48 protein-coding genes and 1 tRNA gene (2 of these 49 running past the window's edge) are annotated in these 57671 nt (G+C 63.4%); 21 read left to right on the top strand and 28 right to left on the bottom strand.

Going from position 1 to position 57671, the window contains the following annotated elements:
* From hutI to hutC, 5 genes are all read left to right on the top strand, one after another.
* On the top strand, positions 1-32 hold the 3' portion of the coding sequence (gene hutI / locus BLR77_RS16720; protein ID WP_074679755.1) for an imidazolonepropionase. The gene continues 1186 nt to the left of window position 1, outside the view; 32 of the gene's 1218 nt are visible here — the last part of the coding sequence; the start codon falls outside the window, past its left edge; the stop codon is at positions 30-32.
* Positions 22-957, top strand: coding sequence for a formimidoylglutamase (gene hutG, locus BLR77_RS16715; protein WP_074679753.1), 936 nt, complete (start codon positions 22-24; stop codon positions 955-957). The genes hutI and hutG overlap by 11 nt, the downstream gene beginning before the upstream one ends.
* Positions 958-983: 26 nt before the next feature.
* Positions 984-2648 (top strand): urocanate hydratase, encoded by a 1665-nt coding sequence (gene hutU / locus BLR77_RS16710; protein WP_074679751.1) that lies wholly within the window; start codon positions 984-986, stop codon positions 2646-2648.
* A 13-nt stretch (positions 2649-2661) separates the two neighbouring features.
* The gene (hutH, locus tag BLR77_RS16705; RefSeq protein WP_074679749.1) at positions 2662-4197 is read left to right on the top strand and encodes a histidine ammonia-lyase; all 1536 of its coding nucleotides are present in this window, start codon (positions 2662-2664) and stop codon (positions 4195-4197) included.
* A 220-nt stretch (positions 4198-4417) separates the two neighbouring features.
* Positions 4418-5131, top strand: coding sequence for a histidine utilization repressor (hutC, locus tag BLR77_RS16700; RefSeq protein WP_074679747.1), 714 nt, complete (start codon positions 4418-4420; stop codon positions 5129-5131).
* 84 nt (positions 5132-5215) lie between these two features.
* Here the strand turns inward: hutC and BLR77_RS16695 are convergent, their stop codons facing one another.
* The 3 genes from BLR77_RS16695 to BLR77_RS16685 all read right to left on the bottom strand — a co-directional run bounded on the left by BLR77_RS16695 (position 5216) and on the right by BLR77_RS16685 (position 8282).
* Complete coding sequence (locus BLR77_RS16695) at positions 5216-5875, bottom strand: endonuclease (protein WP_074679745.1); 660 nt, start codon at positions 5873-5875, stop codon at positions 5216-5218.
* 447 nt (positions 5876-6322) lie between these two features.
* On the bottom strand, positions 6323-7354 hold the full coding sequence (locus BLR77_RS16690; RefSeq protein ID WP_074679743.1) for an AraC family transcriptional regulator: 1032 nt from the start codon (positions 7352-7354) through the stop codon (positions 6323-6325).
* Between the two features lie 10 nt (positions 7355-7364).
* The gene (locus tag BLR77_RS16685) at positions 7365-8282 is read right to left on the bottom strand and encodes a GGDEF domain-containing protein (RefSeq protein WP_074679741.1); all 918 of its coding nucleotides are present in this window, start codon (positions 8280-8282) and stop codon (positions 7365-7367) included.
* Positions 8283-8657: 375 nt separating this feature from the next.
* Between BLR77_RS16685 and BLR77_RS16680 the strand changes: the two genes are divergently transcribed.
* The 6 genes from BLR77_RS16680 (at position 8658) to BLR77_RS16655 (ending at position 17412) form a co-directional block, all read left to right on the top strand.
* Positions 8658-11168 (top strand): TonB-dependent receptor, encoded by a 2511-nt coding sequence (locus BLR77_RS16680; protein WP_074679739.1) that lies wholly within the window; start codon positions 8658-8660, stop codon positions 11166-11168.
* Between the two features lie 61 nt (positions 11169-11229).
* Positions 11230-13191, top strand: a complete 1962-nt coding sequence (locus BLR77_RS16675) for a phytase (RefSeq protein WP_074679737.1) — start codon at positions 11230-11232, stop codon at positions 13189-13191.
* 140 nt (positions 13192-13331) lie between these two features.
* A complete protein-coding gene (gene tolQ / locus BLR77_RS16670) occupies positions 13332-14042 on the top strand; it encodes a protein TolQ (RefSeq protein WP_074679735.1) in 711 nt (236 codons plus the stop codon).
* A gap of 10 nt (positions 14043-14052) precedes the next feature.
* Positions 14053-14502: a protein TolR gene (gene tolR, locus BLR77_RS16665; protein ID WP_074679733.1), complete on the top strand. Its 450-nt coding sequence runs from the start codon at positions 14053-14055 to the stop codon at positions 14500-14502.
* Positions 14499-15296, top strand: coding sequence for an energy transducer TonB (locus tag BLR77_RS16660; RefSeq protein ID WP_083366081.1), 798 nt, complete (start codon positions 14499-14501; stop codon positions 15294-15296). The genes tolR and BLR77_RS16660 overlap by 4 nt, the downstream gene beginning before the upstream one ends.
* Positions 15297-15456: 160 nt before the next feature.
* A complete protein-coding gene (locus BLR77_RS16655; RefSeq protein ID WP_074679732.1) occupies positions 15457-17412 on the top strand; it encodes a PhoX family protein in 1956 nt (651 codons plus the stop codon).
* A gap of 168 nt (positions 17413-17580) precedes the next feature.
* Here the strand turns inward: BLR77_RS16655 and BLR77_RS16650 are convergent, their stop codons facing one another.
* From BLR77_RS16650 to BLR77_RS16635, 4 genes are all read right to left on the bottom strand, one after another.
* A complete protein-coding gene (locus tag BLR77_RS16650; RefSeq protein ID WP_074679730.1) occupies positions 17581-18459 on the bottom strand; it encodes an alpha/beta hydrolase family protein in 879 nt (292 codons plus the stop codon).
* Positions 18456-19037, bottom strand: coding sequence for a TetR/AcrR family transcriptional regulator (locus BLR77_RS16645; RefSeq protein WP_074679728.1), 582 nt, complete (start codon positions 19035-19037; stop codon positions 18456-18458). Before BLR77_RS16645 ends, BLR77_RS16650 begins: the two co-directional genes overlap by 4 nt.
* Before the next feature lie 159 nt (positions 19038-19196).
* Positions 19197-19814, bottom strand: coding sequence for a hypothetical protein (locus BLR77_RS16640; RefSeq protein WP_074679726.1), 618 nt, complete (start codon positions 19812-19814; stop codon positions 19197-19199).
* Positions 19815-19946: 132 nt separating this feature from the next.
* The gene (locus BLR77_RS16635) at positions 19947-20504 is read right to left on the bottom strand and encodes an NADPH-dependent FMN reductase (RefSeq protein WP_074679724.1); all 558 of its coding nucleotides are present in this window, start codon (positions 20502-20504) and stop codon (positions 19947-19949) included.
* A gap of 179 nt (positions 20505-20683) precedes the next feature.
* Between BLR77_RS16635 and BLR77_RS16630 the strand changes: the two genes are divergently transcribed.
* On the top strand, positions 20684-21517 hold the full coding sequence (locus BLR77_RS16630; RefSeq protein ID WP_074679722.1) for an AraC family transcriptional regulator: 834 nt from the start codon (positions 20684-20686) through the stop codon (positions 21515-21517).
* Here BLR77_RS16630 and BLR77_RS25485 read toward each other — a convergent pair.
* The 6 genes from BLR77_RS25485 to tyrS all read right to left on the bottom strand — a co-directional run bounded on the left by BLR77_RS25485 (position 21514) and on the right by tyrS (position 29549).
* Positions 21514-21654, bottom strand: coding sequence for a hypothetical protein (locus BLR77_RS25485; protein ID WP_156085550.1), 141 nt, complete (start codon positions 21652-21654; stop codon positions 21514-21516). The two genes, BLR77_RS16630 and BLR77_RS25485, sit on opposite strands and share 4 nt — an antisense overlap.
* 121 nt (positions 21655-21775) lie before the next feature.
* Complete coding sequence (locus BLR77_RS16625; RefSeq protein WP_074679720.1) at positions 21776-23107, bottom strand: hypothetical protein; 1332 nt, start codon at positions 23105-23107, stop codon at positions 21776-21778.
* Positions 23108-23234: 127 nt separating this feature from the next.
* Positions 23235-24794, bottom strand: a complete 1560-nt coding sequence (locus BLR77_RS16620; protein ID WP_074679718.1) for an acyl CoA:acetate/3-ketoacid CoA transferase — start codon at positions 24792-24794, stop codon at positions 23235-23237.
* Between the two features lie 144 nt (positions 24795-24938).
* The gene (locus BLR77_RS16615; RefSeq protein WP_074679716.1) at positions 24939-26324 is read right to left on the bottom strand and encodes a GntP family permease; all 1386 of its coding nucleotides are present in this window, start codon (positions 26322-26324) and stop codon (positions 24939-24941) included.
* Positions 26325-26765: 441 nt separating this feature from the next.
* Entirely contained in the window at positions 26766-28226 is a 1461-nt protein-coding gene (locus BLR77_RS16610) for a sigma-54 interaction domain-containing protein (protein WP_074679714.1), read from the bottom strand.
* Between the two features lie 78 nt (positions 28227-28304).
* Entirely contained in the window at positions 28305-29549 is a 1245-nt protein-coding gene (tyrS, locus tag BLR77_RS16605) for a tyrosine--tRNA ligase (protein ID WP_074679712.1), read from the bottom strand.
* Positions 29550-29994: 445 nt separating this feature from the next.
* Here tyrS and BLR77_RS16600 point away from each other — a divergent pair, with 445 nt between their 5' ends.
* The 4 genes from BLR77_RS16600 (at position 29995) to BLR77_RS16585 (ending at position 34072) form a co-directional block, all read left to right on the top strand.
* Positions 29995-30996 (top strand): DctP family TRAP transporter solute-binding subunit, encoded by a 1002-nt coding sequence (locus BLR77_RS16600; protein ID WP_074679710.1) that lies wholly within the window; start codon positions 29995-29997, stop codon positions 30994-30996.
* A gap of 130 nt (positions 30997-31126) precedes the next feature.
* Positions 31127-31603 carry a TRAP transporter small permease gene (locus tag BLR77_RS16595; RefSeq protein ID WP_074679708.1) on the top strand — a complete coding sequence of 159 codons (477 nt, stop codon included), beginning with the start codon at positions 31127-31129 and terminating at the stop codon, positions 31601-31603.
* Complete coding sequence (locus tag BLR77_RS16590) at positions 31593-32888, top strand: TRAP transporter large permease (RefSeq protein WP_074679706.1); 1296 nt, start codon at positions 31593-31595, stop codon at positions 32886-32888. Before BLR77_RS16595 ends, BLR77_RS16590 begins: the two co-directional genes overlap by 11 nt.
* Positions 32889-32971: 83 nt before the next feature.
* Positions 32972-34072 (top strand): GGDEF domain-containing protein, encoded by a 1101-nt coding sequence (locus BLR77_RS16585; RefSeq protein ID WP_074679703.1) that lies wholly within the window; start codon positions 32972-32974, stop codon positions 34070-34072.
* 20 nt (positions 34073-34092) lie between these two features.
* On the opposite strand, the gene BLR77_RS16580 is transcribed toward BLR77_RS16585, so the two are convergent.
* On the bottom strand, positions 34093-34461 hold the full coding sequence (locus BLR77_RS16580; protein ID WP_074679701.1) for a hypothetical protein: 369 nt from the start codon (positions 34459-34461) through the stop codon (positions 34093-34095).
* 195 nt (positions 34462-34656) lie between these two features.
* On the opposite strand from BLR77_RS16580, the gene BLR77_RS16575 reads away from it, so the two are divergent.
* Positions 34657-36282 (top strand): hybrid sensor histidine kinase/response regulator, encoded by a 1626-nt coding sequence (locus tag BLR77_RS16575; protein WP_074679699.1) that lies wholly within the window; start codon positions 34657-34659, stop codon positions 36280-36282.
* Positions 36283-36285: 3 nt separating this feature from the next.
* Here BLR77_RS16575 and BLR77_RS16570 read toward each other — a convergent pair whose 3' ends face one another.
* Complete coding sequence (locus BLR77_RS16570; RefSeq protein WP_074679697.1) at positions 36286-36921, bottom strand: LuxR C-terminal-related transcriptional regulator; 636 nt, start codon at positions 36919-36921, stop codon at positions 36286-36288.
* 161 nt (positions 36922-37082) lie between these two features.
* Here BLR77_RS16570 and BLR77_RS16565 point away from each other — a divergent pair, with 161 nt between their 5' ends.
* On the top strand, positions 37083-37241 hold the full coding sequence (locus BLR77_RS16565) for a YqaE/Pmp3 family membrane protein (RefSeq protein WP_074679695.1): 159 nt from the start codon (positions 37083-37085) through the stop codon (positions 37239-37241).
* Between the two features lie 238 nt (positions 37242-37479).
* Here BLR77_RS16565 and egtD read toward each other — a convergent pair whose 3' ends face one another.
* From egtD to BLR77_RS16525, 8 genes are all read right to left on the bottom strand, one after another.
* Positions 37480-38442, bottom strand: a complete 963-nt coding sequence (egtD, locus tag BLR77_RS16560) for an L-histidine N(alpha)-methyltransferase (protein WP_074679693.1) — start codon at positions 38440-38442, stop codon at positions 37480-37482.
* A 2-nt stretch (positions 38443-38444) separates the two neighbouring features.
* Positions 38445-39728, bottom strand: a complete 1284-nt coding sequence (gene egtB / locus BLR77_RS16555) for an ergothioneine biosynthesis protein EgtB (RefSeq protein ID WP_074679691.1) — start codon at positions 39726-39728, stop codon at positions 38445-38447.
* 356 nt (positions 39729-40084) lie between these two features.
* Complete coding sequence (locus BLR77_RS25145) at positions 40085-42352, bottom strand: OmpH/Skp family outer membrane protein (protein WP_139203012.1); 2268 nt, start codon at positions 42350-42352, stop codon at positions 40085-40087.
* Positions 42353-42607: 255 nt separating this feature from the next.
* Positions 42608-43378: a nuclease-related domain-containing protein gene (locus tag BLR77_RS16545; protein ID WP_074679684.1), complete on the bottom strand. Its 771-nt coding sequence runs from the start codon at positions 43376-43378 to the stop codon at positions 42608-42610.
* A 262-nt stretch (positions 43379-43640) separates the two neighbouring features.
* Complete coding sequence (locus BLR77_RS16540; RefSeq protein ID WP_074679682.1) at positions 43641-44327, bottom strand: PP2C family protein-serine/threonine phosphatase; 687 nt, start codon at positions 44325-44327, stop codon at positions 43641-43643.
* The gene (locus tag BLR77_RS25695) at positions 44328-45032 is read right to left on the bottom strand and encodes a hypothetical protein (RefSeq protein ID WP_074679680.1); all 705 of its coding nucleotides are present in this window, start codon (positions 45030-45032) and stop codon (positions 44328-44330) included.
* The gene (locus BLR77_RS16530) at positions 45029-45673 is read right to left on the bottom strand and encodes a hypothetical protein (protein ID WP_074679678.1); all 645 of its coding nucleotides are present in this window, start codon (positions 45671-45673) and stop codon (positions 45029-45031) included. Before BLR77_RS16530 ends, BLR77_RS25695 begins: the two co-directional genes overlap by 4 nt.
* 241 nt (positions 45674-45914) lie before the next feature.
* Positions 45915-47036 (bottom strand): Fic family protein, encoded by a 1122-nt coding sequence (locus BLR77_RS16525; protein ID WP_074679676.1) that lies wholly within the window; start codon positions 47034-47036, stop codon positions 45915-45917.
* Positions 47037-47380: 344 nt separating this feature from the next.
* On the opposite strand from BLR77_RS16525, the gene BLR77_RS16520 reads away from it, so the two are divergent.
* Both BLR77_RS16520 and BLR77_RS16515 read left to right on the top strand, forming a co-directional pair.
* Positions 47381-48493: an SH3 domain-containing protein gene (locus BLR77_RS16520; protein WP_074679672.1), complete on the top strand. Its 1113-nt coding sequence runs from the start codon at positions 47381-47383 to the stop codon at positions 48491-48493.
* 94 nt (positions 48494-48587) lie between these two features.
* Positions 48588-48806, top strand: coding sequence for a hypothetical protein (locus tag BLR77_RS16515; RefSeq protein WP_074679670.1), 219 nt, complete (start codon positions 48588-48590; stop codon positions 48804-48806).
* A 91-nt stretch (positions 48807-48897) separates the two neighbouring features.
* Here BLR77_RS16515 and BLR77_RS16510 read toward each other — a convergent pair.
* The 5 genes from BLR77_RS16510 to rpsU form a co-directional block, all read right to left on the bottom strand.
* Positions 48898-48974 (bottom strand) — tRNA-Ile (locus tag BLR77_RS16510).
* Positions 48975-48990: 16 nt separating this feature from the next.
* Positions 48991-52725: a bifunctional diguanylate cyclase/phosphodiesterase gene (locus BLR77_RS16505; RefSeq protein ID WP_074679668.1), complete on the bottom strand. Its 3735-nt coding sequence runs from the start codon at positions 52723-52725 to the stop codon at positions 48991-48993.
* A gap of 155 nt (positions 52726-52880) precedes the next feature.
* Positions 52881-54728, bottom strand: coding sequence for an RNA polymerase sigma factor RpoD (gene rpoD, locus BLR77_RS16500; RefSeq protein WP_074679666.1), 1848 nt, complete (start codon positions 54726-54728; stop codon positions 52881-52883).
* Between the two features lie 67 nt (positions 54729-54795).
* Entirely contained in the window at positions 54796-56793 is a 1998-nt protein-coding gene (dnaG, locus tag BLR77_RS16495) for a DNA primase (protein WP_074679664.1), read from the bottom strand.
* Between the two features lie 145 nt (positions 56794-56938).
* Positions 56939-57154 (bottom strand): 30S ribosomal protein S21, encoded by a 216-nt coding sequence (gene rpsU, locus BLR77_RS16490; protein ID WP_003290642.1) that lies wholly within the window; start codon positions 57152-57154, stop codon positions 56939-56941.
* 203 nt (positions 57155-57357) lie between these two features.
* Here rpsU and tsaD point away from each other — a divergent pair, with 203 nt between their 5' ends.
* Positions 57358-57671 carry the 5' portion of a tRNA (adenosine(37)-N6)-threonylcarbamoyltransferase complex transferase subunit TsaD gene (gene tsaD, locus BLR77_RS16485; RefSeq protein WP_074679663.1) on the top strand. It continues 712 nt past the right edge of the window, so only the first 314 of its 1026 coding nucleotides appear in the window; the start codon lies at positions 57358-57360; its stop codon lies beyond the right edge, outside the window.

Here is a 57671-nt window from a genome sequence, read left to right as displayed (position 1 = left end):
TCTTCAACGGAGAAGTGGTTTATGCACGCTGACCGTCATTGCATGAGCGTCTGGACCGGCCGCACCGATCCCGAAACCGACAGCGCGCGCTGGCACCAGCGCATCCGCTCGCTCACCGAGACCAGCGAGCCGGGCCTGGCCCTGCTCGGCTTCGCCTGCGACGAGGGCGTGCGCCGTAACCACGGCCGCGTCGGTGCCGCCGCTGCGCCGCAAAGCGTGCGCAAGGCGCTGGCCAATCTGGCCTGGCACCGCCAGGCGCCGGCCTACGATGCGGGTGACGTCACCTGCGAGGATGGCGACCTGGAAGCGGCACAGGCCCGCCTCGGTCATAACGTCTGTGCGCTGCTGGACGCCGGCCATCTACCGCTGGTGATCGGCGGCGGTCATGAAGTGGCCTTCGGCAGCTGGTCCGGGCTGGCCGAACATCTCAGTGGCCAGGCCGCCCCACGAATCGGCATCGTCAATTTCGACGCCCATTTCGACCTGCGCGACCCGGCCCACGTGCATTCCTCCGGCACCCCCTTCGCGCAGATCGCCGAGCAGTGCGCCGCGCGCGGCTGGCCGTTCCGTTATGCCTGCCTGGGTGTCAGTCGTGCCAGCAATACCCGCGCGCTGTTCGCCCGCGCCGCCGAGCTGAACGTGCTGGTGCGTGAGGATCACGAAATCCGCGAAGCCACCCTCGATGCCATTGGCGCCGAGCTGGAGGCCTTCGCCGCCGATTGCGACGCGCTTTACCTGACCATCGACATCGACGTGCTGCCGGCCTGCGAAGCGCCGGGCGTCAGCGCCCCGGCCGCGCGTGGCGTGCGTCTGGAACTGCTCGAGCCGTTGCTCGAACGGCTCAAGGCCAGCGGCAAGCTGCGCCTGGCCGACCTGGCTGAACTAAACCCCGAACACGACATCGACAACCGCACCGCCAAGGTGGCGGCGCGGCTGATTCATCTGCTCAGCCTCTGAGCCCCGAACAACAAGAGGAAACCGCTGTGACCACCAAGTATCGCGACACCGAAATCCGCGCCCCACGCGGCAACACGCTCACCGCCAAGAGCTGGCTGACCGAAGCGCCGCTGCGCATGCTGATGAACAACCTCGACCCGGACGTGGCCGAGAACCCCAAGGAGCTGGTGGTGTACGGCGGTATCGGCCGCGCCGCGCGCAACTGGGAGTGCTACGACAAGATCGTCGAGAGCCTGACCAACCTGAATGACGACGAGACCCTGCTGGTGCAGTCCGGCAAGCCGGTCGGCGTGTTCAAGACCCACGCCAACGCCCCGCGCGTGCTGATCGCCAACTCCAACCTGGTGCCGCACTGGGCGAGCTGGGAGCACTTCAACGAACTGGATGCCAAGGGCCTGGCCATGTACGGCCAGATGACCGCCGGCAGCTGGATCTACATCGGCAGCCAGGGCATCGTCCAGGGCACCTATGAAACCTTCGTCGAGGCCGGCCGCCAGCACTACGGCGGCGACCTCAAGGGCCGCTGGGTGCTGACCGCCGGCCTGGGGGGCATGGGCGGCGCTCAGCCGCTGGCCGCCACCCTGGCCGGTGCCTGCTCGCTGAACATCGAATGCCAGCAGACCAGCATCGACTTCCGCCTGCGCAGCCGTTACGTCGACGAGCAGGCCACTGATCTGGACGACGCCCTGGCGCGCATCGCCAAGTACTGCGCTGAAGGCAAGGCCATCTCCATCGCCCTGCTGGGCAACGCGGCCGAGATTCTGCCGGAACTGGTCAAGCGTGGCGTGCGCCCGGACATGGTCACCGACCAGACCAGCGCCCACGACCCGCTCAACGGCTACCTGCCTATCGGCTGGACCTGGGAGCAGTACCGCGACCGCGCGCAGACCGACCCGCAAGCGGTGGTCAAGGCCGCCAAGCAGTCCATGGCCGTGCACGTGCAGGCCATGCTCGACTTCCAGAAGATGGGCGTGCCGACCTTCGACTACGGCAACAACATCCGCCAGATGGCCAAGGAAGAAGGCGTGAGCAATGCCTTCGATTTCCCCGGCTTCGTCCCGGCCTATATCCGCCCGCTGTTCTGCCGTGGCATCGGCCCGTTCCGCTGGGCGGCGCTGTCCGGCAACCCCGAGGACATCTACAAGACCGACGCCAAGGTCAAGGAACTGATCCCGGATGACGCCCACCTGCACCGCTGGCTGGATATGGCCCGTGAGCGTATTGCCTTCCAGGGCCTGCCAGCGCGTATCTGCTGGGTCGGCCTGGGCCAGCGTGCCAAGCTCGGCCTGGCCTTCAACGAGATGGTGCGCTCGGGCGAGCTGAGCGCGCCTGTGGTGATCGGTCGCGACCACCTGGACAGCGGCTCGGTGTCCAGCCCCAACCGCGAGACTGAGGCGATGCAGGATGGCTCCGACGCCGTGTCCGACTGGCCGCTGCTCAACGCCCTGCTCAACACCGCCAGCGGCGCCACCTGGGTCTCGCTGCACCATGGCGGCGGCGTGGGCATGGGCTTCTCCCAGCATTCGGGTATGGTCATCGTCTGCGACGGCACCGACGAGGCGGCCGCGCGCATTGCTCGCGTGCTGACCAACGACCCGGGCACCGGGGTGATGCGTCACGCCGATGCCGGCTACCAGATCGCCATCGATTGCGCCCGCGAGCAGGGCCTGAACCTGCCGATGATCGGCTGAGGAAAGAGACTCCATGAACACCCTGAACCTGAAACCCGGCCACCTGACCCTGGCCGACCTGCGCGCCGCCTACCAGGCACCCGTGCAACTGCGTCTGGACCCCGCCGCCCATGAGGCGATCGACGCGAGCGTTGCCTGCGTCAACCAGATCATCGCCGATGGCCGCACTGCCTACGGCATCAACACCGGTTTCGGCCTGCTGGCCTCGACCCGTATCGCCAACGACGACCTGGAGAAGCTGCAGCGCTCGCTGGTGCTGTCGCACGCCGCCGGCATTGGCGAGCCGCTGGACGACGCCATGGTGCGTTTGATCATGCTGTTGAAGATCAACAGCCTGGCGCGTGGCTTCTCCGGCATCCGCCGCAAGGTGATCGACGCGCTGATCACCCTGGTCAACGCCGAGGTCTACCCGCACATTCCGTTGAAAGGCTCGGTCGGGGCCTCCGGTGACCTGGCGCCGCTGGCGCATATGTCGCTGGTGCTGCTCGGCGAAAGCCAGGCTCGCCACAAGGGCCAATGGCTGCCGGCCACCGAGGCGCTGGCCATCGCCGGCCTGGAGCCGATGACCCTGGCCGCCAAGGAGGGCCTGGCCCTGCTCAACGGCACTCAGGTGTCCACTGCCTATGCTCTGCGCGGCTTGTTCGAGGGCGAAGACCTGTATGCAGCTGCCAGCGTCTGTGGCGCGCTGAGCGTCGAGGCGTTGCTCGGCTCGCGCTCACCCTTCGATGCGCGCATTCATGCCGCCCGTGGTCAGCGCGGGCAGATCGACGCGGCGGCTGCGTTCCGTCATCTGCTCGGCGACAGCAGCGAGATCGGCCGTTCCCACGCCGCCTGCGACAAGGTGCAGGACCCGTATTCGCTGCGCTGCCAGCCACAGGTCATGGGCGCCTGCCTGACCCAGCTGCGCCAGGCCGCCGAGGTGCTCGGCGTCGAAGCCAACGCGGTGTCGGACAACCCGCTGGTGTTCGCGGCCGAAGGTGAGGTGATTTCCGGTGGCAACTTCCACGCCGAGCCGGTGGCCATGGCCGCCGACAATATCGCCCTGGCCATCGCCGAGATCGGCTCGCTGTCCGAGCGCCGCGTCTCGCTGATGATGGACAAGCACATGTCGCAGTTGCCGCCGTTCCTGGTGGCCAATGGCGGGGTGAACTCGGGCTTCATGATCGCCCAGGTCACTGCCGCGGCACTGGCCAGCGAGAACAAGGCACTGTCTCACCCGCACAGCGTCGACAGTCTGCCGACTTCGGCCAACCAGGAGGACCACGTTTCCATGGCCCCGGCTGCCGGCAAGCGCCTGTGGGACATGGCCGCCAACACCCGTGGCGTGCTGGCCGTGGAATGGCTCGGCGCCTGCCAGGGCCTGGACTTCCGTGAAGGGCTGAAGAGCACCCCGGCGTTGGAAGAGGCACGTCAGGCGCTGCGCGCCAAGGTGCCGTATTACGTCGAGGACCGCTTCTTCGCCCCGGATATCGCCGCGGCCGATGCACTGCTGGCCGAGCGCGTGCTGACGCCGCTGCTGCCGGCCGGCATGTTGCCTTCGGTAGGCTGAGCCGCGTAGCCCGAGGCAATCCGGGGCCCTGGTTTCGGGGCTCCCGGATTTCATCCGGGCTACGGTCTTTGTGTAGGAGCCGCGCCCCGCGGCGAATGGTGGTTACGCCGCAGGTCTTGCTGAGTGGCCGCGACCGCTTTCGCCCCGAGGCGGGGCTCCTACGAGATCACTCGTATGGCTGATGTATCATCCGCGCACCGGGCATTTCCAAGGAGCAGCCGTGACCAGTACCACCCCGCGCTACAAGGCCATCGAGGATTTTCTCCTCGAGCGCATTCACGGCGGTGCCTATCCGGTCAATCATCAGATTCCGCCCGAGGAGCAACTGGCGCGCGATTTCGGCGTCAGCCGCATGACCGCCAACAAGGCGATCCAGAATCTGGTGCAGAAGGGTTATCTGGTGCGTCAGGCCGGGCTCGGTACCTTCGTCACCGACCGCAAGGCCGAGTCGCCGCTGCATGAGGTGATGAACATTGCCAGCGAAGTGCGCGGTCGCGGTCATGCCTACAGCAACGCCGTGGTGCGCTGCGAAGCCATCGCCGCCGATGACGAGGTGGCCCTGCGCCTTGGCCTGCGCTTGGGCGGCGAGGTGTTTCACAGCATCCTCGTGCACCTGCAGGATGACCTGCCGATCCAGCTCGAGGATCGCTTCGTCAACCCGCGCTGGGTGCCGCATTATCTGCAGAGCGACTTCACCCAGGTCACGCCCAACGAGGTGCTGGTCGCCAGTTGCCCGATCTCGGATGTCGAGCATGTGGTCGAAGCGGTGCTGGTGGATGCGCGCACGGCCGAGCTGCTGCAGATCGACCCGGCCATGCCTTGTCTCAGTGTGATTCGCCGCACCTGGTCGGACGATCACCTGATCAGCTATGCGCGGCTGATCCATCCCGGCGAGCGCTACAAGCTGCGTTCGTTGCACAAGCGCAGAGGGTAGGCTGTCCACAAACCGTAGGAGCCGGCTTGCCGGCGATCCGCAGTGGTTTCGTCGCGGCTAAAGCCCCTCCCACAGTGAGCAGGGTCAGTCGCGGATCAGCTGATCCACCAGCGTCGGATCGTCGATAAAGCGGTTACGAGTGCCTTGCAGCGCCTCGATTTTGTCGTTGCGTGCCTTTTCCTCGGCATCCGGCGGGTCCATGCGGTGCCAGGCCTTGTACATCGGCACCAGGCCGACGATGGGCAGATCGTATTCGACGTGCATGTAAAAGAGCGCCCGGGCGATATTGCCCTTGGCTTCGTCACGCGGGTTGAGCAGCTGGAAGCTGGCTTTCAGGTCACAGCCAATGTCGCTGAACTTGCTCGGCGCCTCTTCGACCTGTTCGCTGAACTGCGAATTGCGCCGTACCAGCTCTACCCGGGTCAGCGCCGGATAGTAGTTATGCAGATCGGAGACGATGTATGCATAGCGCGGATTCATAATGGTGCACTGGCGGTCGGTGACGCAGCGCATCGCACTCTTGAGCTGTTTGCTGCTGTAGATTGGGCTGGCCGTCAGGTTGCCGCTTGGCCGGGTGAAGGGCTGGCCGCAATAGAGCGTGGTGCCGCCATTACCGTATAGATCCTGCCAGAACGCCTGATCGATGGCCTGTTTGACGTCGCTCAGTTGAGTCTGGCCGCCCCCCAGGGAGGAAGTGCTGATGCAGGTTGCCAGGCAACCGAGAAGCAGGGTAACTACGCGCATACTCTAGCCCCAGTGACCGCCGTTGTCGGGGTCTGTTGTTTTTGTAGGACGAGGTGGAGTCTAGCAAGACGTGCGTCACAAAAAACATGGGCAAGCGCTTTCTCCCAACTTGGGATGGCCAGGGCACAGCGAGACGGCTGACAAAAGGATGATTCATGTAAGCCATGGCTTACACGATGTCCCGATTATCACCACTGTCGATCGATCAGGTACGAGCGTACTCTGCTGCACATGGATTCAGCGCAGGAAGCGCCTAGACGAACAGGGACCCGCTGGATAGCCGCCAGGATGGTGAGCAGATCAAGGATGTCAGGACAACAGTCTGCAAGGCCCCGCAATCGCGGGGTTTTCTTTTTTGGGCGCTCGCCCACCCTCGCTCAATCCCCCTCGCATTTCCCACTTGGTGCGCGCCGCGCGTGTCAGCCTTTTACGCTGATTTGCGCGATCTCAACCCAGCAACTGCCTTAGCGCACTGGGCGACAGGCCTGTCCAGCGCTTGAACGAGCGGCGGAAGTTGGTGCTGTCGTGGAACTGCAGGTAGGCGGCCACTTCGTCGTTGCTGTAGCCCTTGACCCGGTACAGGTACAGCGCCACGTGCTTGCGCACCAGGTCCAGCTGCTCCTGAAAGTGGCTGTCATGCTTGCCCAGTTTGCGCTTGAGGGTGGCCGGGCTCATGGCGAAGACTTGCGCCACCTTGTCCAGATTCGGCGTCTCGCGAATCTGCTCGTGCAGGTGGTCGTAAAGGCGATCCAGCAGGCTGGCGGAAAATCCCAGCGCCTCCAGTTGCGCCAGGCTCTGTTGTTCGGCCACCTGCCCGGCAGTGAGCGAGGCGCCGGGCCAGGGGCGGGTCAGGTATTCGCGCGGCAGGCTCATCATGTCCACCTGGCGCGCGAACGCCACGTCCTCGCCCAGGTGTACCCAGTACTGTTCGATATAGCGCGGCTGCTCGTGGGCGAACTCGAACTGCCAGGGCAGGCGTTCGCCAGCCAGCCAGCGGCTGCACGAGGCCAGCGCGGTCATGCTCGCCTCGAGCAGAAAACGCCGCTGTTCGCCGCAACCGCAGGCATCCAGCCAGACGATGTAGACACGCTGTTCGTCGAGCAGCAGGCGCGGCGCCAAAAGCGGGCTGAGCAGGGCGCGCAGACGCACCAGCAATTCCAGCGCCTGCTGCAGGTCGGCGGCCTGCTGCAGGGCCTGGCTGGCGGCACCGTAGTGGCCCGGTAGCAGGCGCTGGCCGAACAGAAAGCTGCTGTCGTCGGCATCCAGCAGGCGCCGCGCGTTGTCGATCAGTTGCAGGAACTGCTGCGGGCTGATGCGCGCCTGACCGCTGAGAATGTCCTCGTGGAACAGGCCGCTACCGCGCAGCAGGCGATGGCTGTCCAGCTCGCGGGCCAGGGCCAGGTCGAGCAACAGCGCCGGCTGATGGTGGGCGGCGATGAAGCGGCTGTCGCGTTCGTACCAACTGCCCTTGACGGCCATGGCGTCTTCCTCAGGCGCGCTTGGCTGCGGGCGTCTGCTTGGCGCGCGCCAGGGCCAGGTTCAGGCGCCTGAGCAGGCTGTCGCCATCCTCGTCCTGGGCCAGCACGCTGGCCACGCCGGCTGACAGATACAGGCGTTCGCCGTTGCGACTGCTGCGGTAGGCCAGGTGGCGCACGGCATCCTGCAGCTCGCCGGCGATCTGTTGCGCCTGTTGCGCGCCGGTGCCCGGCAGCAGCGCGACGAAGCGGTCGCCGGCCAGACGACAGAGCAGGTCCTGACGACGCAGGTTGAGCAGCAACAGCTGGGTCAGGCTCTGCAATACCAGATCACCCTCGGCATGGCCGTGCTCGCGGTTGAGGCGGTCGAAACCATTCAGATCGAGAATCACCAGACTCAATGGCTGACCTTCTGCACGGCCTTGCTGCAGCGCCTGCTGTACTTGCAGACGCAGGTAGTCGGCGGTGCCCAGCGGGGTGAGCTTGTCGAACAGGCGGTGTTCGCGGAACAGCCGCTCGCGCTTTTCCATCTGCGCGCTGATCGCCAGCTGTTCGCGGTGCCAGTGATAGATGCCCAGGGTCATGAGGATGAAGCCTACCGGCATCGGTCCGGACTCCAGCCACTTGTCCCAGTGGACGCTGGCCGGCAGCTGGACGAACTCGTCCACCGAGTCCATCCACAACGAGAAGAACAGGCAGGCCAGGCCGCAGAACAGCAGGTTGGTCACCCGCCCGGCCGGGCGGCTTTTCAGCAACAGGCCGATCCATAGCAGCACCAGCAGCGCCGAGCCGCCTTCGCCGAGGATATCGGTCCAGTCCCACTCGCTGGTGGGTTTGATGCTGCCAGCGATCAGGTGAGCGAGCAGACCCAGGTTGGCCAGCAGTAACAACCCGGCGAGTTTCCAGGCATGCAGTTTCAACAGGGGCGGCATCGGGCGGGCTCCGCAGGCTTCAATGACGGCCAGCAGAACAGAGGCTCATGACACTTTGGTTGCAGCGGGGGAGGTCGATTCGGCTCAGGGCAATTGCACGATTTTTTGCTGCGCACGGCCGTAGGGTGCGCCGCGCGCACCAACCCCACCGCCGTTCAGCCGCCACGCACCACTCGCCACGAGCAGGCAGCCCGCTGTCGAGGCGCGCCGCGTCAGGTCTTTTCGGCTCATATGTCGCCGATAGTGCCGCTAAAACCCGTGTATTCGCGGTGTTCGCTCCAGGGCTGTCACAGAAGCGTCACTCGCCCCACCTAGCTTGCGCCTCCAGCGAGCCGGCCCCGTGCCGGTGGATTTCACTCTTGGGGAGAGCAGGCCATGCGCCTAGGTCACAGCAGCACCCGCCATGCGGGCTTTCGTATCAGCACCCTGGCGCTGGCCATCGCCGCCAGCACCGTTGTCCTGGCCGAGGAGCCGGTGCTTCTCGAGCACGTCGAGGTGGTCGGCCAGGCGGTGAGTATCGACAAGGCGCTGCAGGATCAGCGCCGCTCCGACAGCGTCACCAGCGTGGTGCACGCCGACGGCATCGGCCAGTTGCCGGACGACAACGCCGCCGAGGCGCTGCAGCGCATTCCTGGCCTGTCGGTGGAGCGCGACCAGGGCGAAGGCCGCTTCGTCAGCGTGCGCGGCATCGGCCCGGATCTCAACGCCGTGACCATCAACGGCACCCTGGTGCCGTCGCCGGAGAGCGACCGCCGCGCGGTGGCCCTTGACGTGCTGCCGTCCGAGCTGGTGCAGTCGCTGTCAGTGGTCAAGACCTTGACCCCGGACATGGACGCCAACTCCCTCGGCGGTACCGTGCAGGTCGAGAGCCTCTCGGCCTTCGACCACGACGGCCTGTTCTACACCCTCAGCGGCGAGGCCAGCTACGACGACAACAGCAGCCAGACCAGCCCGAAATTCTCCGGCGCGATCAGCGAGCGCTTCAGCCTCGGTGACGGCATCGACAACTTCGGTGTGGCCGCGGCGCTGAGCTGGCAAAAACGCGATTTCGGCTCGGACAACGTGGAAACCGGCGGCGCCTGGGATTTCAGCGACGGTGCCCGGCTCGAAGAGCTGGAACAGCGCGCCTACGACATCCGCCGTGAGCGCACCGGCTTCGGTCTGAACTTCGACTACAAGCCGGACGACGCGTCCAGCTACTACCTGCGCACCCTCTACAGCCGCTACAAGGACACGGAAACGCGCAACGCCGCCGGCGTCGAGTTTGCAGATGCCCAACTGCCCGGTGAGACCGGCGAAGCCGAAGGCTGGCGTGAGCTGAAAAGCCGCGAAGAAACCCAGCAGATCCAGTCCTATGTGTTCGGCGGCGAGCGCAGCCTGGGCCTGTGGACGGTCAGTGGCCAGCTCGGCTACAGCAAGGCCAGCGAGAAGACCCCGGAAGGCATCGCCGGCGCCACCTTCGAAGGCAACGACGACTTTGCCGATGTCGGCTTCGGCGGCACGCGCAAGCCGAAGCTGAACGTCGGCTCGGCCTTCTACGACCCGGCCAACTTCACCCTCGACGAGGTGGAGTGGGAGAAGCAGAAGACCACCGACACCGAAAAGAACATCAAGCTCGACCTGGCCCGTGACTACGACCTCAGTGGTTTCGCGGCCCAAGCCAAATTCGGCGGCAAGCTCAGTCGGCGCAAGAAGGACAATGACCTGGAGGCCTGGGTCTACGAAGACCTGGGCGACTTCGGCCTGACGGACGAGCAGCTCAATCTCGGTCAGTTCAGCAAGGGCGAGGTCGACTACGGCCTCGGCCGCTTCGGCCCGGGCATCAGCGCCAAGGCCATCGAGCGCCTGCTCGCCGGGCTGAACAAGGCCGACTTCTATGACGAGGAAGAGTCGCGCATCAACGACTTCACGATGCGCGAGGACATCAACGCCGCCTACCTGATGAACAGCGTCGACATCGACGACTGGCGTTTTATCGCCGGGATGCGCTACGAGGGCACCGAGTTCGAGGCCAAGGGCTCCGGTCTGCGCGACGACGCCTACGAGTCGATCAGCAGCCGCAAGCGCTACGACCACTGGCTGCCGGGCCTGCACGCACGCTACCAGCTCGATGCCAACACGCAGATCCGCGCCGCCTGGACCAACTCGGTGGTGCGCCCGACCTTCGGTCAACTGGCGCCGGGCTTCGTCATCGACGGCGACGAGGCCAGCTTCGGCAACCCCGATCTCAAGCCGCTGGAGTCGAGCAACTTCGACCTCGGCATCGAGCGCTACCTGGGCCGCGCCGGGGTGGTCTCGGCTTTCGCCTTCTACAAGGACATCGACAACTTCGTCTACGCCACGGACCTGGCCGGCAGCGGCGCTTGGGCCGATTTCAGCGAGGCCAACACCTTCGCCAACGGCGCCAGCGCCAAGCTGTACGGCATCGAGCTGGCCTACTCGCAGAAATTCGACTGGCTGCCGGCACCCTGGAATGGCCTGCTGCTGGGCGCCAACGCCACCTTCAGCCGTTCCGATGCACGCATCGAGGGCCAGGGCAGCAAGCGCAGCATCGATCTGCCGAACCAGTCCGACCAGGTCGGCAACCTAACCCTGGGCTGGGAGAACGACAAGCTCAGCCTGCGCCTGGCGGCCAACTACAAATCCAGGTACCTGGCCGAGGTAGCGGCGGTGGACGACAAGGCCCACGACATCTACGCCGATGACCAACTGTTCGTCGACTTCAGCGCCGGTTACTTCCTCAGCGACAACCTGCAACTGAAGTTCGAGGCACAGAACCTCACCGACGAGTCCTACTACGCCTACACCGGCAACCGTCGCTACAACGCCCAGTACGAGGAGTACGGCCCGACCTACAAGCTCGGCCTGACCTTCACCCACTTCTAAGCCCCGTGCCCTGCGCTCCCGTGGGGAGGGCAGGGCGATCGTGTACAAGGATCGCCCCGTTATGAACCGTGTCTTTTCTCCCACTCCCCTGGCCCTCGGCCTGCTCACCAGTGTCCTGACCCTCGCTGGTTGTGAGCCACAGGCGCCGACTGCCCAGGCCCAGCCCGCGGCAGTCGAGACTGCGCCGCTGGCGCCACAGGCCTGGCAGCCGGCCAGCGAGATTGCCGTCGAAGATCTGCAACTGCTGACCGATAACTCGTTCTGGCCGGGCGCACGCTACCTGCTCAGCAGCGAGACGCAGGGCCTCTACCTGCTGGACGAGCAGGGCGCCAAGCTGGCGCATCTGCCCGGTCGCTTCGGCGCCCTGGATCAGCGCAGCGATGCCGAGGGCCTGCTGCTGGCCAGCGTCGATATCGACCGCCAGCAGCCCATGCTGGTGGCGCTGCACGGTGCCGAGCGACGCTGGGGTGAGCCGGTGTATCTGCCGCGCGCCAGCTTCAAGGTGGACGGCCTGTGCCTGTCGCGCGACGCGGCCGACAATCAGTTCCTGTTTCTGGTCGGCGAAGAGGGCATTGGCGAGCAGTGGCTGGTGGCCCAGGCCCTGCAGCCGCTGGCCGAGCCACGCCTGGTACGGCGCCTGAGCCTGCCGCCGGCCAGTGAGCACTGCCGCGTGGATGACGCTGCCGAGCTGCTCTACGTCAACGAGGAGAATGTTGGCCTGTGGGCCTACGCCGCCCATGCCGAGGCCGACCTGATCCGCCAGCCGGTGGGCCTGCGCCAACCATTCGGCGATATTGCCGAGGCTGTGGCCGGTATGACGGTGGTGCCGGGCGGCGTGCTCGCCCTCGATCCCGAGGCCGCTGTGCTGCACCGCTACAGCCGCCAGGGTAAAGGCTGGCGCGCCGAGACGCCGCTGTCGCTGGCAGGGCTGGACGAGCCGGAGCGCCTCAGCGCGCGGATGATCGAGGGTGGTCTGGAGCTGCTGATCGGCGATGAGCAAGGCCTGTATCGCGCCCAGCTCGACTGGCTGCCCGAGCCGCCGACGGCAATCAAGCCGCTGCCGGTGCTGACATCGCTGATACAGACCGACGAGGTGCCGAGCCTGGGCGACGCCGCCGACGACCCGGCGATCTGGCTGCATCCGCAGGAGCCGAGCCGCAGTCGCGTGCTGGGCACCGACAAGCAGGGCGGTCTGCTGGTCTACGACCTGCAGGGCAAGCAACTGCAGGACCTGCGCGTCGGCCGCGTCAACAACGTCGACCTGCGCCCGGGCTTTCGCCTCGGCAGTGCCACGGTGGACCTGGCCGTGGCCAGCAACCGCGACCACAACAGCCTGCACTTCTTCGCCATCGACCGCGCCAGCGGCGAGCTCAGCGACCTCGGTCAGGCGCCGACCGAGCTGACCGATATCTACGGCCTGTGCCTGTTCCAGGAACCCGATGGCGCCATCCACGCCATTGCCAACGACAAGGACGGCACCTTCGTGCAGTACCGCCTGGACGGCAGTAGCGGCCGTGTGCAGGCCACGCTGGCGCGCCAGTTCAAGGTCGCCAGCCAGCCGGAAGGCTGCGTCGCCGATGACCATAACCAGCGCCTGTTTGTCGGCGAGGAGGACGTCGCGGTGTGGGTGCTGGACGCCCGCGCCGAGGCACCGGCCGAGCTGCAGCAGGTGATCGGCGTCGGCGAGGTGGTGCACGACGATATCGAGGGCCTGGCCTTCTACCAGGGCGCGCAGCGCGACTACCTGGTGATCTCCAGCCAGGGCAACGACAGCTACGTGGTGCTCGACGGCCAGGCGCCCTACGCCGTGCGCGGTGCCTTCCGCATCGGCCTGGATGCCGCGCTCGGCATCGACGGCGTGTCGGAGACCGACGGCCTGGAAGTGACCTCGGCCAACCTCGGCGGCCCCTGGAGTCAGGGGATGCTGGTGGTGCAGGACGGCCGCAAGCGCATGCCCGAAGGCCGGCAGAACTACAAGTACCTGCCCTGGAGCGCAGTGGCCGAGGCCCTGGGCCTGGAATAGCGACGCATTAGGGGCGGTAGTCGAGGGGCGAAAAGCGCGCGGCTAAAGCCCCTCCCACGGCAGCGGGGCAATTTCGCCGGTAACCGCAATAGAGATGGCGCACGCCACCCATGGCGGGCGCAGCAAACAAGGAGTCGAAGATGCACAGTTCTCTCGAACAGATGACCGTCTGGAGTCTGGTCAGCGAGGCCAGCCTGCTGGTGCAGGCGGTGATGCTCAGCCTGGTGCTGGCGTCGCTGGCCAGCTGGTACCTGATCGTTCAGCGCAGCGCCGTGCTGCGCCGCAGCGAGCGTGAGGCGCGGGACTTTCTGCAGCGCTTTCGCAGCACCGCCGACCTGGCCCAGTTGCAGCGCGAGTGCGGCGCCGAGGCGGATCAGGATGCCGGCCTGCAGCAGCTGTTTCAGGCCGGTTACCGCGAGTACCAACACCTGCAGCGCGAGCCGGGCATCGCCAGCGACGCGGTGGTCGAGAGCGTCGAGCGCAGCCTGCTGGTGGCCATCGCCGAACAGGAAGAGCGTCTGGAAAAGGGCCTGCCGCTGCTCGCCACCGTCGGTTCGGTGAGCCCCTACGTCGGCCTGTTCGGCACGGTCTGGGGCATCATGAATTCCTTTATCGGCCTGTCCCAGGTGCAGCAGGCGACGCTCTCCACCGTCGCCCCGGGCATTGCCGAGGCGTTGATCGCCACCGCCATCGGCCTGTTCGCGGCGATTCCTGCGGTGATCGCCTACAACCGCTTCTCCGCCCGCGTGGCCAGCCTCGGCGCGCGTTACTACGGCTTCGGCAACGAGTTGCAGGGGCGTCTGCAGCGCACGCTGCACGCCGGCAGCGGCCGCATCGCCGCAGCGGCCTGAGGGGAACGCCATGCGCAGGCCACAGAGCAAGCACGGCCCCAAGGCCGAGATGAACGTGGTGCCCTACATCGACGTGATGCTGGTGCTGCTGGTGATCTTCATGGTCACCGCGCCCATGCTCACCCAGGGGGTACAGATCGAGTTGCCGAAGGTCGCCGCCGAGGCGCTGCCCAGTGATAACCAGCAGCGCATCCTCACCCTGTCGGTGCAGGCCGACGGCAGCTACTACTGGAACCTCGGCAGCGAACTGGACACCGAGCTGGGTGACGCCAGCGAGCAGGCGGTGGACCTGGCGGTGATGAGCGCGCGGGTGGCGCAACTGGTGGCCGAGCGTGGCGACACCCAGGTGTATATCCGCGCCGACCAGGCTGCCGACTACGCCAGCGTGGTGGCTGGCATCGCCGCCTTGCAGCGGGGCGGGGTGAGCAGCCTGGGGCTGGTCACCGAGGCCCCGCAATGAGCAGCCTGGCCATGCCCGCCGTGCAGGACTCTCGACCGCTGGCCTTGCCTTCGTTGCACTGGCGCAGGCGCTGCACTGCCCTGGGCGCGACCCTCGCCCTGCACCTGGGGCTGGGCGCGTTGCTGCTGACGCATTGGCAGGTTGGCGAGCCACCGGCGCCGCTGGTCAGCACGGTGCAGTTGCAACTGCTGACGCTGGCTCCACCGGTTGTGCCAGAACCGCCCGCGGCGATCCCCGAACTGCCGCAGCCGGTAGAGCCGGCGCAGCCCGATCCGGCCATCGAACGGCAACGCCTGGAGCAGGCCGCCCTGGCGCGCAAGCGCGCCGAGCAACAGCGCCTTGAACAGGAGCAGCAACGCCAGCGTGAGACGCAGCGGCGCGAGCAGGAGCGCCAGCGCCGCGAGGCCGAGGTGCGCGAGCAACTGGAGCAGCAGCGCCTGGCCGAGCAGCGTGAACAGGCCGAGCGTCAGCAGGCGGCTGCCGCAGCTGCCGAACGTGCGCGCCAGGCCGAAGCGGCCGCCGCCAGCCGCGAGTTCCTGCCCATCGCCAAGCAGGCACCGACCTATCCGCAACGCGCCCTGGACAAGGGCCTCGAAGGCCAGTGCACGGTGCGCTACCGGGTCAACGAGCAGGGCCGGGTGGAGAACCCCGAGGCCGAGCCCGACTGTCATCCACTGTTCGTCCGCCCCTCGCTGAACGCGGCGAAGAGCTTTCGCTACCAGCCAAGGGTGATCGACGGCCGCGCCGTGGCGGTGGAGAGCGTGAGGAACACCTTTACCTACCGCATCGAATGACCACGCAGCGCAGCGGAATCTGGCCCATACGCAGCCGGCCGCCGCGCACAGCATCAGTCCCCTCGCCCCTCTGGGGAGAGGGTTAGGGAGAGGGGGCGTTTAACCGCGTAGCCCCGGCCCGGATGCCATCCGGGAAAACCAGCCAGTTCAGAGAAGCCCGATGAAGCACGATCCGCAGGACTTTCACCAACGTCTCGAAGCCCACGACGACCAGTCGATCAACCCCAGCAGCAATCCGCCACTGACCACATTGATCGACCCGAGCCGGCGCAACCTGCTCAAGGGCGGCCTCGGCCTGGCCGCCCTGGGCTTCTTCGGTGGCGGCCTGGCCGCCTGCAGCAAGGCGTCGGCCAGCCCGCTGCTGAATTTCACCAGCGTGCCGCTGCAGTTCGACGCGCAGTTCGACCAGGTACTGGTGCCGCCGGGCTACCGCGCCGTGCCGTTCTTCTCCTGGGGCGATGCGGTGGAGCCCGGCGCGCCGGCCTGGAGCCCGGACGCCAGCGATGACTGGCAGGCCCAGCTCAAGCAGGCGGGCGACAACCATGACGGCATGAACTTCTTCGCCTTCGAGGGCGAAGAGGATCGCGGCCTGCTGGTGATGAACCACGAATACGTCAACCCGCCGCTGCATCCGTCCGGGGTGATCGACCAGTCGCGACCACGGCCGCTGGACGAGGTGCGCAAGGAGCAGGCCGCCCATGGCGTCTCGGTTATCGAGGTGAAGAAAGGTTCGGACGGGCAATGGCACAGAGTGATGGATTCGCCGTACAACCGGCGCATTAGCATGTTCACGCCGATGCGCCTGGCCGGACCGCTGGCCGGGCTGGAGATGATGAAGACCGCCAGCGACCCCGAAGGCCTGACGGTGCTCGGCACCCTGAACAACTGCGCCACTGGCGTCACGCCCTGGGGCACCTTCCTCACCTGCGAGGAGAACTGGCACAACTACTTCATCAACCGCGACCAACAGGATTACCAGCGTCGTGTGTCGCACAAGCGCTACGGCCTGGCCACCGAGGGCACCAGCAAGAACTACGCCTGGGAAACCGCCGACGCGCGCTTCGACGCCACCCCCTATGCCGACCAGCCCCACGGCGGCCACGTCAACGAGCCGCACCGTTTCGGCTGGGTGGTGGAGATCGACCCCTTCGACCCCGGCGCGCAGCCGATCAAGCGCACCGCCTTTGGCCGCTTCAGCCGCGAATGTGCGGCGCTGGCGCTCGGCGAGGACGGGCGCATGGCCTTCTATTCGGGCGACGACGCACGCGGCGAGTACGTCTACAAGTTCGTCCCGAGCGGGCGTTTCGACGCCGCCAATCCACGCGCCAACCGTGATCTGCTGGACGACGGCACGCTGTACGCGGCGCGGTTCGATGCCGACGGCAGCGGCCAGTGGCTGGCCCTGGTGCACGGGCAGAACGGCCTGAGCGCCGAGCACGGCTTCGCCAGCCAGGCCGAGGTGCTGCTCAACGCCCGCGCCGCCGCCGACCGCGCCGGCGCCACACCGATGGATCGCCCCGAGTGGGCCACGGTGCACCCCGGCACCCGCGAGGTCTATGTCGCCCTGACCAACAACGACGGCCGTGGCGACAAGCAGCCCACAGACGCCGCCAACCCGCGTCCGCACAACCTGCACGGGCAGATCCTGCGCTTCAACGAGCAGGGCGCCGACCCGACCGCCACCGTCTTCACCTGGGAACTGTTTCTCCTCGCCGGCGAGGCCAGGGGGGCGCGGACTGCTGGCGGCGAGCCGGTGCCGGCCAACCTCACCGGCACCATCGACGGTGACATCTTCTCCTCGCCGGACGGTCTGGCCTTCGACGCCGCCGGCCGGCTGTGGATCCAGACCGACTATGACGACGAGGAGGCGCCGATGCAGGGCATGGGCTGCAACATGATGCTCTGCGCCGACCCCGCCACCCGCGAGGTGCGCCGCTTCATGGTCGGCCCACGCGGCTGCGAGATCACCGGCCTGGCCTGGAGCACGGATGGCAAGGCGATGTGGGCCAATATCCAGCACCCGATCATCAGCTACCCGGCCAGCGATGGCCGCAGCCGCCCGCGCTCGACCACCGTGCTGGTGACCCGCATCGACGGCGGGGTGATCGGCAGCTGATCTCTGCGACGCACTCTCTCCGTAGGGTGCGCCGCGCGCACCAATGCCTGTGCCCGTCTTGGCTGGTGCGCACAGCGCACCCTACGCAAATGTCTAGGCGTCAGGGCTCCGCCGTGCGCACCAATGCTCCATGCGCCATACCCGGTGCGCGCAGCGCACCCTACGAGGTCAGGCCGCGCGGCGCTCGGCGTGCAGCCGCTCGAACCAGTCCAGCGTCTCGTCCCACAGGCGCTGGGCGGCGGGGCGGAAGTAGCCCATATGGCCGATATTGCCCAGGCCCTCGGCGTGCGAATCGAGCGTGCGGGCCTGGTAGGGCGCGTTGACATAGGCGGCCATGAAGGCGTCGCGCGAGGCGGGCGGTGCCCACAGATCGTCCAGGGTATTGAGCGCCACCATCGGTGTGTTCACCTGGGCGAAGCGCTCGGCCAGCCCCGGCATCTGCGGATCGTCGAAGAAATAGCGCGGAAAGCGGCACCAGCGCTTCCACTGGCGGTATACGCCCAGGGGCAGGTCCTCGCCCATGCCCAGCTTGCTCCAGGCCAGATAGCCCTTGTAGCGCGTCATCAGCGGACCGATCAGCCGCCACATGGCCAGCACCCGCACCTGCTCGGCCCTGGGCATCCAGCCATGCCAGCCAGCGCCGGTGCCGAAGGTGTAGAAGCCGGCGACCTGATCATGGTTGGGCAGCAGCCCGAAGGCGTGGCCGCCGAACGAATGGCCGATCATGAACAGCGGACGCTCGGCATGGCGGTGCTGGTCCACTGCTGCGGCCAGGTCGAGGTGCGCCCAGTCCAGGTAGTCCATCTCGAAGCCGCGCAGGTTGTCTGGTTTGGATTGGCCGATGCCACGGTAGTCCAGGGTCATGGTGTTGAAACCGCGGCTGGCGGCATGTTCGGCGAAGCGCCGATAGAAGCCTTGCGGCACCCCGGTGGCGCCGGCAATCAGCAGCTGCGCTTTAGGTCGCTCGGCGTGATAGCGCGTGGCGGCCAGCTGGTAGTCGTCGAGGGCGAGCAGGGGCAGGGTTTCGCGGCGAATGGGGGCGTTCATGCTGACGTGGACTCCGTGCGGTGCTGGCGGGTCAGGTGGAGCAGGGTGGTGACGGCCTGTTTCAGCGGCTCGCTGCTGCCGGCGACGCGCGCCTGCAGCAGGCCGCCTTCGTAGAGCGCGACGAACAGGGCAGCCAGCCCCTCGGGCTGTGGATAAGCATGGCGTTGCAACTGCTGCTGCAGCGCCTGGCGAATGGCGACGAAGGCATTGGCCAGGGCCGCACGAATTTCCTGGTCTTCCGGGCCGCTTTCCAGGGCGACGGTGGCCAGCGGGCAACCGCGTTCGAAGGCGCTTTCCTGCAACTGGCCGAGCGCGCCCTGCAGCCAGGTGCTCAGCGCATCGAGCGGATCGGACTGACGCTCGAAGAGCGCGGCGAAAGCCTGCTCGGCACGCTGGCCGACACGTTCGATGGCGGCCACCGCCAACTCGGTCTTGCCGTTCGGGAAGTGGTGATAAAGGCTGCCCTTGGGCGCACCGGCCCCGGCTAGCAGTTCGCTCAGGCCGACGCCATGCAGGCCTTTGCGCTGCAGGGCATCGATCATGGCGTCGATCAGTTTGTCGCGAGTGGTCTTGGTCATGGCCTGGATTATGTAGACCGGTCGGTCTAGTTGCCAGTGTCATTCAAGCCGCAGATGAGGGCATATCGGCAGGCAGGATGCACTTCGTGCCACGGCAGGTTGTCGCCGGGCCGCCATCGGTATTGCCTGACCTTCGCTCGACGACTTTTCGTACAGAACCTAGTTGGGGTTGCGCTGGCAATGCTGCAGAAGCTCAGCAAGCCCTTGCTCGTAGAGCGGCGCTTCCATTTCTCGGCTCTGCCTGGGAAGCACATAGGCAAGGCCCATGAGCCGTTGCGAGGTGCTGGCCAAGCGATAGAAGCTGGCGGTTTGGGTTACGCAGGCGATGGTGTTCCAGCTGATCTCTACCTGTTGCCCGCTCGGTGACGTCATTCGCAGCGCCTGAGGGGTTATCTGCCAGACATGAACGCCGATTAGCTGGTCGCGGCTGCTTTGCAGTTGCTTGTGCAGGCTGATGCCCAGCGCGTCGCTGCTGCGCTGGCGGATGTGGGCATTGCGCGCTTGTCCGAGAGCGGCAAGGCGAGGGGTGTAGCGTCGCCCGAGCACGAACAGCAGCGGCATCGCCAACAGCAGGGCAATGATGCTTTCCGCGCTGTAGCGGCCATACAGCATCCAGGGCGACAGCGCCGCGCAAGCCAGGGCCAGGCTGAGGATCAGCGCGGGCGTATGGCGCTGCTGCCAATCGAAGTGTTGGTCATTGTTCTTGACGCGCGCATCGACGGTTTCGTCGGCCAGCGTCTGAAGGTCTGCGGCGGTGAGGCTGAAGCGGATTTCCATATCGTGTCGTTCGGGTCGGTGAGATGAGCTCGCCTGACGGGCTTTCGGCATTGGCTGTGCTTGAGCGCCCAGGCATCGATGCCGCTCGGGGCCTCTGTTGTTCCCAGGCCCCGAGCAGTCACCATTGTTGGCTCAGCCTGCGTTTTTGGCCACCCACGCCGCGTAGGCGTCGATGAATTTCTGCAGGAAGGGTTTGATGCCGTCGCTCAGCTTGCCGTTGTCGTCGAAGAAACTGCCGGCGCCGCCGAGGTAGGCTTCCGGCTGCTGCATCATATGCACGTCGAGAAACACCATGCACTGGCGCAGGTGGTGGTTGGCACCGAAGCCGCCAGCAGCGCCCGGTGAGGCGCTGAGCACGGCGCCGGGCTTGCCGCTGAAGGCACTCTGTCCATAGGGGCGCGAGCCCACGTCGATGGCATTTTTCATCGGCGCCGGCATCGAGCGGTTGTACTCCGGGGTGACGAACAGCAGCGCATCGGCGCTCTTGAGCTTGGCGCGAAAGGTGCTGTAGGCGGGCGGCACTGGCTCGACATCGATGTCTTCGTTGTACAGCGGCAGCTCGCCGATTTCGACGATCTCCAGCTTCAGCGTAGGCGCGGCCAGTTCGGCCAGGGCCAGTGCCAGCTTGCGGTTGATCGAGGCCTTGCGCAGGCTGCCGACCAGCACGGCGACGGTGTAGGTATTGCTCATGGTAACTCCTTGCGGTGGGGGCGAGAGACTGAGCAACTATAGACCGTGGTTTGTGTCGGACGGTCGTTTCGTGGATTCGCCTGGGCCACTCGCTTGCTAGCGAATTGGTCGTGCAAGAACGATCAAGCGCGCTGCAATTCTGTGCTGGATACTGCGGGCGTGTCTTTTGAGGAGCGGTAATGGATCCCGTTAGCAAAGCTCTTTGGCTGATCGAAACTGAACTCGACACCGCGCTTGATCTGGAGCGACTCGCCAGTGTCAGTGGACTGTCGCGCTTTACCCTGTCGCGGGTGTTTGCCGGCGCCACGGGGTGGTCGGTGATGCGCTACGTCAAGGCGCGCCGCTTGAGCCGCGCAGCCCATCGGCTGGCAAAAGGCGCGCCGGATATTCTCGATGTCGCTCTGGCGGTTGGTTACGGCTCCCATGAGGCATTTACGCGAGCGTTCCGCGAGCACTTCGGGACAACCCCCGAGGCACTGCGCGCGAACGGTGACCTGAGTGGAATAGAACTGCGGGAGGCCCTGCGCATGCACGCCACTACTAGTTATGCATTGTCGGAACCACGTTTCGTCGATGGCGAAGAGCTGCTGATCGTCGGGCTAGGTGAGCGTTTTACCACCGAGACAGCCCAAGGTATTGCGGGGCTATGGCAGCGTTTCGAACCCTATATCGGCCGCATTCCAAGGCAGCAGGGGGGCGAGACGTTCGGCGTGTGCTGCAATCCAGGAGAGGATGGTAGTTTTGAATATATTGCCGGGGTGTTGGTGAGCCATGCCTCCGAGGTGCCGGCTGGCCTGACCCTGCAACGCCTGGCAGCACGGCGTTATGCGGTATTTCTGCATCAGGGGCACATCTCCAGCATCCATGAAACGTTCAATGCCATCTTTCAGCGCTGGTTGCCCAGCGCAGGGGTGCAAGCTGCAGCAGCGCCGGAATTTGAGCGTTACAGCGCAGACTTTGACCCCATGGCGGGAACCGGCAAGGTTGAAATCTGGCTTCCGCTGCAAGACTAGCCTCGGCTCCGGTTCTGCTTGAGCAGGGCGAGGGCGCCGGTCAGCGGGGCGCGCTCACGCAGCAGGATACTGCCTACCGAGTAGGCCGAGCCCCAGCCACCTGAGGGGCCGCGATAGGGTTTGAATCGGGGGTTCATGCTCCGTCTCCCTGGCTCGTCGTCTTGCAGTTACGACGGAGGGGGCGGGGGATGGTTCAGGTTGTTTGCCTGGCGACGGCAAAGCCAGCCCGGAGCGAGCCCGTGGCTGGCTGTGCGGCATTCAACCTCTGAGCAGGATCACTGTCAGCGTTGCAACGATCACGGCGGCCAGCAGCAGAGGGCCGTAACTGCCCGACTTGCGGGGAGCTGTCAGGTCGTCATGCGGGCGCATCGCCTGCTGTTCGACCTTTGCTGCGTCGGCCGCCAGTGCGGGTACCTGTGCCGGTGTTTGCTCGGCCTCCGGCACGGACGCCGCTGCCTGCTGTGCGGCGGGCTCTGAGATGAATTCGCTGTCGCGGTAGCTTACCAGCACCTGCAGTTGCTCGTCTGCATCGATGGCGAGCACCTCCAGTTTGCAGGCCACTTCCAGGTTGAGCATCAGCGAGCGGTCTGCCACGTCCTTGCTCGCTTGCACCCTCTGCCATTCGACGAGCATGTCTTCGTGTGCCAGCGCCTCCCATACCTGTTCCAGAGCCGGCAGGTCGAGATGGTCCGGCAGCATAATGCTCTGCGTGCCTGCCAGTTTCAGGCCACGCACCGCGTTGCCGAAGGCCGGCTGATAGGTCTCGGGGTTGAGCATGAACTGCGCGCTGTAGTGCAGCCCGCTGCCGATCACCAGGCGTACGCGCTGCCATTCCTGCTGGCGTGCGGATAGATCGGGTTGCCCGCTCTCGAGCGCGCGTTGCCGCAGCAGGCGAAGCATCATGGACAGGATGTCGTAAGCGATGCCGTATGCCGGCTGCGTGTCATCCAGCAACTGGTCGCCGAGCAGGATTTCACAGCGCTGTTGTGGCAGGCCGGCCAATTCTTCGAGCTTGAGCTGCTGCTGATAGGTGTCCAGTCGGCTTGGGTAGATCAGGGTCTGGCTATCGGCGAAGGGCGGAGTCAGGGTGATGGTCATGCCTGGCAGCAGGGCGCAGACGTGCTGGGCCGGTTGCGACAGGTCGGATTCCTGGGCCTGCTGCAAGGCGTTGGCCAGCGCGTCGACGGGTTTCAGGTGACGATGCAGCGCTTCGATTCCGGCACGGGCGGCGCCCTTTGCGAGCAACAGCAGATTGCCGATGGATATCCCGGGGATCACCTCCACCTCGGGCGACGGTTGATCCTCCTCGGTGAGCGCCTCGGCGAAATTGAAACAGCCGCCCGAATACAGCTGCACGTGAGCGCGCAAACCATAGAGCGCCGACTCGACATCGCTTGCCTGCTTGAGGCGCTCAGGCTGCTGGTCGACCAGCGCCTGGCGCACCAGAAAGCCTGCGAGGTTGAGAAGATTCTCGTCGTGTTCGGGCTGGCCATCGATTTCCAGAGACAGATCGGCCCAGGCCTGGAAAGGGAGGTCACCATCGAAGGGGCTGGAGCAGAAAACCAGCGGAGCGGGGACGGGCATGCTCATTGCTAACGATCCTTGTTCATGAGAGAGGCGCACCATGCCAGCCTCGAACTGCGCACGCAACCGTCACGCTCGGGCGGCGTGAGCCTGAGCAAAAAAAACGGGCCCGTTCAGGCCCGTGAGTTCACGCTCAAAGAGTGTCCAGGCTTTGCGCCAGGCCGATGGACTCGGGCCTGAACAGCCGTGCATCCATCAGCTTCGGCTCGCGCACGATGGGGGCGAAATCCATGCGTTCGAGGATGTCGCGCTGGATATCCACCCCCGGCGCCACCTCGATCAGCTCCAGCCCTTCTTTGGTCAGGCGCAGCACGCAGCGTTCGGTGACATAGAGCACCGGCTGGCCACGCTCGGCGGCCAGGCGTCCGGCGAAGGTGCGGTGTTCCACCTCGCCGACGAACTTGCGCAGCTCGCCGTCCTGCACGATGCGCAGCTGGCCGTCTTCGATGCGGATGTCCTGCTTGCCGGCGCTGAAGGTGCCGACGAACACCACCTGCTTGGCGTTCTGGCTGATGTTGATGAAACCGCCAGCCCCCGCCAGCCGACTGCCGAACTTGGACACGTTGAGGTTGCCCGCCGCATCGGCCTGGGCCAGGCCGAGGAAGGCGATATCCAGGCCGCCGCCATCGTAGAAGTCGAACTGGTAGGGCTGATCGAGCAGGGCGCTGTGGTTGCTCGCCGCGCCGAAGTCCAGGCCGGATGCCGGCACGCCGCCGATCACCCCGGGCTCGGCGGTCAGGGTCAGGCGCTCGATCACGCCTTCTTCTGCAGCTACTGCGGCGACGCCTTCGGGCATGCCGATGCCGAGGTTGACCACCGCGCCGCCCTTGAGCTCCAGCGCGGCGCGGCGGGCGATCAGCTTGCGCACATCCAACGTCATTGGCGCCAGGCTGTCGACCGGTACACGGGTTTCGGCGGCGAAGGCCGGGTTGTAGGCGGTGGCGAAGGTCTGCTGGTGATTGGCCGGCTCGGCCTGCACCACGCAATCCACGAGGATGCCGGGGATCTTCACCTCGCGGGCGTTCAGCGAGCCGCGCTCGACGATGCGCTCGACCTGAGCGATCACCAGGCCGCCAGAATTACGCGCGGCCATGGCGATGGCCAGGCTCTCGATGGTCAGCGCCTCGCGCTCGAAGCTGAGATTGCCATCGGCGTCGCTGCTGGTGGCGCGGACGATGCCGACGTTGATCGGGAAGGTCGGGTAGAACAGGTAATCCTCGCCGTCGATGGGCATCAGCCGCACCAGCTCGACGGTGGTGCGCGCATTGAGCTTGCCGCCGCCGTGGCGCGGGTCGACGTAGGTGCCCAGGCCGACACGCGACAACTGCCCCGGCTTGCCGGCGGCGATATCGCGAAACAGCTGGGAAATCACCCCCTGTGGCAGGTTGTAGGCCTCGATGCGGTTATCCACCGCCAGCTTCTGCAGCCCCGGCACCAAGCCCCAGTGACCGCCGATCACCCGGCGCACCAGGCCTTCGTGGGCCAGATGATTGAGGCCGCGGCCCTTGCCGTCGCCTTGCCCGGCGGCATACACCAGGGTCAGATCGCGCGGCGCCTGTTCAGCGAGAAAACGCTGCTCCAGGGCGATGGCGATCTGCTCGGCGAAACCGATACCGACGAAGCCGCCAGTGGCCAGGTTGGCGTTGTCCGGAATGCGCGCCACGGCTTCAGCGGCGGTCATGATCTTGCTCATTAACGGGTACTCGTGACGAAGGGGTCATGTAGGAGCCGGCTTGCCGGCGATCCATGCGGTTCAAAAGCATCGCCAGCAAGCTGGCTCCTACACCTTTTGCTGAGCGACAGTGCAGCGTCTGGAGGGCTCCTAGAGGCTTATGGCTTAGAAACTGCCAAACATCGTGCCCAGGGTAATCACCACGGCCAGGGCCACCATGGGGAAGGCCACGGTGTTGACGAAGATGAACTTGTACGACTCGCGGTGGGTGAGCTTGCAGATCGCCAGCAGCGAGATCACCGCGCCGTTGTGCGGCAGGGTGTCCATGCAGCCCGAGGCCATGGCGGCGACGCGGTGCAGCAGCTCGGGGCTGATGCCGGCAGCGGTGGCCATGGTCAGGTACTGCTCGCCGAGGGTCTTCAGTGCGATGGACATGCCGCCGGAGGCCGAACCGGTGATGCCGGCGAGAATGTTCACCGCCACCGCCTCGGAGATCAGCGGGTTGCTGGAGACGCCCAGCACCAGGTCGCGAATGATCACGAAGCCGGCCAGCGAGGCGATCACCGTGCCGTAACCCACTTCGGCGGCGGTGTTGAGGATCGGCAGCATGGAGCCGAAGGCGCCGTCGTTGACGCTCTTCTTCAGGTCCATCCAGCGCTTCCAGTGCATGGCGATCAGCAGCACGATGGCGACGCTGAGAGCGACGATGATCGACCAGATGCCGATCAGCGATTTGGCGTCCTGCAGGCCGCCGTATTCCGGCTTGGCCAGGTAGCTGGTGTCGACCGCCGGCAGAATCTGCTTGGCCATCAGGAAGTTCAGCGCGATCACCACGAAGATCGGCAGCAGCGCCAGCCAGAAGCCGGGAATGCTGCCCTTGTCTTCTGCGACCGGGTCATCGCGGTGTTCGCCGTAGCCTTCGCCGGCAGCCATCAGCTTGCGCGACTGCGCGGTGAGCCACCAGGTGCCGAGACCGAACATGATCAGCCCGGCGATCACCCCCAGGCCCGGTGCTGCAAAGGCGTCGGTGCCGAAGAAGGGGTTGGGAATGGCGTTCTGGATCGCCGGCGTGCCGGGCAGCGCGGTCATGGTGAAGGTGAACGAGCCGAGGGCGATGGCGCCGGGGATCAGGCGCTTGGGAATGCCCGCTTCGCGAAACAGTGCGGCGCCGATCGGGTACACGGCGAAGGCCACCACGAACAGCGACACACCGCCGTAGGTGAGGATGCCGCAGGCCAGCACGATGGCCAGGATCGCGCGCTCACTGCCCACTTTGGCGACGATGCCGTGGGCGATGGCGCGCGCTGATCCCGAGTCGTCCATCAACTTGCCGAACAGGGCGCCAAGCAGGAACAGCGGGAAGAACTGGATCACGTAGCCGCCCATAGCCTTCATGAACACCTGGGTGTAGGTGGGCAGCAGCAGGCCGACGTCGCCGGCGAACAGCAACGCCAGCAGGGCCAGTAGCGGAGCGAGGATCAACACGTTGATGCCGCGATAGGCGAGGTACATCAACAAGGCGAGGGAGATCAGAATACCGAGGGTACCCATGGGTGGTTCCTTTTGTTGTTGTTCTAGCGGCTCGAGGCCGTTTATCGAGAAGGCGCGGATACGGCGGTGCACCTTTGCCGGATATAGAGCCAGAGTCGTGCCAGGGTGGGGTGAGACTTTCGTCGATGGGGCCGGAAGGCTTGTGGGCAGGGGATTTCAGGCTTTCGTGCCGAATACGGGAACGCAGGAGAGAGATGGGTGGATGTCCATTATTCTGGATTTATTCCAGATTTATGGATTTCTCGAATAGGGCGATTCCAGAAATCTGGATTCGTAGCCCGGATGCAATCCGGGGCTGTGGGAGGGGCTGATCCCCGGATTTCATCCGGGCTACGAAATCTGGAGGCAAAGGTTTTTTGTAGGAGCGAGCTTGCTCGCGATCAGATCGGGAGGCGAACACTGAGGGATCGCCGGCAAGCCGGCTCCTACAAGGTGAGGAGCTCAGCCGCGGCGCCCCAGCCCATGCTGCGCCAGCTTGGCGTAGAAACCGGCGCGGGAAATGCCCAGGCGTTCGGCGGCCAATTGGCGATTGCCATCGGTTGCAGCCAGTGCCGCCAGCAACGCCTGGCGCTCGGCCTGTGCCAGCTGTTCGGCCAGGGTTTGCGTCGTGCTGATTGCCGCTGGCACAACGGGCGCCTGCTCGCTCGGCGTCACCGGATCGACCAGCAGACTGCGCAATGTCTCAGCATCCAGGCGCCCATCGATGGCGAGCTGTGCCCGCTCCAGCAGGTTGCGCAGCTCACGCACGTTGCCGCGCCACGGCTGGGCGCAGAGCAGGGCGAGGGCATCGTCGCTCAGCTCCATGGGCGCCAGGCCGGAGCGGTTGGCCAGGTCATCGAGCAGATGTTCGATCAGCGCGGGAATGTCGCCGACGCGTTCGCGCAGCGGCGGCACGCGCAGGGCCAGCACGTTGAGGCGGTAGTAGAGGTCGTCGCGAAACTGCCCGGCCGCCACCTTGGCTTCCAGATCGATATGGGTGGCGGCGATCACCCGCACGTTGAGCGGCTTGACCTGATTGGAGCCGAGCGGCTCCACCTCCTGCTCCTGCAATACACGCAGCAGCTTGGCCTGCAGGGGCAGCGGCAGGTCGCCGATCTCGTCGAGAAACAGCGTGCCGCCGTTGGCCACTTCGAACTTGCCGATGCGGGCCTTGCGGTCGGCGCCGGTAAAGGCGCCCGGCGCGGTGCCGAACAGCTCGGCCTCGACCAGGGTTTCCGGAATGGCGGCGACGTTGACCGCGACGAAGGGGCCGTTGGCCCGTGGCGACAGGTTGTGGATGCCCTGGGCCAGCAGTTCCTTGCCGGTGCCGGTTTCACCTCGCAGCAGCACCGTGGCATCGAGCTGCGCGGCGCGGCGGGCCTGGCGCTTGACCTCGCTGGCAGCGCTGCTGGCGCCGATGAAGCCGGCAATGGTGTAGCGCGCACGGCGCGCCTTGGCCAGCTCGTGCTGGGTGGCGAGCAACTGGCTCTGCAGGTTGTTGTACTTGGCCATCAGCGGTTTGAGGTGGCGGGCGCGGTCGAACAGGACGAAGCCCAGGGCGCCGACCAGGGTGCCGTCCTCGTCGCGCAGCGGGATGCGGGTGACCACGAAGTGCTCGTCACCGAAGGCCATCAGATCGAGCATGCTCGGCTGGCCGCTTTCCACCACCTCGCGCAGGCGGCTGGCCGGCAGCACTTCCTCGATCTCCTTGCCCAGCGCCGTGCGCGCGTCGGCGATGCCCACCTTCTGCGCGTACTTGTCGTTGATCCAGACGATGCGCGCCTGGCGGTTGACCGCGATGGTGCCCTCGCACTGGGCATCAAGGTGATCGAACAGCAGCGGCATGGCCACCGCGCGAAAACGCTCGGGCGACACGCCGATGATCAGGCCGTGCTGGTCGAGGTCGTCGCGGGAGATGGCCATGGGTAACTGTCCAAAATCGGGTGCCGGCGATTATGGGTGGCGCTGCGCGCCTGGGGCAAGGCGCGCAGCGGGCGTCGCTCAATCGTCGGCTTGCAGCTGGTAATGGCGCTTCTTGCCCAGACTGATGCGCGCACCCAGGTGTTGCGGGGTGAGCGGCAGCTCGGCCTCGCGCAGCGTTGCGCCGTTCAGGCGCAGGCCACCACCGGCTGCCAGACGGCGCACCGCGCTGGCGGAGGGCTGCAGGCCCTGTTCCAGCAGCAGTTGCAGCAGGCTCAGGCTGCCATCCAGGCGCTCACGGGCGAGGTACAGCGCCGGTACTGCGGCAGCGGCGCTGCTGCCGGCGAACAGTTCGGCCGCTGTCGCCTCGGCAGCCTGGGCGGCGTGCTCACCGTGGGCCAGGGCGGTGGCGGCATTGGCCAGGGCAATTTTCGCCTGGTTCAGCTCGGCGCCTTCGAGCGCGCTCAAGCGCGCCACTTCGTCCAGCGGCAGTTCGCTGAACAGGGCGAGAAAACGACCGACATCGGCGTCGTCGCAGTTACGCCAGAACTGCCAGAAATCGTAGGGCGAGAGCTTGTCGCCGTTGAGCCACACCGCGCCCGCGGCCGACTTGCCCATCTTGCGCCCGTCGCGGGTGGTCAGCAGCGGCATGGTCAGGCCGAACAGTGGCGCGCAGCCTTGGCGCCGACCCAGCTCCACGCCGTTGATGATGTTCGCCCACTGGTCGGCGCCGCCCAGTTGCAGGGTGCAGCCGTGGCGGCGCGCCAGTTCGGTGAAGTCGTGGGCCTGCAGCAGGGTGTAGCCGAACTCCTGGAAACTCAGCGAATGCTCGCGGTCCAGGCGGTTGCGCACGGCGTCGAAGGTCAGCAGGCGGTTGATGGAAAAGTGTCGGCCGACCTGATCGAGAAACTGCAGGTAGCCGATGCCATCCAGCCAGTCGGCGTTGTTCACCACCTGGCCATCGCTGGGGCCGTCGCCGAGGCGAATGTAGCGGGCGAAGCACGCGCTGATGCCGGCGATGTTGTGCTGAATCTGCGCCTCGCTCAGCACCGGCCGGCTGCTGTCGCGAAAGCTCGGGTCGCCAATGCGCGTGGTGGCGCCACCGATCAGCAGGAGCGGTCGATGCCCGGCGCGTTGCAGGTGGCGCATCAGCATCAGCGCCTGCAGGTGGCCGACGTGAAGGCTGTCGGCGGTAGCGTCGAAGCCGAGGTAGAAGGTCAGCGGGCCCTGTGCGAGCGCCTGGCGCAGGCCGTCGAGATCGGTGCACTGGTGGAGGAAGCCGCGCGCACTGAGGTGCTCGAGCAGGTCGGGGGAAGATATGGACATGAAGGTCTCCTGGGCTTGATGAATAGCCTGAGGAGACTGGAATGAGGGTGTGATCGACCGAGCCGCCTCAGGCGGATCGGGCATGCAACGAGGCAGCTACCACCTGGTGAAAGGAGGCAGGCGGTAATAGAACGCGGCGATGGGTTGGATATGACGTTGCATGGCGCCGCACTCTAGCGCCTGCGTCTGGCAAGTCAACCGGCGGTGATCAGCGGCCTTCGACTAATGGCATTCGCCGCGCGCTTCTGGAATAGTTGGGCGGCCGCGCGTAACCCGCCGGCACCTGCCGATCGCCCACAAGGCCTGCCCGGCAGCCGTGACACCTGCCGTGTCCCTTTCGCGTGCCGACCAGGCGCGCCAGGCGAGCCATCCGCCCGCCGCTGGATCCGCACCGCTTTGCCGGTGCCACAACGACAATGACCAAGATCCATACAAGGACGCCCCGATGAAACTCAAGCGACTCTTCTCCGCGCTCGCCGCTGGCGCTGCGCTGACCGCCCTGTGCGCCACCGCGCAGGCGCGTGAATACTCCGTTTCCACCGTGCTCTCGGATGCCTTCCCCTGGGGCCAGGCCGCGCAAAAGTGGGCCGATCTGGTCAACGAGCGCTCTGAGGGGCGTATCACCCTGCGGGTGTATCCCAACGCGCAGCTGGTCGCTGGCGATCAGACCAAGGAATTTTCCGCTATGCGCTCCGGCCTGATCGACATGGCCGTGGGCTCGACCATCAACTGGTCGCCGCAGGTGCCGGAACTCAACCTGTTCTCCCTGCCGTTTTTGATGAAGAACGATGCCGACCTCGACGCCATCACCCAGGGCGAAGCCGGCAAACTGGCCTTCGCCGCCATCGAACAGCGCGGCATCGTGCCGCTGGCCTGGGGCGAGAACGGCTTCCGCCAGTTGTCCAACTCGTCCAAGCCGGTGCGCAGCCCGGCCGACATGGCTGGCCTGAAGATTCGTGTGGTCGGCTCGCCGCTGTTCCAGGACACCTTCAACGCCCTCGGCGCCAACCCCACGCAGATGAGCTGGGCCGACGCCAAGCCGGCGCTGACCACCGGCGCGGTGGATGGCCAGGAAAACCCGCTGTCGGTATTCGACGTGGCGCGCGTCGACCAGGTGGGCCAGAAATACCTGACCCTGTGGGACTACATGGCCGACCCGCTGGTGTTCGCTGTCAACCAGCGCGTGTGGAAAGGCCTGCCCGAGGAAGATCGCGAACTGCTGCGCCAGGCCGCCATCGACGCTGGCAAGTGGGAGATCGAGCTGTCGCGCGGCGCTCAGGCTCAACGCCTGGTCGACGTACGTGAGCGTGGTGTGGAAGTGATCGAGCTGACCGACGCCGAACGCGCCGCCTTCGTCGAAGCCACTGCCAGCGTGCAGGAGAAATGGGCACCGCGCATCGGCGACGCGCTGATGGACGCCGCGCGCCAGGCCGTGGCCCAGCCCTGATTCGTTTTATCTGACCGGAAGCTCCCTTAGCCTGCTCTGCTCCCCTCTCCCGCTTGCGGGAGAGGGGGTGGGGGAGAGGGCAGGGGGCGCGCCACCGCATGAGCGCATTGCCCGGTCATTCGAGGTTCCTATGAGCAAGCAAGTCGACGCGCCGCTGGAGCGCGTGCTCGCCACCCTGGCTTTGGTGATCATCAGCCTGATCAGCCTGGCCAACGTCGTGGTGCGCTATTTCACCGATGCATCCTTCGCCTTCACCGAGGAAATCTCGGTGTTCCTGCTGGTCATTCTCACCTTCGCCGGCGCCTCGGTGGCCATGCGCAGCAACCGGCATATCCGTATCGGCCTGCTCGAGCGCCTGTTCCCGCGCCTGCGCACGCCGCTGATCCTGCTGCAGTGGCTGGCCGGCGTGCTGGTGCTGGGGCTGGTGTGCTGGTTCGGTGGCCAGTTCGCCTGGGAGGAATTCCAGTGGGATTCCGAGTCGCCCGGCCTCGGCCTGCCCAACTGGTGGTACGTGATCTGGCTGCCGATCCTGGCGCTGCTGGTGTTCGTGCGCCTGACCCAGATGACCCTCGATCGCCTGCGCGGGAGGATCAGCGATGAGCCCTGATCTGTGGCTGATCCTCAGTTTCATCGTGCTGCTGGCGCTCGGCGTGCCGGTGGCCTTCGCCCTCGGCCTGTCCGGGGCCATCGGCATCATCGCCGGGCTGTCGCCGGACATGCTCGCCACCCTCGGTACCAACACCTACAACGGTGTGGCCAAGTACCCGCTGATCGCCATTCCGCTGTTCATCCTCACCGGCCTGGTGTTCGAGAAAGCCGGCGTGGCGCTGCGGTTGGTGCGCTTCGCCCAGGCGCTGATCGGCCCACGTCACGGTGGCCTGGCCATGGTCGCGGTGCTGGTGTGCCTGATCATGGGCGGCATGAGCGGCTCCGGCCCGGCCGATGCTGCCGCCGTGGCCATGGTGATGCTGCCGAGCATGACCCGCGCGGGTTATCCCAAGCCGTTTTCGGTCACGCTGATCGCCGCCTCGGCCTCGACGGCGATCCTGATTCCGCCGTCGATCGCGCTGATTCTCTACTCCATCGTGGTGCCAGGCGTGGACCTGCGTGCGCTGTTCGCCGCCGGCCTGTTCCCCGGCATTCTCGCCGGCCTGGTATTGCTGCTGCCGGCCTGGCTGCTGTCGCGCCACTACGGCTGGGAGTCGCCGGAAGCTGGCGAGCGTCCGCCGCTGGGCGAGAGCTTCAAGCAGGCGCTGCCGGCGTTGTTCGCCCCGGTGCTGATTCTCGGCGGCCTGCGCAGCGGCCTGTTCACCCCTACCGAAGCCGCCGTGGTCGGTGTGACCTATGGCGTGCTGATCGGCCTGTTCGTCACCCGCGAGCTGGACTGGCGCAGCCTCTGGCGCCTGTGTGGCGAGGCGGGGGTGATCTCCGGCGTGGTCATGCTGATCATCGCCCTGGCCGGCATCTTCGCCTGGGCCGGCACCATGCTCGGCACCTTCCGCCACCTGGCCGAGTGGCTGATTTCCCTGTCCGACAACGGCTGGGTGCTGCTGGCGCTGGTGATGCTCGCCGTGCTGCTGGCGGGCATGCTGCTTGATGCCATCTCGATCTATCTGATCCTCATGCCAATCCTGATTCCGGTGATGCAGCACTTCGGTTGGAACCCGGTGTGGTTCGGCATCCTGCTGGCGATGAACATCGCCATCGGTCAGTTCACCCCGCCGGTGGCGATCAACCTGATGGTCACGGCGGAAGTGGCCAAGATACGCCTGGAGCAGACCGTCGGCTGGGCCCTGCTGTTCGTGCTGGTGATGTCCAGCGCCCTGCTACTGGTGGCGATCTTCCCGGAAATCGCCCTGTGGCTGCCGCGCGTGCTGGGTTACGCGGTGTAAAACAGGCAAGGCCGTCTATAGTTGCCTGATGGTGCGCAGCGGGGGGCTGCGCACCGCTGGGGGCGGCAGCGCTGGGCACCAAGATGAGTGACGGCAACTATAACGATCACAGGGATGTAGGCGCAGGGCACTGCGAAGGGCTGCGCGAGTCGGGCAAGCGCGCGCTGATGCGCACCATCCTGCTCGCCACCGGCCTGACCCTCGGCGGCTTTGCCGTGCTGCAGACCCTGGCCGGCAACTACCCCTTCGCCATCCTCGAAGTGCTGTGCACCGCCGTGCTGCTGTTCGGCGCCTGGCGCATCGAACGCGCCCGCCATCTGTACCTGTGGATCTATCTGTACCTGATCCCGACCTTCTGCTTCATCCTCTACATCATCGTCATGCCGGACGCCTCAGCGGCGGCGTTCGTCTGGCTGTACATGATCCCGCTGCTGGCTTACCTGCTGCTTGGCAAGCAGCGCGCCTTCATGCTGACCGCGCCCTTCATGTTCGCCGGGCTTTTGCTGTACTTCGCCGACAACCACCTGACCCTGGATACACACGGCCTGATCGACCTGGGTAACGCCGCCCTGTGCGGCGTGCTGATCCTGGTGTTCGTGCACATCTACGACGGCTTGCGCATGCAGGCTTACGAAGAGCTGCAGCGTCTGGCGCAGACCGACTCGCTGACCGGCGTGGCCAGTCGCGGCAGTTTCCAGCACGCCCTGCAACGCAGCATTCAGGAGGCCGAACGCAGCAATGGGCATCTGGTACTGGTGCTGCTCGACGTCGACCACTTCAAGCAGGTCAACGATCAGTGGGGGCACGAGGCGGGCGATATGGCGCTGCAGCACATCTGCCAGATACTTCAGCAGCGCCTGCGCGTGACCGATTTTCTCGGTCGCCTGGGCGGGGAGGAATTCGGCCTGCTGCTACGTCATACCGACAGCGCCGGCGCCGACCCGCTGGTGGAAAAACTGCGCCAGCAGATCGCCGAACAGCCGCTGGAATACGACGGCGAACAGATCGCGCTGTCCGCCACCTTCGGTCTGGCCGCCTGGCCCGTGGACGGGCACAGCGCCGCCGAACTCTACCGCGCCGCCGACCGCCGCCTGTACAGCGGCAAGCAGCGCGGACGCAATCAACTGGTCAGCACCGACATCCCGGCCGAGCTGCTGCTGGACAAGTTCGACGTGCGCTTCTGAGCGTCCGGCTTGTTCGCCGCTCAGCGTGCCGCGCTGGCTGGCGCTGCTGGTACGCAAGACGGCTGGCCGGCGCCGGCCAGGCTCTCGACGTTGCTCAGCACGTTATGGCCCTGATTGACCTTCTGTGCATTTTCCGCAACCTCCATGCGCTTTGCATACGTTGCGGAATTGCCATTGAAGCTCTGCTGAGTCTCCAGCACGGTATTGGCCATATCCAGCAGGCTGCGTCCGGTGGCGATGAGGTTGCTGGTCGCGCTCGGGGCGCACGGGTCGTTGGCCAGCTGAGTGTTATGCAGCCCCTGGGTTTGCGTGTTCTGCGCCAGGCATCCGCTAAGTGAGGCCAACGCCGCAGCGCTCATGAAAACTCCCAGTGTTCCTTTGATGTTCATCAGGCATTCCCTTTCATGACCGGGCCTCGACCCAGTGCCGAGGCGTTGCCCGGATTCTAGGAATGGGTGGGGCGACACGAAATAGTACGGGTGTACTAGTGTCGCCGTGCCTGCCAAGCAGTTCCTTGCGTCGCTCGATGACTACGGCCTAAGGTGCCGGCATAAGAACATGAGCTGGATCAGCAGGGAATTGCCATGTCCGGGACCGCCTCCGTTTCCTACGACACCGAACGCGCCCAGGCAGGGGTGCGGATGATCTTCATGTCGGTCGCAGCCTGCTACATCGTGGCCCTCTATCATTTCTCGCTGATCGATCCGGGGCTGGTGTGGAAGATCTTTGTCCTGGAATGCGTTTTCAGCGTCGTTGCCACGCTGATCTGGTTCGATATCCGAAGGCGCCCGGGTAATTACCGGGGGCGGCGCCTGATCACCATGCTCACCGACTATGCGGGCATCACGGTGGTCCTGGCATATGGCGGCGCGGCGATGCTGCCGGTCTATGCGATTCTGATCTGGGTCACCATCGGCTACGGCTTGCGCTACGGTTCCGGTTATCTGCTGCTGGCTACCCTCATGGCGTTGCTGTCCCTGACGGTAACCGCATGCACATCCGAGTACTGGCAGTCACAGCCTTACCTGATCGTCACGCTGCTGCTCACGACCTTGATGGCGCCGGCCTACATGCACGCCCTGCTCAAGCGCTCACGTCTGGCCGCCGAGGCCGAGCAGGCAGCCACCAGAGCCAAGTCGCAGTTTCTCGCGCAGGCCAGCCACGACCTGCGTCAGCCCATTCACTCCATCAGCCTGTTCACCGCCTGCCTGCGCGACAGCAGCCTGGACACCGAGCAACGGCGTTTGGTGGAAAACATCGACAAATCGCTGCACAGCGTCGCGCGCCTGTTCCGCACGATTCTCGATATGTATTCGCTCGACAGTGGCAAGGTGGTGCCGCAGATGGAGCCGCTGGAGCTGCGCAGCCTGCTGCAGCAACTCATTCAGCAGAATGCCGAGGCGGCGCGCTGGGCCGGAGTCGAGATGCGCCTGCGTTGCCCGCCGCTGCACGTGCGGGCTGACCCGGTTCTGCTCACCACCATGCTGCAGAACCTGTTATCCAATGCCCTGAAATATGCCCCAGGCAAGCCGCTGCTGATCGCCTGTCGGCGCCGCGGGACGGGCCTCGCCATCGAGGTCTACGACAAGGGCCGTGGCATCGCCGCAGGCCATCTCGACAGCATCTTCGAAGAGTTCTACCGCGTGCGTCAGGAGCGTGACAGCGATGTCGAGGGTATGGGCCTGGGGCTGGCCATCGTCCGGCGCCTGGGTGCGCTGATGGAGATGCGGGTCCATGTGCGCTCCGTGGAGACCCGTGGCACGCGTGCGGTGATCGATGGGCTGCAGCGGGTGGCGGCGCCGAGCGAGACGCCCTCCGCCAGGCGCAGCAACCTTCAGTCGCCACGCATGCTGGAGGGTTTACGGGTGTGTCTGATCGAGGATGACCAGAACGTCCTGCTCGCCACCGCCACCTTGCTGAAGAAGTGGGGCTGTGAGGTCGCCACCTTCAGTACGCTGCCCGATGTATCGACACCTTTCGACCTGGTGGTGACGGACTTCGACCTCGGCACCGAGGCCTCGGGGGCCGACTGCATTCAGCACGTGCGGCGCAGCAGCGGGCGCAATGTGCCGGCGATCATCATGACCGGGCACGACATACGCCGTGTACAGGAACAGGTGGGCGACAGCGATATTCCGATCCTGTCGAAACCGGTGCAGCCCGCCGAACTGCGTTCACTGCTGGTCGCGCTCAAGCTCAAGGCCGCCTAGGGCTTACACCAGCCCGGCCTTGGCACCCTTGGCGGCGGCCGCCGCGCGGCTGTTGACGTCCAGTATGCGCAGCAGCGCCGACACATGGATGCGCACGGTAAAGGGAGAGATGGCCAGTTCGCGGGCGATTTCCTTGTTCGAAAGACCACGCACCACCAGCAGCAGGACCTCCTGCTGACGGGGCGTCAGTTGTTCCAGCAGATGGCGGTCTTCGGCGAAGGCCGGTACTCCGGCGGGGCCCAGGGTCAGGACGAACTCGCCGGCGCGCACGGCCAGCAAGGCATTGGCGATTTCATCCGGCGGCGTCGCCTTGCCGATGAAACCGTCCGCGCCGGCGTTCATCACTTCGTCGATCAACTCGCGGTTGTCGACCATCGACACGATCACGATCGAACTGCGTTCGAAGGCCTGACGCAACGCACTGATGGCCTGCGGCGACTGCCCGGGAAACAGCAGGTCGAGCATGAACAGGCTGGGCGCAGCGCCAGAGCGAGCCAGGCTCAGTACCTGATCCATGTCTCCGGCTTCGAGAATGCATGCCTGGGGGAAGACGCGCTGGGCGATACGGCACAAACCATCACGGAAAACCGGATGATCGTCGGCCACTATGATGCGTTCTTGTCGTGCTTGTTCAGGCATGCCGGGCGTTTCCATCTTGGCCCCCAGACTAAGTCCATATCCGTGCTGGCGCCAGCGGCCGGTTCTCAGTATCGGGCAGGCGCTGTCCATCCGATATGAACTGCAAGGCGCTGTACCGGGTCTGCTTCAGTACCCCCTTATGGAAAGCAAAGGAGTACCGCATGGACCTTGTCCGCATCCTCATCGCCATTCTGCTGCCGCCGCTGGGCGTGTTTCTTCAGGTCGGTTTCGGCGGCGCGTTCTGGCTGAACATCCTGCTCACCCTGCTCGGCTACATCCCCGGCATCGTGCACGCGGTGTACATCATCGCCAAACGCTGAGGCCCTATTGGCTGATGTGTTTGGGCAAGCGGCGCCGGACGCTGCTCTCGTAGGGTGGGTTAGCCGCCTGTGACGTTGCCGATCGATTCGCATTGCCGGCTGCGGCGTAACCCATCATCGGCGCAACGCCGTCCATCGTCTGGTGGGTTACGCGGCGCACCATCTTCATTTGCGTCTGGAATACTCGGCATTCGGCGCCGCTAACCCACCCTACGCAACCGTGGGTTCTCGCCGTCCCTCACTCCCGCCGCAAAAAATGCACGCTGAACAGCTGCGCCGGGTCGCGCCACATGGCGACGGAGGCGAAGCCGCATTCGTCTGCCAGCGCGCGGAACATGGCTGGCGTGTACTTGTAGGAGTTTTCCGTGTGCAGGGTCTCGCCTGCGGCGAAGTCGAACACGCGATCCTCGATGCGCACCTGCTGTGCCTGCCGGCTGACCAGGTGCATCTCGATGCGCGACTCGGCTTCGTTGTAGAAGGCGCGGTGCTGGAAGCGGCGCGGGTCGATGTCGCTGTCCAGCTCGTTGCGGATGCGCTCGAGCAGGTTGAGGTTGAACAGCGCAGTCACCCCGGCCTGGTCGTTGTAGGCGCGCTCCAGCACCTGGCGGTCCTTCACCAGATCCACACCGATCAGCAAACCACTGCCTGCCGGCAGCGCCTGATGCAGGTTGCGCAGAAAGGCGCGGGCCTGATCCGGGTCGAAATTGCCGATGCTGGAACCGGGAAAGAACGCCAGTGGACGTTGCCCCAGTGCTTCGGCTGGCAGCTTCAAGGGCTGGCTGAAGTCGGCGCACAGCGCGTGCACGTCGAGCCAGCGATAGTCGGCCGCCAGACGACGGGTGCAGACCTGCAGAAACTCGCGGGAGATATCGATGCCCAGGTAACGCGCCGGGCGCAGGGCTTCGAGCAGCAGGCGGATCTTGCGGCTGGCACCGCTGCCCAGCTCCACCAGGCTGGCGTTGCGCCCGGCCAGCTCGGCGATATCGTTCGCCGCCAGGCGCAGGATGGTTTCCTCGGTGCGCGTCGGGTAGTACTCCGGCTGCTGGCAGATCAGCTCGAACAGCTGCGAGCCGCGATGGTCGTAGAAGAACTTCGGCGACATCGCTTTCGGCCGTGCGGCGAAGCCGCGCAGCGCTTCCTCGCGCAGCGCCACCTGTTCCGGGCTGATCGACTGTTCGTGGGTACGGATTGCCAATGCCATGCTCAGAGCTCCTTGGCCAGGCGCAGGCCGGAGAACTGCCAGCGCATCGTGGGGTAGAAGAAATTGCGATAGGTGGGGCGCACGTGATCTTCAGGCGTGGCGCAGCTGCCGCCGCGCAGCACCATCTGCCCGGACATGAACTTGCCGTTGTACTCACCCAGGCTGCCGCCGAGCGGGCTAAAGCCGGGGTAGGGCCGATAGGCACTGGCCGTCCACTCCCAGACATCGCCATAGAGCTGCTGCAGGCCATCGCCGGCACTCGCGGCCACCGGCTGCAGATGATCGTTCTCGACGAAATTGCCCCATAGAGGTTCGTCCTGCGCGGCCACTTCCCATTCCTCTTCGCGTGGCAAACGTGCCTGCGCCCAGGTGGCGAAGGCCTCGGCCTCGAAGTAGCTCAGGTGACAGACCGGTGCATCCAGATCCAGCTCGCGCGGGCCGCCCAGAGTCAGCTCCAGCCAGTCGTCGCCCTCGCGCAGCCAGTACAGCGGCGCCTGCCAGCCGGCACGCTGGATATGGTCCCAACCGTCCGCCAGCCACAGCGCCGTGCTGCGATAACCGCCATCGCGGATGAACTGCAGATACTCACCATTGCTCACCGGCCGGCTGGCAAGCTGAAAGGCCTCGACGAACACCCGGTGGCGCGGCCGCTCGCAGTCGAAGGCGAAGTCCTCGCCGGTATGGCCTACATGCCGCAGCCCGGCGGGAAAGCGAACCCACTGCAGCTTGCCTGCCGCAGCACCGCCCGGCTTGAGATCGTGGCGATAGACCGGTCGCAACGGGTTCTGCGCCAGGATGTGCTTGATATCCATCAGCAGCAGCTCCTGATGCTGCTGCTCGTGCTCCAGCCCCAGCTCGACCCGCTGCAGCACTTCATCGTCCAGGTCGCCGCCCCGCCGGGTGAGCAATCGCTCCATGGCCAGATCGACATGGCTGCGATAGGCATACACCTCGCTCACCGTCGGCCGCGACAACAGCCCGCGCCGCGCCCGCTCGAAGGGCGTGCCGTGGGTCTTGTAGTAGGAATTGAACAGATGGTCGTAGCGCTCATCCAGCGGGCGATAACCCCGCAGGAAGGGCTGCAGCACGAAGGCTTCGAAGAACCAGGTGACATGCGCCAGATGCCATTTCGGCGGGCTGACGTCAGGCATGCTCTGGATCACATAGTCCTCAGGCTCCAGCGGCTCGCAAATCCGCTCGCTGGCAGCGCGCACCCGCTGATAACGCTGCCAGAGCTGTTCGACGTGCAGCGGTGAAGTGGCGATCCTGCTGGTGCGGTCTCGCATAACACGCATCCTTTGCCGGCGCCGCGGAACGCGGCGGTTCTAAAGCCGACTGGATGGGGGTGGGAAAGGTTCAGGGAAAGTGGCTGGGCGGCGAGGGTTTGAGCTAAGGCGCAGAGGCATAGACACAAAAGCCGCGCAGCTCTGGCTCTGCCGCGGCGTGAGCCGATTAGGAACGCTATTCGGCTCATTTGGTGATCCGAACAGCGCGCATGCATAGAATGGTGAACAAAGGTAATAATGCGAGGCTTTATATGTTTGATGGAGATATACAGCTAGGCTATCGTTCTAAATGCTAGATAAGCGCCCCCAGAGGTTCGCAGGGATTTTTATCAAGCTGCGCTGAGTAGGGAGGAGTGCTAGGTACGCCTGTTGGTATCTATGGCAATCCACTCGCTACTCTCCGTCAATAACTCGGCTTCTCCAGTTGAGAAATCTAAATTATAGTTGTTGGCAATATTTCGAAGATTCGACCTGGACTTAAGAAGCTGATAAAATTTATCACGTCTGCGGCTTAAGATTTTTCTATTCGCAAAAGCTTTCGATATCTTTGATAGCGCAAAAGGGACGAGCACTAATAAAGTTGCGCAAGCTATCTTTAGAGTAAGGCTGTTTCCGATGTTTAGTCCCCATAGGTTCACTAGGGCAATGATAATGAAGCTGATAGTGCCTAAGCTCCACGAGGTGATTTTTTGCTCTTGATTGACTTTTTTTATAGCTTCGGTAAGTAAGTCTTTAATGTCTTCTAGCTGACTAGCAGCAAAAGCAGCCTCCTGTTTAGCTTGGCGCTCAAAGAGAGAATCAAGGCTTTGTGTCTTGGATATCAGTTCCTGCTCTAATTTGTTTATCGCAATATTTTGCTGTGCGATATTTTCTTTGTACTGTGCGTCTGCAAGGGTTTGCTCAAGCTCCAGAGTGGCCCTAGATGCAGCGGCAGCATCTATTTCAGCTTTATGGGCTTCTGCTATCTTCTGTCTCTCAACAGCAAACTCAGCATCCATGCTGCGTTTAATTTCCACCTCAAAGTCTTCAAACGCTTTTTCAGCATCTGCTAGGTCGTGTATGACTCTAGTTTCATCAAGAAGAAAAATAGCTCTGTGCTGAGAGGCGCGTGAGCTTGTCATCAACTCTACGAAGGCTCCTGCTCTGCTGTCAGTCACGTCGCTAAGAAAAGTAGTAACTTTTGACAGCAGTGCATGGTTTGGCTCAAGTGCAGATGCACAGTTCGCAAGTAGTTTTTGATGGTTTAATTTGGCTGCTGCTTCACCACCGTAAAGCACAAACATTAACCCGGCCAGGTATCTATCGGTTACAACAGGCGGAACATAGTTCTCTTTATAACCAATCTTTTCGATGGCAAAATTAAAGGACGCAGATGCCACACGCTTATTCTCAGTGAGAAAGATATGTTGGCATTCGTGAAAAAAACTTCTAGAGTTTATTTTGCCGGCCCTGAGGCGTATGACACCACCTACTGCTTGAGCATCACGCTCCCGGGCATGATATGCGTAGTCGCCCAATGCCTGTGTTAGTGACTCCATAGCATCATCACTAAAGTAGGATGGACTTTTTGAAGGCGATACTATTGTGATCTGCTTTCTGCGGAATGTCCCCTCAAGATCAGACAAGATGGATTGCGCATAGGATCTAAATGACGCACCTTGCATTCTTCGATGAGTAGGTCGCCGAATACCGCTACCATCCTGACTCATTGCGGATCTTAAGTTATCCCTTATTTCATCAACATGCCCTTTGAATATGAGTAGAGAGGCGCCTTTATCCCTCAAGCTCTCTATAAGCATGAGTGTGTAATTTGAGGCCTTTTCTTCGTTTAAATCCAGGTAGGACATGGCAAGAGGTCCGTCCAGATAGATCCTTAGAGAAGAAAGAGTGAAGTTATTATTAGGCTCGCGGAGGTTTAATATGTATTCTGCGAGGATTGCACCGCTTGCAATGTGTAGGAGTTGTTCGTATATCTTTTTATTGTTCACGCTCGTATGTAAAACATAGGAGGCGCTTATGATTTTCATTTGGTCTATTTGCTTTTGCTGAGATGGCTCGGAACTCTGAACTTCCTCGCTGTCGCTTACCTCGTCTTCGCTTAACTCTTTATTCTCTTTTAGTTGTAGAATCCTTCGGCCATCTTTGGGTGGGGTGCTTGGCTTAATCAGCCTGACTTGAAAATCAGAAGTGACAATTTGGTTGAAAAAATGCTTTCTCAGCAAATCCTCTGGCACATTGATTTTTGCCTGAAGCATAATTTCTTTAGAGTAGTTTATAAAATCCTCAAGCGTGTTCTGAATATCTTCTTCAGAGGTTGTGCTTAGCTCTTCTCCGAGCGAATCTGTGTAGCTATATATTGCGCCGGCTTTTGTTATGCTTTTTTTGACTAGTATTCCAGCTTTTTCCATCCTTGGGGCTAGCTCATCTACAGCCCATGGATGTACTTCTATACCATAAAGACGCTTTAGTTCGGCACTTAAAAAGTCCCTGTCGAAATTCTTCCCTGCCCTAGATTTTGCAATCGGCGCCAGCAGCGGCACAAGCCCGCTGAGAATATCATTCTGTGCTCCTGATTGAGCTAAATATGCATATGCAATGAGTGGACGCTCGTAATCGGTTTTCATATTAAATGCCCCAGTCTTGGTGCCAGCTTGCATAATAGTCCCTAGCTTTTACAAATAAAGTGAAAATCTAACTCAGCCGGCTGCAGACGTACTGACGACCTGCTTCAACGGTTCTAATTGTGCCGTGGAGGCAAAATGCTACTAAACGGCCCGAGCGATGGCAAATGGCTGCCAAGGGTGTGATTCTTTTTAAGGAAAAGGAGAAAAGGGGACAGAGAAAAGGGGACAGATTTATTTTCTGCACGAGGAATCCTTTCAAAGACTCTGCATGGTTTTGCATCTGGGGAAGGTTGAGCAGCCCCAAAACTGCTGCCCCGCTTTCGCCCCAGATTTCACGGTACGAATCAGCAGCGCACTGCCACATTTCGGGCATTGCCGCTCGGCTGTCGGATCACTTCTGCGCTTGAGGTTTTGCACATGCTCACGCTGGGTGGCGAGGGTTGGCGCGCGGCGGCCTTTTTGCAGGGCTTGCAGCATGGCGTCGACTTCAGCCTCGCTAAATACCCGCTGCTGGAATGACTGGATATAGCGAATAAAGCCAATGCCCTGGGTGACGTTGGCTGGCATCTCGGTTTTGAAGGTACTGCCGCCGACGAAGGTGATGACCGAATGCAGGTGCTCAGGGTTGACGCCAAGGGTGGCTTCCAGGGCTTTGAGGTGCTTGTAGTTCTGCCGCAGCGGGTTCTGGAATTTGAAGGTGCGTTTGTAGAGCTTCTGCGTCCACTGCGCCTGCTTTTCGCTGCCGAAGATCCAGCCGCTCATGTTCTTCGTTTCCAGTACGAAGATGCCGTAGGGCGAGAGGAATACGTGATCGATCTGCGTGGTGCCGTCAGGCGTGTCGAGCGTGACGTTATGCAGGCGGCGGTAGGTTTGCTTGTCCAGCTGCCAATGAGCGAACAGGCGCACCAGCAGTTCACCGATCTGCCCCTTGGCCCAGGGCGATTTGAGCAGGCCGATCAGCAGGGCTGCTGGGATGAACCAGGTCAGCATGCCCCAGACCTGGGCGACTATCGGGCTGTAATCCATTTTCTTCCTTGAGCAGAGCTGCTTTATGGCTGGGCGAGCAGGTGTGCCGAAATCCAGGTGCCTGGCACTGATCTGGATAATGGCTAATTGCTTTCAATCGCTCAAGGGGATCGCGACCATTGTCCTATGGCCGCTAGGCGGCTAGGCCAGGTTTGGTGCCTTTGAAGACGTTTCAGTGTGGCCAGCCGGGCTGCTGCCAGAACCAGATCGGGTCATTCAAAAGGATTGTTTATCCATGAGCCGAATACAGGCGCTATTCGGCTCATGGAATGGGTGACGTGATGATGCTCAGGCAACTGATATCGTCATCCGTGGGCGGTGCGTTCAGGTGACCTTCATGTAAGAAATGTTGCTGCTGTGAAGTGCTCAGCCCGGCCCAGAAACCATCGGTCGCCAGCAGCCAGCGCTGATTGGCGGTAAGCGGCCAGTCCCTGATTTCGGGGTCGCCAACGCGTCTGGGGCTGAAGCAGCGCGTCAGGCGGTGGCGTGATGGCATTTGCGCAAGCTCGGCATGCGTGAGGCTGCCTTGCCAGTTGGCCATGCAGTGCACGGGAGTCAGCCAACTGATTGCATCTGCGGCTTCTACAAGGCCCAGGCAGCAGTCGCCCTCGTGGATGCTGAGCGCGGTATCGGCCAGCAGGCATAGAACCAGGTAACTGCAGGCCGCATGCGGGTGTGTTTCACACAGGGTTCGATGGCTGTCGTCGATTAGCTGCAGCAACTCTGCGGGCAATCGCTCCCGGTTCAGAGCGGTTGCAGGTAGGCGGCCGATTCCTTGGATCAGCTCTGCCAGCAGAGCATTGGCCAGTTCGCCGCTGCCTGGGTGGCGGCTGCTGCCATCGGCGACCAGATAAAAACTGGCATGTGGCAGGTCCATGTGGGCATAAGCATCGCGGTTGTCGGCCATGCGTTTACCGGTCTGAGTATGCCATTGCACGATTGCACGCATTCAGGTCGCTACCTGGGCGATATGTTGCAGCCGCTGCCAGATGATCCGTTCACGTTCGTTATCGCCACGGGCGGCATCCTGCATCAGGTAGGCGAAGTCGCGGTTGTTCAGTAGCTCCGTAAGTTTTTCTGCCAGATAGGCGCGTAGCTCGGGTGCGGCGCTTTCAACTTCCTGGAGTAGTTCTTCGCGGCCATTGACCAAGTTGAGGATGTCTTCAAGATCCTGGCTCCCCAATGGGTTGTGCGCGCCACGCCCGGCATAGGCCTCGAGTTTGCTGCCGAGAAAGTAGGGTGGGGTGAACAGGCGAATGCGGCAACCGCTGGGGAGTTCATGCCACTGCGCGCAGGCCAGACCATCCTTGAACCAGCGATTGTTACAGCCCAGTAAGTCGGCGGTCTCTGCATCTTCAGGCATGAAGTCAACTTTCAGCTCACCCAGGCGCATACGGCAGACGACGTCATCCTGAGGGGATTGCTTGAAGCCTTTCTCACGTAACTGTTCGACCAGCTTTTGCCATTGGGCATAGCCGGTGAGGTGAATGACCAGATCCACATCATCTGTGTAGCGGACTTCTTCGAGGCTGAATTCGTCGGTCAATAGCAGGGCTGTGGTACAGCCGCCAACGAAGGCAACCTGCTGGCACAAGTCCTGACCAAGCGCCTGGGAGACCACTTCGAGCATCTGGATGTTATGAGAGCGGCTCATGCCTGCAGCACCTTCTCGCGCAGCATCTGGTTGGCAAGGTTGGCTTCTCTGGCGTTACCCAGGCGAATTGCATCGATCAGGGCCAGGTATTCATACAGGCGCGGGTCTTTCTTGACTGCGCCTGGCACCGTCCTGAACAGGGGCGTTATGGATTGTCCCTTGCGATTGCCGTATGCGTCTGGCCAGACATGGATAAGGTCGCCACCACTCATCAGGGTGCCTTGCAGCACGGGGGCGGAGAAGCTTGTAGGAATGCCTCGAACGATTTCAGCCGGTTTTACCGGGAATACATAGCGCAAACCATGCTCGATGAAGCCCAGCAGTGCCTTGCTGTTGACCCGAGGTAACTGTGTGCTCGGGTCTATTCGCAAGAGACCTGTCTGTTGGCAGCGTTTCAGCGCGGAGGCAATTTCGCTTTTACTGATGCCCAGTGAGGCTTGCAGGGCGCGCACTGAATAACTGTCGTGATGGACGGGTGGATCTTGCTCAGCGTCATCCTCCCAGCCTTGCCACTGGTCGTGTGAGGGGACGTCGCTTTGCTTGAGCAGTTCTGCTGTTTCGCTCTCAAGCCTCTGTTGCAGGCGTTCGCGCTGCTCAAGGCAGATCAGCTTGACTAGCAACAGAACATCTTGACTCTTCATGGCGGCCTCAGTTAGCGACTGTCCTTTGTCCTAGGACTGAGGACAGTTTATGCGCTGGCAGGTTGCGTCTGTCAATGGCTTGGCTGGTTTGCCGCAGATTGGCATTCAAGGCCTGTAGAGCTTTATCCAGATTGCTGTCAAGAAGGGTGGGAAGGGGAATTTTTTCAATGCCTCAAGGGGTTGTGACCATTGTCCTATGGCGCGATGACGCAACAAGGGCTTATGAGCCCGGTTCAGGCGCTCAGCGTGCTATCTGGTAACGGGTACTGCGCCCGCCACCAGGTAATCGTTCGATGCAGCCCTTTTCCAGCAGGTCGCTCAGATGACGGGTCGCGGTGGCTTTGGAAACCTTGGTCACGGCTTGGTACAGGGCTGCGCTGATACCGTTCTCGAAACCCCTTTCGCCGCCATCGAGTAGGCGGTTAAGTACTTTGACTTGCTCCGCCGATAGCGTTTGGCTGCGGTGTGCCTGCCAGAAGCGCGCCTTGACCAGCACGCGGTCGATACGGGCAAGGGCCTGCTCCAGGCTGTTGAGTAAGGTTGCGAGAAACCACTGCAACCAACTGGTGATATCCAGCCCACCTTTCTGACTGGCTTCGAGGATGCGGTAGTAACCGGCGCGGTCATTGAGGATGCTCGCAGACATGGCGTAGAAGCGGATGGCCTGCTGTTCGCCTTGGGCTAATGCCAGATCGGTGATGGCGCGGGTGAGGCGGCCGTTGCCATCATCGAAGGGGTGCAGAGTCACGAACCAGAAATGTGCCACACCGGCGCGCAGAAATGGGTCTAGGCTGGCATCGCTGCGGCTGCTTTCGAACCAGGCGAGAAAGTCCGCTAGTTGCGCTTCCAACCCTGCGCGAGGAGGGGCTTCAAAATGTACGGTGGGGCGGTCGATCCGACCTGAAACGACCTGCATGGGCTCTTCGCCACGCAGTGCACCGATGTGTAATGGTCGAGTCAGCAGTTGCTCATCGCTGGGGAATAGCCAACGGTGCCAGGTGAACAGTCGCTGTTCGTCTAGCGGCTCTTGATGTGCGTGGGTGGCATCGAGCAGCAGTTCCGCCAGGCCTTCGGAGCGTGCCGTGGTGCGGCCTTCTTCGTTCAGTCCCAGGCGCCGCGCCAGTGATGAACGCACCGAGCCGACATTCAGTTGCTCACCCTCGATGGCGGATGATGTGACGATGTTCTGCAGCATGGCATCCAGGCTGCTCTGTACTTCGGTGTCACTGCCTACCGCGCCGAGCATTCCCAACAAACGTCCCTGAGCTTGGCTACAGGAACGCAGCAGTGGGGCAAGCGTTTCACCTTGCCAGCTGCAGTGCGGCCAGTTGGGCTGCTGCCAGATCCAGAGCGGGTCATTCATAAGGCGTGTTCATCTATGGGCCGATTAGCGAGCCTATTCGGCTCATTCAGTGAGCCGATAATTCCGGCTATTCGGCTCACTGTCTAATTGCCTGATGTAGCCCGTGGGCTACATGTTTTGTATTTCCTTGGATTTTTGTAGCCCTTGGGCCACATTTCACGGTGGAGTGCGCTGGATATCTCGTTGTCGAGAATTGTGGTCTGTCCCCCGACTCCCCGCCGCCCTGACCATGACGCAGAAATATGCCCACTTCAGCCTCGGCCACCTAGCTGATGCGGTGAACCTGAACTCGCTTGCCCACCAGACAAGACGGCGCAGTCGCCGGCCTAGACAGGGATGTACTTATGACTGGTAAGAACAAAGATCGACTGAAACAGCTGGGTGTTGTCTCGTCTTCAGAAGAGCTCCGCGAGCTGATGGCGACATTGAAGAATCCGTCGTACCTGGCGGATATGCGCGAACAGATGAAGGCGCTGGCCAACCCCGCGTACCTGGTGGACATGCGGGAGCAGATTAAGGCGATAGCAAATCCCACGTACCTGGTGGACATTCAGGAGCGGATGAAGGCGCTGGTCAATCCCACGTATCTGCTGGACATGCAGAAGCAGATGAAGGCGCTGGCCAACCCCGCGTATCTGGTGGACATGCAGGAGCAACTGAAGGCGATAGCCAATCCCACTTACCTGGCCCAGATGCAGGAGCAACTGACTGCGTTGACCAATCCGTCCTACTTGGCTCAGGTGCGTGAGGCTGCCAGTGCTCGGATGCAGGCTGATCTATCTGCTGCGCTCGGCTCGTATCAGGAGTTAGTTCGCGAGTCATTGTTGGCCAGCTATCTGGTGACGCCGGATGACCCGAGTGCTGTTCGTTTCCATCTAGTGGACATCGAAGGCTTCGATAGCTTGGAGGTCGGGGACTTCGCAGAGCTCGAGATTGGCCCGGCGAAGAGTGTTGATTTGGAGATCGTCAAGGCTCTTGCTGACGGTCGTCCAGAGACCTTGTCGCTGCCGGCAAAGCAGCGTTTACAATCTGTATACCTTCAGATTGTGGCGATATGGGACATGCTTCTACGCATTTTCAACACCTTTGTTGCTATCGGGGTTTTGACTGCGCTGATGTCTGGCGCGACAAAACCCGCTGATGTTCCCAAGCAAGCTGCACTACTCCCGAACTATGAGCGAGAGTTGCTCGCTGACTCCTATCGGATCGTAAATCGCAATGGCGCACGGCTCCGCGCTGAGCCCAGCAAGACGGCGGAAGTGATCGTGCAGCTGCAACTTGGCTTGCCAGTTGAGGTGCTGGAGAACAATGGAAAGGGGTGGTTCCGCGTGGTCGCCGAATATCAAGGCGAGTCGGTGGAAGGTTGGATTCATCTCACCGTGACCACACCAGTACCCACACCTCGAAAAACTTCAGATCAAGCTGGGGCTTCACGGCATATTATCCATAGCACATGATTGCGTTCGCCATGCTTTGCTGGGCACGTCCTATGATCAAATCTATTTAAAGTGTGGGGCGCAAATTAAGTTTTTAAACAGGGAAATGGTTCAGATGAGTAAAGATAGGTTTTATGTAGTTGATACGGTTAATGGGCGTCGTTATGTGGTCAATATTGACTACGTTATCGCTATGCAAGACTACGCCGACCCTAGTGATCCAGGGCAGCGAATCTTAATCGTAGCTGATGGCAATAGCGAAGGTGGCCGTATGCTTCTCAAGCTCTCGCCAGAGGAAGCCGAAGGTGTGCGGGAGTGGCTCTACAGGCAATAGCGGGGACGTTTTGTGGACGCTGATAGAAAGTGAAAGAGACGGGCACTCTGCCGGGAAACAAAAAAAGCCGCGCAGTGCGCGGCTTTGAAGGTGGTGGGCCCACACGGACTCGAACCGTGGACCAAAGGATTATGAGTCCTCTGCTCTAACCAACTGAGCTATAGGCCCCCAGAAGGCCGGCGGATTATACCGGTGCGTTCTCGCCAGCGCCAACCGCTTGACCTGGCGGGAGAAATTTCCGGGTGAAGGCCTCGGCCGAGAGCGGGCGGCTGACCACGTAACCCTGGATCTGCAGGCAGCCTTCGGCGGCCAGGCAGAGTTCCTGGGCCTTGGTTTCCACGCCTTCGGCGATCACCGTCAGTTGCATGCTGTTGCCCAGGGCGATGATGGCGCGGGTGATCGCCAGGTCGTGCGGGTCGTCCGGCAGGCCACGGACGAAGGACTGGTCGATCTTCAGCACGTCCAGCGGCAGGCGCTTGAGGTAGCTGAGCGATGAGTAGCCGGTGCCGAAGTCGTCGATGGCCAGTTGCACGCCGAGCTGTTTGAGGCGGTGGAGGATGTCCAGCGCTTCGCCGGACTGGTTCATGATGAAGTTCTCGGTGATCTCCAGCTGCAGCAGCTCCGGCGCCAGGTTGTAGCGCTGCAGCAGTGCGCTGATGCGCGGCAGCAGGCTGGGCTGGTGCAGCTGGGCGCCGGCGAGGTTGACCGAGAGGGCGCCGAAGTCGCGGCCGCTTTCCTGCCAGTCCTGCAGTTGGCGGCAGGCTTCTTCCAGCACCCAGTCGCCCAGCGGCAGGATCAGCCCGCTTTCTTCGGCCACCGGGATGAAGCGATCCGGCGGGATGTCGCCGAACACCGGGTGCGGCCAGCGTACCAGCGCTTCCGCGCCGACCAGGCTCTGGCTGCGCAGGCAGTACTTGGGCTGGTAGTACAGGCACAGCTCGTTGCGCTCCAGGGCGCGGCGCAGTTCCTGTTCCATGGCCATGCGTTCGTTGACCTGGAAGGTCAGCGAACGGGTGTAGAGCTCGCTGCGGTTACGACCCTTGGCCTTGGATTGGTACATGGCCGCGTCGGCGTTCTTGACCAGGGTGGCGACGTCGAGGCCGTCCTTGGGGTAGAGGCTGATGCCGATGCTGGCGCTGATGAAGAACTCGTGGTTGTCGAGCTGGAACGGTGCACGGAAGCACTCGAGCAATTTCTGCGCGACCTGCTCGGCGTCCTCCGGCTGGTGCAGGCCGGGCAGCAGGATGATGAATTCGTCGCCGCCGAGACGGGCCACGGTGTCGACATCGCGCAGCTGCAGTTTCAGGCGCGCGGCGATGGCCTTGAGCAACTGGTCGCCGACCGGGTGGCCGAGGCTGTCGTTGATCTGCTTGAAACGGTCGAGGTCGAGAAACAGCACGGCGCCTAGCTTGTCGTCGGCGCGTGAGCCATCCAGGGCGCTGCGCAGGCGGTTTTCGAACAGCAGGCGGTTGGGCAGGCCGGTCAACGGGTCGTGGTGGGCCTGGTGGTCGAGGCGCGCCTGGGCATGCTTGAGGCTGGAGATATCGGCGAACACGCCGACGAAGTGGGTGATCTGGTTATCGCTGTTGCGCACGGCGCTGATGGTCAGCCACTCGGGGTACAGCTCGCCGTTCTTGCGCCGATTCCAGATTTCCCCCTGCCAGTGGCCGTTGGCCGCCAGGCTGTGCCACATGGCGGCGTAGAAGGCGTTGTCGTGCTGGCCGGAGGAGAGCAGGTTGGGGCGCTGGCCAAGCGCTTCGGCTTCGCTGTAACCGGTGATCTGGGTAAAGGCGCGGTTGACCGCGGTGATGCGCTGTTCGAGGTCGGTGATCAGCACGCCTTCGGCGGTGCTTTCGAAGACGGTGGCGGCCTGCTGCAGCTCTTCCTGCATCTGCTGGCGTTCGGTGATGTCGCGGGCGATGGTCAGCAGGCATTCGTCGCCGCCGATGGGCAGCGGCTGCGCGGAGAGTTCGCAGAGGCGCAGATGGCCGCTCTTGGTGCGCACCGGGGCGATCAGGTCGCGCACGCTGCCTTGCTCGCGAATGCGTTGCACCAGGCGTTCGCGATCCTTCGGGTCGGCCCAGATGCCCAGGCTGAGGGTGCTTTGTTCGGCAATCTCGTTGAGGCTGTAGCCGGTGATGCGACTGAAGCCGTCGTTGGCCTCCACCAGCAGGCCGTCGCGCAGACGGGTGATCAACAGCCCATCGGGCGAGGCGTGGAAGGCCTTGGCGAACTTCTCCTCGGATATCTGCAGTTGCTGCTGGGTGGCCTTGAGCTGGCTGATGTCTCGCACCACCACCACCAGTGCGGGAATGCTGTCGAGCTGGAAGGAGCCGGCCGAGATCAGCCCCGTGAACAGGCTGCCGTCGGCGCGGCGGAAGGGCATCTCCAGATTGCGCAGGCTTTCGTCCTGCAGGCGCAACAGCAGATTCGGGCCGATCCCCGGAACGCCCCAGATATCCAGTTCGGTGGCGGTCTTGCCGATGGCCTGTTCGAGGCTGATGCCGGTTTGTTCGGTGAACGCGGCGTTGACCTCCAGCAGCACACCGTCGGCGCGGCGGGCGATGACCAGGATGTCAGGGCACTGCTGGAACACCGAGGCGAACTTCTGTTCGGACAGGCGCAGCGCCTGCTCGGTCTGTTTGGTGTCGGTGATGTCGACCATCAGGCCGCGAATCACCTGGCGGTCGTCGCGCTGCAGCAGGGTGACGATATCGCGTACCCACACCGTGCGCCCGTCGGCGGCGAGCAGGCGATATTCCAGCGCGTGGTCGTTGCCGGCCGCGCATTGCTCCAGGCAGGTGCGCAGGGTGCGCTGGTGATCGTCCGGGTGCAGGTGGCGTTGCCAGAAACCGGGCTCCAGCCATTCGTGCAGCGGGTAGCCCAGCAGCTTTTCCGCGTGGGGCGAGACGTAGGTGTAGGTGAGCCCGCTGGCTTCGGTTTCCCAGGTGATAGCGGAGAGGCTTTCGACCATGTCGCGAAAGTGTTTTTCGCTGCTGCGCAGTTCCTGCTCCAGCGCTTCGCGGTTGCGCATTTCGCGTTTCAGGCGGCGGTTGATGCGCAGGATGATGGCGATGACCGCCAGCAGGCCAAGCACGGCAGGCAGGCCGTAGAGCAGGGTCGTGTACCAGACGTTGCGTTTGTCCAGCACGCTGCCGACCCAGGGTTTCTGCAGGGCGGCGATTTCTTCGCTGCTGAGCTCGGCGAAGAGTTTGTCGAGGATGCCGACCAATTGGGTCTGGCCACGCGGGGCGGCCATGGCCAGCTGATAGCGGTAGGGCGTTTCGCCGCTTATGTAGAGGCCGTCGAGCTTGAGTTGGCGCAGGCTCCAGACGCTGGAGGCGAGGTCGCCGACCATGGCGTCTGCCTGGTTGGTCGCCAACGCCTGCAGGGCGGCGGCGACATTGCGCAGCGGCAGCAGGTTGAGGTCGGGGTGTTGCTGGCGCAGCAGCTCGTGCGGCGCGTAGTCAGCCACCACGGCAATCTTCAAACCGTACAGCTCATTGAGCTTTCTCGGTTGCGGCCCGCCGTTGCGAGCAAGGATGACGATGGGGAAGTCCAGGTAGGGGCGGGTGAAGGTCAGGTATTCCTGGCGTTCGGGCGTCGACATCACGCCGGGAAGCAGGTCGACCTGGCCCATGCGTGCCTGTTCCAGGATCGCGCTCCAGTTGCTGGCCTCGACGGGCTGCAACTTCACGCCGAGGCGCCTCTCGATCAGGCGCACGTAGTCGGCGGTCAGGCCGTGGTAGTTGCCCTGGTCGTCACGAAATTCGAAGGGTGGCCAAGATGCATCGATACCCAGGCGTAGCTCGGGGTGGGCCGCCAGCCAGGTGCGCTCGTCCTCGTTGAGTGTCAGAGCTAGGGCCGGGGTCATCCAGTACGCCAGGCACAACAGCACAATGGCCGGCAAGCGGGGCATAACGGCCTCGTTTCGAGATCAATATCGTCGCAGTGTAGACCGGCCGTTGCCGGGATGGCAGTTTGATTGCAGTGTCTGCACTGCCTTGGGCTGGCGAGTTGCCGGGCGCGCGGCCCGGAAAGCAAAACCCCCGGCCTGGGCCGGGGGTTCTGGTATCACTCGTCGAGGAAGGAGCGCAGATGCTCGCTTCGCGTCGGGTGGCGCAGCTTGCGCAGCGCCTTGGCTTCGATCTGACGGATACGCTCACGGGTGACATCGAACTGCTTGCCCACTTCCTCGAGGGTGTGGTCGGTGTTCATGTCGATACCGAAGCGCATGCGCAGGACCTTGGCTTCACGGGCAGTGAGGCCGGCCAGGACTTCGCGAGTGGCTTCCTTGAGGCTTTCGACGGTGGCTACGTCGATCGGGGACTGCATGGTGCTGTCCTCGATGAAGTCGCCCAGGTGCGAATCTTCGTCGTCGCCAATCGGGGTTTCCATGGAGATCGGCTCTTTGGCGATCTTCAATACCTTGCGGATCTTGTCCTCGGGCATTTCCATGCGCTCACCCAGCTCTTCCGGAGTGGGCTCGCGACCCATTTCCTGAAGCATCTGACGGGAGATGCGGTTGAGCTTGTTGATGGTCTCGATCATGTGCACCGGAATACGGATGGTGCGCGCCTGGTCGGCGATCGAGCGGGTGATCGCCTGGCGAATCCACCAGGTGGCGTAGGTCGAGAACTTGTAGCCGCGACGGTATTCGAACTTGTCCACCGCCTTCATCAGGCCGATGTTGCCTTCCTGGATCAGGTCGAGGAACTGCAGGCCGCGGTTGGTGTACTTCTTGGCGATGGAGATCACCAGACGCAGGTTCGCCTCGACCATTTCCTTCTTGGCGCGGCGAGCTTTCGCTTCACCGATGGACATGCGGCGGTTGATGTCCTTGATCTCGGCCAGGCTCAGGCTGCACTCGGCTTCCAGGTCGGCCAGCTTCTGCTGGCAGCGCTGGATGTCGGCCTGCAGGTTGCCCAGGGCTTCGGCGTACTTGGCCTTGCCCTTGGCCAGGTCGGCGGCCCAGTCCATGTCGATTTCGTTGCCCGGGAACAGGCGCAGGAAGTCGGCACGCGGCATGCGCGCATCACGTACGCACAGCTGCATGATGGCGCGCTCTTGCGCACGCAGACGGTCGAGGGCGCCGCGCACCTGGGTGACCAGGGCGTCGTACTGCTTGGGCACCAGCTTGATCGGCATGAACAGCTCGGCCAGGGTGGCCAGCTCTTCGATGGCCTGCTTGCTGCCGCGACCATGCTTCTTCAGCGCCTTCAGGACTTTGTCCTGCTGCTCGGCCACGGCGTTGAAACGGCGAGCCGCTTCTTCCGGGTCCGGGCCGCCATCGCCTTCTTCTTCCTCGTCGTCGCCGCTCTCGTCTTCTTCTTCGTCGTCGCTTTCTTCAGCGGCGGCGCCTTCCTTGACGGGAACGGGGGCGGCGGCTTCGTCAGGCACGCTGCCGTCATCCGGGTCGATATAGCCACTGAGAACCTCAGCCAGACGGCCGCCCTCGGTGGTGACGCGGGTGTACTCGGCGAGGATGCCGTCGACAGTGCCGGGGAAGTGAGCGATGGCGCTCATGACTTCGCGGATGCCTTCCTCGATGCGTTTGGCGATTTCGATCTCGCCTTCGCGGGTCAGCAGTTCCACGGTACCCATTTCGCGCATGTACATGCGCACCGGGTCAGTGGTGCGGCCGATATCGGTCTCGACGGCGGCGAGGGCGGCAGCGGCTTCTTCGGCGGCGGCCTCGTCGGTGTCGGCATCGGCCAGCATCAGGGCGTCTGCATCCGGAGCACTCTCGTGTACCGGGATCCCCATGTCATTGATCATGCGGATGATGTCTTCCACCTGCTCAGGATCTGAAATGTCCTCAGGCAAGTGGTCGTTGACCTCTGCGTAAGTCAGATACTTCTGCTCACGACCCAGGGTGATCAACTCTTTGATACGAGATTGCTGCTGCGCTTTTACGGACATAACACCCTATCCACTGAAGGTCTTGGCGGGCTGAAAACAAGCCGAGGATTATACCTCAGGTTGGGCTTTAGGCGCCAGTTGGGGACTTGCTGCTCTGGGAGGAGGCCAGGCTGTAGTGCTCTCTGAGCAATGTCTTTTCCTCGTCTGTGAGCTCGCTGGGGCTTTTATGAATGATGCTGCGTAGCGCCTTTTCACGCCGCCTCTGCGATTGACTGTTTGCAAGTGTAGTAATGGTGTCGAAAAACTGCTGTTCAAGGTTGTCGCCCTGGATCAGCCATTCCTTCTCCGCCAGTGCTCGCAGCAGGCGACCTTGTTCGGTGCCGTGCCAGCGGGCGATCAATTGCAGCGAACGCAGGTTGGGCGTTTTCTGCAGTGCACCGACCAGGGCCACGAGAAGTTGGGCGTAGGTGTCGTCTTCGTCGGCGAAGTGGCTGACATCTTCGACCTTTTGCGCCAGGTGCGGATGGTGCAGCAGCGTGCGCAGGGCGATCAGGTGCGGGGATTCGACGCTCACGGCAGTGCGCGGGGCACGTGGCGCGAAATCGCCCTTGCCCTTCTTGTTCCACTTGCCGCCGTCTTTCTTCCAGTTGCCTTTACCGCCTTCGTTGCTGCGCTCGTAGTGCTGCTGGGGCGGCGCAGGCTGCTCGTAACCGCCGACGTCCGGCAGGTTGTCGTAGTAGGCGCTGTCGGGGATGTCGCCGTAATCCGGGTAATCGCTGCTGGGCGCCTGGCTGGTGGTGCTTGGTGCGTGGCTGCGTGGGGCGCTGGCGACCTGGCTCAGCGCTTCGCCGGAAAGGCCGGTGATTTCGCTCAGGCGCTGGCGCATCAGGGCGCGCAGGTTGTTGCCGGGAATCTTGTCGATCAACGGCGCGGCCAGGGTCACCAGATGTGCCTTGCCTTCCAGCGAGCGCGGGTCGGCCTCTTCGCACAACTGCTGGAAGAAATAGTCGGCCAGGGGTTGCGCGTGCTGGTTGATGCGCGCGCGGAAGGCGTCGGTGCCTTCGGCGCGCACCAAGGTGTCCGGGTCCTCGCCTTCGGGCAGGAACAGAAAGCGCGCGCGGCGGCCGTCCTGCAGGCTCGACAGGGTTGACTCCAGGGCGCGCCAGGCGGCATTGCGCCCGGCGGCGTCGCCGTCGAAGCAGAACAGCACGCTGGGTACGATGCGGAACAGGCGCTTGAGGTGTTCTTCGCTGGTGGCTGTGCCCAGGGTCGCCACGGCGTTGCGCAGGCCCTGCTGGGCCAGGGCGATGACGTCCATGTAGCCTTCGACCACCATGATCTCGTCGAGATCGCGGTTGTGCTTGCGCGCCTCGTACAGGCCGTAGAGTTCCTGGCCCTTGTGAAACACCGGGGTTTCCGGCGAGTTGAGGTACTTGGGCTTGTCGTCGCCCAGCACCCGGCCGCCGAAGGCGATCACTCGCCCACGGCTGTCGCGGATGGGGAACATGATGCGGTCGCGGAAGCGGTCGTAGCGCCTGCCGTTCTCGGCGTTCTCGATCAGCAGGCCAGCGTCGATCATGACTTTCTGCTGCAGGGCGTCGGCGCCCAGTTGCTTGAGCAGGTTGTCCCAGCCGGGCGGGGCGAAGCCGATGCCGAAGTCGCGGGCGATTTCGCCGCTCAGGCCGCGACCCTTGAGGTAGTCCACGGCGTACTTGCGCTGCGGGTGGCTCTTCAGGGCCTGGCGATAGTGCTCGGCAGCGGCATTGAGTAGCGGGTAGAGCGGCGAGTCGACCGGCTGTCGGGGTTTGTGTCCACGGCCACTTTCCTCGCGCGGTACGTCCATGCCGGCGCGTTTGGCCAGCTCCTCGATCGCCTGGGGGAATTCCAGTTGATCGTGGTCCATGACGAAGCCGAGGGCGTTGCCGCCGGCGCCGCAGCCGAAACAGTAGTAGAACTGCTTGTCCGGGCTGACGGTGAAGGAGGGGGTCTTTTCCTTGTGGAACGGGCAGCAGGCACTGTAGTTCTTGCCGGTCTTCTTCAGCTGGATGCGCGAACTCACCACATCGACGATGTCGGTGCGGTTGAGCAGGTCATCGATGAAGGATTGCGGGATCAGGCCGGCCATAGGCGCTCAGCATACTGTCCGGCGCGAGCGCGGGACAGCGATTGGTAGAAAAGCAAAAACTCCGCTCACTCGCTGAAGTGCGAGGCGGAGTCTTTCAAATGCAATGCCCGGCCAGGGCCGGGCATTCGGGCGTTGCTGTACTGAATTAGTACAGGCGGACGCTACGACGCTGCTCGCGCTGCACTTTCTTGGCGTGACGCTTAACAGCGGCAGCGGCCTTGCGCTTACGCTCAGCGGTCGGCTTTTCGTAGAATTCGCGGCTACGTACTTCAGCCAGTACGCCGGCTTTTTCGCAGGAGCGCTTGAAACGACGCAGGGCTACGTCGAAGGGTTCGTTCTCTTTAACTTTGACGGCTGGCATCCAGGTCGTACCTTCGTTAATTACCGGTGTTCAACGCGCTCCCGGCAAATGGCTCGGGTTGCGTCGGTTTTTAAGGGTTGCGGATGTTACCCCCTCGAGCCGAGGAATGCAAAGGCCTCTGATCGAAAAGCGCTGGCCGCTCCGCCGGGCGGCGCTTATCATGCGCGCCTTTGTTCCACGCGGCAAATCAAGGCTCAAGCTCCATGCTCGTACTGGGATTGGAAACCTCCTGCGATGAAACCGGCGTCGCGCTCTATGACAGTGAGCGCGGCCTGCTGGCTGACGCCCTGTTCAGCCAGATCGACCTGCATCGCGTCTACGGCGGCGTAGTGCCGGAATTGGCCTCGCGCGATCACGTCAAACGCATGCTGCCGCTGATCCGTCAGGTGCTGGATGAGGCAGGCAAGCAGGCCAGCGACATCGATGCACTGGCCTACACGGCGGGGCCTGGCCTGGTCGGTGCGTTGCTGGTCGGTGCGTCCTGCGCTCAGGCGCTGGCCTTTGCCTGGGGCGTGCC

It is taken from the genome of Ectopseudomonas alcaliphila (assembly GCF_900101755.1).
GTDB classification, from domain to species: Bacteria; Pseudomonadota; Gammaproteobacteria; order Pseudomonadales; family Pseudomonadaceae; genus Aquipseudomonas; species Aquipseudomonas alcaliphila.
This window is presented reverse-complemented; position numbering and strand designations above follow the sequence as displayed.

Bases quoted from the DNA above. Each gene is read 5' to 3' on its own strand.
- hutG (WP_074679753.1), top strand. From the start codon at position 22: ATGCACGCTGACCGTCATTGCATGAGCGTCTGGACCGGCCGCACCGAT.
- hutH (WP_074679749.1), top strand. From the start codon at position 2,662: ATGAACACCCTGAACCTGAAACCCGGCCACCTGACCCTGGCCGACCTG.
- BLR77_RS16695 (WP_074679745.1), bottom strand. From the start codon at position 5,875: ATGCGCGTAGTTACCCTGCTTCTCGGTTGCCTGGCAACCTGCATCAGC.
- BLR77_RS16690 (WP_074679743.1), bottom strand. From the start codon at position 7,354: ATGGCCGTCAAGGGCAGTTGGTACGAACGCGACAGCCGCTTCATCGCC.
- BLR77_RS16685 (WP_074679741.1), bottom strand. From the start codon at position 8,282: ATGCCGCCCCTGTTGAAACTGCATGCCTGGAAACTCGCCGGGTTGTTA.
- BLR77_RS16680 (WP_074679739.1), top strand. From the start codon at position 8,658: ATGCGCCTAGGTCACAGCAGCACCCGCCATGCGGGCTTTCGTATCAGC.
- BLR77_RS16675 (WP_074679737.1), top strand. From the start codon at position 11,230: ATGAACCGTGTCTTTTCTCCCACTCCCCTGGCCCTCGGCCTGCTCACC.
- tolQ (WP_074679735.1), top strand. From the start codon at position 13,332: ATGCACAGTTCTCTCGAACAGATGACCGTCTGGAGTCTGGTCAGCGAG.
- tolR (WP_074679733.1), top strand. From the start codon at position 14,053: ATGCGCAGGCCACAGAGCAAGCACGGCCCCAAGGCCGAGATGAACGTG.
- BLR77_RS16660 (WP_083366081.1), top strand. From the start codon at position 14,499: ATGAGCAGCCTGGCCATGCCCGCCGTGCAGGACTCTCGACCGCTGGCC.
- BLR77_RS16655 (WP_074679732.1), top strand. From the start codon at position 15,457: ATGAAGCACGATCCGCAGGACTTTCACCAACGTCTCGAAGCCCACGAC.
- BLR77_RS16650 (WP_074679730.1), bottom strand. From the start codon at position 18,459: ATGAACGCCCCCATTCGCCGCGAAACCCTGCCCCTGCTCGCCCTCGAC.
- BLR77_RS16645 (WP_074679728.1), bottom strand. From the start codon at position 19,037: ATGACCAAGACCACTCGCGACAAACTGATCGACGCCATGATCGATGCC.
- BLR77_RS16640 (WP_074679726.1), bottom strand. From the start codon at position 19,814: ATGGAAATCCGCTTCAGCCTCACCGCCGCAGACCTTCAGACGCTGGCC.
- BLR77_RS16635 (WP_074679724.1), bottom strand. From the start codon at position 20,504: ATGAGCAATACCTACACCGTCGCCGTGCTGGTCGGCAGCCTGCGCAAG.
- BLR77_RS16630 (WP_074679722.1), top strand. From the start codon at position 20,684: ATGGATCCCGTTAGCAAAGCTCTTTGGCTGATCGAAACTGAACTCGAC.
- BLR77_RS25485 (WP_156085550.1), bottom strand. From the start codon at position 21,654: ATGAACCCCCGATTCAAACCCTATCGCGGCCCCTCAGGTGGCTGGGGC.
- BLR77_RS16625 (WP_074679720.1), bottom strand. From the start codon at position 23,107: ATGAGCATGCCCGTCCCCGCTCCGCTGGTTTTCTGCTCCAGCCCCTTC.
- BLR77_RS16620 (WP_074679718.1), bottom strand. From the start codon at position 24,794: ATGAGCAAGATCATGACCGCCGCTGAAGCCGTGGCGCGCATTCCGGAC.
- BLR77_RS16615 (WP_074679716.1), bottom strand. From the start codon at position 26,324: ATGGGTACCCTCGGTATTCTGATCTCCCTCGCCTTGTTGATGTACCTC.
- BLR77_RS16610 (WP_074679714.1), bottom strand. From the start codon at position 28,226: ATGGCCATCTCCCGCGACGACCTCGACCAGCACGGCCTGATCATCGGC.
- tyrS (WP_074679712.1), bottom strand. From the start codon at position 29,549: ATGTCCATATCTTCCCCCGACCTGCTCGAGCACCTCAGTGCGCGCGGC.
- BLR77_RS16600 (WP_074679710.1), top strand. From the start codon at position 29,995: ATGAAACTCAAGCGACTCTTCTCCGCGCTCGCCGCTGGCGCTGCGCTG.
- BLR77_RS16595 (WP_074679708.1), top strand. From the start codon at position 31,127: ATGAGCAAGCAAGTCGACGCGCCGCTGGAGCGCGTGCTCGCCACCCTG.
- BLR77_RS16590 (WP_074679706.1), top strand. From the start codon at position 31,593: ATGAGCCCTGATCTGTGGCTGATCCTCAGTTTCATCGTGCTGCTGGCG.
- BLR77_RS16585 (WP_074679703.1), top strand. From the start codon at position 32,972: ATGAGTGACGGCAACTATAACGATCACAGGGATGTAGGCGCAGGGCAC.
- BLR77_RS16580 (WP_074679701.1), bottom strand. From the start codon at position 34,461: ATGAACATCAAAGGAACACTGGGAGTTTTCATGAGCGCTGCGGCGTTG.
- BLR77_RS16575 (WP_074679699.1), top strand. From the start codon at position 34,657: ATGTCCGGGACCGCCTCCGTTTCCTACGACACCGAACGCGCCCAGGCA.
- BLR77_RS16570 (WP_074679697.1), bottom strand. From the start codon at position 36,921: ATGCCTGAACAAGCACGACAAGAACGCATCATAGTGGCCGACGATCAT.
- BLR77_RS16565 (WP_074679695.1), top strand. From the start codon at position 37,083: ATGGACCTTGTCCGCATCCTCATCGCCATTCTGCTGCCGCCGCTGGGC.
- egtD (WP_074679693.1), bottom strand. From the start codon at position 38,442: ATGGCATTGGCAATCCGTACCCACGAACAGTCGATCAGCCCGGAACAG.
- egtB (WP_074679691.1), bottom strand. From the start codon at position 39,728: ATGCGAGACCGCACCAGCAGGATCGCCACTTCACCGCTGCACGTCGAA.
- BLR77_RS25145 (WP_139203012.1), bottom strand. From the start codon at position 42,352: ATGAAAACCGATTACGAGCGTCCACTCATTGCATATGCATATTTAGCT.
- BLR77_RS16545 (WP_074679684.1), bottom strand. From the start codon at position 43,378: ATGGATTACAGCCCGATAGTCGCCCAGGTCTGGGGCATGCTGACCTGG.
- BLR77_RS16540 (WP_074679682.1), bottom strand. From the start codon at position 44,327: ATGCGTGCAATCGTGCAATGGCATACTCAGACCGGTAAACGCATGGCC.
- BLR77_RS25695 (WP_074679680.1), bottom strand. From the start codon at position 45,032: ATGAGCCGCTCTCATAACATCCAGATGCTCGAAGTGGTCTCCCAGGCG.
- BLR77_RS16530 (WP_074679678.1), bottom strand. From the start codon at position 45,673: ATGAAGAGTCAAGATGTTCTGTTGCTAGTCAAGCTGATCTGCCTTGAG.
- BLR77_RS16525 (WP_074679676.1), bottom strand. From the start codon at position 47,036: ATGAATGACCCGCTCTGGATCTGGCAGCAGCCCAACTGGCCGCACTGC.
- BLR77_RS16520 (WP_074679672.1), top strand. From the start codon at position 47,381: ATGACTGGTAAGAACAAAGATCGACTGAAACAGCTGGGTGTTGTCTCG.
- BLR77_RS16515 (WP_074679670.1), top strand. From the start codon at position 48,588: ATGAGTAAAGATAGGTTTTATGTAGTTGATACGGTTAATGGGCGTCGT.
- BLR77_RS16505 (WP_074679668.1), bottom strand. From the start codon at position 52,725: ATGCCCCGCTTGCCGGCCATTGTGCTGTTGTGCCTGGCGTACTGGATG.
- rpoD (WP_074679666.1), bottom strand. From the start codon at position 54,728: ATGTCCGTAAAAGCGCAGCAGCAATCTCGTATCAAAGAGTTGATCACC.
- dnaG (WP_074679664.1), bottom strand. From the start codon at position 56,793: ATGGCCGGCCTGATCCCGCAATCCTTCATCGATGACCTGCTCAACCGC.
- rpsU (WP_003290642.1), bottom strand. From the start codon at position 57,154: ATGCCAGCCGTCAAAGTTAAAGAGAACGAACCCTTCGACGTAGCCCTG.